Annotated in this window: 54 protein-coding genes and 3 tRNA genes (1 of these 57 running past the window's edge); 26 read left to right on the top strand and 31 right to left on the bottom strand. The window is 68.0% G+C overall.

Annotation, left to right across the window (positions count from 1 at the left end):
- Positions 1-47: 47 nt before the first annotated feature.
- Positions 48-344 carry a DUF6432 family protein gene (locus tag NOV86_RS13235; protein WP_267641959.1) on the bottom strand — a complete coding sequence of 99 codons (297 nt, stop codon included), beginning with the start codon at positions 342-344 and terminating at the stop codon, positions 48-50.
- Between the two features lie 401 nt (positions 345-745).
- On the opposite strand from NOV86_RS13235, the gene NOV86_RS13230 reads away from it, so the two are divergent.
- From NOV86_RS13230 to NOV86_RS13210, 5 genes are all read left to right on the top strand, one after another.
- Positions 746-1,882 carry a DUF7093 family protein gene (locus NOV86_RS13230; protein ID WP_267641958.1) on the top strand — a complete coding sequence of 379 codons (1,137 nt, stop codon included), beginning with the start codon at positions 746-748 and terminating at the stop codon, positions 1,880-1,882.
- A 37-nt stretch (positions 1,883-1,919) separates the two neighbouring features.
- Positions 1,920-2,309, top strand: a complete 390-nt coding sequence (locus NOV86_RS13225) for a DUF5611 family protein (RefSeq protein WP_267641956.1) — start codon at positions 1,920-1,922, stop codon at positions 2,307-2,309.
- A 101-nt stretch (positions 2,310-2,410) separates the two neighbouring features.
- A complete protein-coding gene (gene ygfZ / locus NOV86_RS13220; protein ID WP_267641955.1) occupies positions 2,411-3,499 on the top strand; it encodes a CAF17-like 4Fe-4S cluster assembly/insertion protein YgfZ in 1,089 nt (362 codons plus the stop codon).
- 81 nt (positions 3,500-3,580) lie between these two features.
- Complete coding sequence (locus NOV86_RS13215) at positions 3,581-5,026, top strand: ATPase domain-containing protein (RefSeq protein ID WP_267641954.1); 1,446 nt, start codon at positions 3,581-3,583, stop codon at positions 5,024-5,026.
- Entirely contained in the window at positions 5,019-5,750 is a 732-nt protein-coding gene (locus NOV86_RS13210; RefSeq protein WP_267641952.1) for a PAS domain-containing protein, read from the top strand. The genes NOV86_RS13215 and NOV86_RS13210 overlap by 8 nt, the downstream gene beginning before the upstream one ends.
- Before the next feature lie 3 nt (positions 5,751-5,753).
- Here the strand turns inward: NOV86_RS13210 and NOV86_RS13205 are convergent, their stop codons facing one another.
- From NOV86_RS13205 to uvrA, 5 genes are all read right to left on the bottom strand, one after another.
- Positions 5,754-6,833 (bottom strand): geranylgeranyl reductase family protein, encoded by a 1,080-nt coding sequence (locus NOV86_RS13205; RefSeq protein WP_267641951.1) that lies wholly within the window; start codon positions 6,831-6,833, stop codon positions 5,754-5,756.
- A 100-nt stretch (positions 6,834-6,933) separates the two neighbouring features.
- Positions 6,934-7,887 (bottom strand): WD40/YVTN/BNR-like repeat-containing protein, encoded by a 954-nt coding sequence (locus NOV86_RS13200; protein ID WP_267641950.1) that lies wholly within the window; start codon positions 7,885-7,887, stop codon positions 6,934-6,936.
- Positions 7,888-7,945: 58 nt separating this feature from the next.
- Positions 7,946-9,388 (bottom strand): sulfatase, encoded by a 1,443-nt coding sequence (locus NOV86_RS13195; protein WP_267641949.1) that lies wholly within the window; start codon positions 9,386-9,388, stop codon positions 7,946-7,948.
- Between the two features lie 224 nt (positions 9,389-9,612).
- Positions 9,613-10,305: an HNH endonuclease gene (locus NOV86_RS13190; protein WP_267641948.1), complete on the bottom strand. Its 693-nt coding sequence runs from the start codon at positions 10,303-10,305 to the stop codon at positions 9,613-9,615.
- Positions 10,306-10,356: 51 nt separating this feature from the next.
- Positions 10,357-13,323 (bottom strand): excinuclease ABC subunit UvrA, encoded by a 2,967-nt coding sequence (gene uvrA / locus NOV86_RS13185; RefSeq protein WP_267641946.1) that lies wholly within the window; start codon positions 13,321-13,323, stop codon positions 10,357-10,359.
- 208 nt (positions 13,324-13,531) lie between these two features.
- Here uvrA and NOV86_RS13180 point away from each other — a divergent pair, with 208 nt between their 5' ends.
- Positions 13,532-14,095 carry an LURP-one-related/scramblase family protein gene (locus tag NOV86_RS13180; RefSeq protein ID WP_267641945.1) on the top strand — a complete coding sequence of 188 codons (564 nt, stop codon included), beginning with the start codon at positions 13,532-13,534 and terminating at the stop codon, positions 14,093-14,095.
- Positions 14,096-14,108: 13 nt separating this feature from the next.
- Here the strand turns inward: NOV86_RS13180 and NOV86_RS13175 are convergent, their stop codons facing one another.
- Together NOV86_RS13175 and NOV86_RS13170 are read right to left on the bottom strand one after the other, a co-directional pair.
- A complete protein-coding gene (locus tag NOV86_RS13175; RefSeq protein ID WP_267641944.1) occupies positions 14,109-16,304 on the bottom strand; it encodes a PAS domain S-box protein in 2,196 nt (731 codons plus the stop codon).
- Positions 16,305-16,401: 97 nt separating this feature from the next.
- Positions 16,402-17,142 (bottom strand): SDR family NAD(P)-dependent oxidoreductase, encoded by a 741-nt coding sequence (locus tag NOV86_RS13170; protein WP_267641943.1) that lies wholly within the window; start codon positions 17,140-17,142, stop codon positions 16,402-16,404.
- A 107-nt stretch (positions 17,143-17,249) separates the two neighbouring features.
- Here NOV86_RS13170 and NOV86_RS13165 point away from each other — a divergent pair, with 107 nt between their 5' ends.
- Positions 17,250-17,696 carry a universal stress protein gene (locus NOV86_RS13165; RefSeq protein ID WP_267641942.1) on the top strand — a complete coding sequence of 149 codons (447 nt, stop codon included), beginning with the start codon at positions 17,250-17,252 and terminating at the stop codon, positions 17,694-17,696.
- Here the strand turns inward: NOV86_RS13165 and NOV86_RS13160 are convergent.
- Positions 17,677-18,090 carry a hypothetical protein gene (locus tag NOV86_RS13160; protein WP_267641941.1) on the bottom strand — a complete coding sequence of 138 codons (414 nt, stop codon included), beginning with the start codon at positions 18,088-18,090 and terminating at the stop codon, positions 17,677-17,679. The two genes, NOV86_RS13165 and NOV86_RS13160, sit on opposite strands and share 20 nt — an antisense overlap.
- Before the next feature lie 191 nt (positions 18,091-18,281).
- Between NOV86_RS13160 and NOV86_RS13155 the strand changes: the two genes are divergently transcribed.
- The 5 genes from NOV86_RS13155 to NOV86_RS13135 all read left to right on the top strand — a co-directional run bounded on the left by NOV86_RS13155 (position 18,282) and on the right by NOV86_RS13135 (position 24,552).
- A complete protein-coding gene (locus NOV86_RS13155; protein WP_267641940.1) occupies positions 18,282-19,259 on the top strand; it encodes an ROK family protein in 978 nt (325 codons plus the stop codon).
- Between the two features lie 138 nt (positions 19,260-19,397).
- Positions 19,398-20,954 (top strand): LVIVD repeat-containing protein, encoded by a 1,557-nt coding sequence (locus tag NOV86_RS13150; RefSeq protein WP_267641939.1) that lies wholly within the window; start codon positions 19,398-19,400, stop codon positions 20,952-20,954.
- 41 nt (positions 20,955-20,995) lie between these two features.
- Positions 20,996-22,555, top strand: coding sequence for an LVIVD repeat-containing protein (locus NOV86_RS13145; protein ID WP_267641938.1), 1,560 nt, complete (start codon positions 20,996-20,998; stop codon positions 22,553-22,555).
- A gap of 67 nt (positions 22,556-22,622) precedes the next feature.
- Positions 22,623-24,098 (top strand): LVIVD repeat-containing protein, encoded by a 1,476-nt coding sequence (locus NOV86_RS13140; protein WP_267641937.1) that lies wholly within the window; start codon positions 22,623-22,625, stop codon positions 24,096-24,098.
- A gap of 82 nt (positions 24,099-24,180) precedes the next feature.
- Positions 24,181-24,552, top strand: a complete 372-nt coding sequence (locus NOV86_RS13135; RefSeq protein ID WP_267641936.1) for a NifU family protein — start codon at positions 24,181-24,183, stop codon at positions 24,550-24,552.
- Positions 24,553-24,761: 209 nt separating this feature from the next.
- On the opposite strand, the gene NOV86_RS13130 is transcribed toward NOV86_RS13135, so the two are convergent.
- Positions 24,762-25,121, bottom strand: a complete 360-nt coding sequence (locus tag NOV86_RS13130) for a cell division protein SepF (RefSeq protein WP_267641935.1) — start codon at positions 25,119-25,121, stop codon at positions 24,762-24,764.
- A gap of 195 nt (positions 25,122-25,316) precedes the next feature.
- On the opposite strand from NOV86_RS13130, the gene NOV86_RS13125 reads away from it, so the two are divergent.
- Both NOV86_RS13125 and NOV86_RS13120 read left to right on the top strand, forming a co-directional pair.
- Positions 25,317-25,739 carry a hypothetical protein gene (locus tag NOV86_RS13125; protein WP_267641934.1) on the top strand — a complete coding sequence of 141 codons (423 nt, stop codon included), beginning with the start codon at positions 25,317-25,319 and terminating at the stop codon, positions 25,737-25,739.
- A 45-nt stretch (positions 25,740-25,784) separates the two neighbouring features.
- Complete coding sequence (locus NOV86_RS13120; protein ID WP_267641933.1) at positions 25,785-26,498, top strand: DUF1028 domain-containing protein; 714 nt, start codon at positions 25,785-25,787, stop codon at positions 26,496-26,498.
- Between the two features lie 206 nt (positions 26,499-26,704).
- Here NOV86_RS13120 and NOV86_RS13115 read toward each other — a convergent pair whose 3' ends face one another.
- Positions 26,705-27,184 (bottom strand): RNA-binding protein, encoded by a 480-nt coding sequence (locus NOV86_RS13115; protein ID WP_267641931.1) that lies wholly within the window; start codon positions 27,182-27,184, stop codon positions 26,705-26,707.
- Between the two features lie 132 nt (positions 27,185-27,316).
- Here NOV86_RS13115 and NOV86_RS13110 point away from each other — a divergent pair, with 132 nt between their 5' ends.
- The 4 genes from NOV86_RS13110 (at position 27,317) to NOV86_RS13095 (ending at position 30,154) form a co-directional block, all read left to right on the top strand.
- Positions 27,317-27,613, top strand: coding sequence for a DUF7562 family protein (locus NOV86_RS13110; protein WP_267641929.1), 297 nt, complete (start codon positions 27,317-27,319; stop codon positions 27,611-27,613).
- A gap of 66 nt (positions 27,614-27,679) precedes the next feature.
- Positions 27,680-28,990 carry an RNB domain-containing ribonuclease gene (locus NOV86_RS13105; protein WP_267641928.1) on the top strand — a complete coding sequence of 437 codons (1,311 nt, stop codon included), beginning with the start codon at positions 27,680-27,682 and terminating at the stop codon, positions 28,988-28,990.
- Between the two features lie 94 nt (positions 28,991-29,084).
- Positions 29,085-29,909 (top strand): hypothetical protein, encoded by an 825-nt coding sequence (locus NOV86_RS13100; protein WP_267641927.1) that lies wholly within the window; start codon positions 29,085-29,087, stop codon positions 29,907-29,909.
- Positions 29,910-29,980: 71 nt separating this feature from the next.
- Positions 29,981-30,154, top strand: coding sequence for a hypothetical protein (locus NOV86_RS13095; RefSeq protein WP_267641925.1), 174 nt, complete (start codon positions 29,981-29,983; stop codon positions 30,152-30,154).
- A gap of 311 nt (positions 30,155-30,465) precedes the next feature.
- On the opposite strand, the gene NOV86_RS13090 is transcribed toward NOV86_RS13095, so the two are convergent.
- The 6 genes from NOV86_RS13090 to NOV86_RS13065 form a co-directional block, all read right to left on the bottom strand.
- A tRNA-Ala gene (locus tag NOV86_RS13090) sits at positions 30,466-30,537 on the bottom strand.
- A gap of 34 nt (positions 30,538-30,571) precedes the next feature.
- Entirely contained in the window at positions 30,572-31,219 is a 648-nt protein-coding gene (locus NOV86_RS13085; protein WP_267641924.1) for a rhomboid family intramembrane serine protease, read from the bottom strand.
- A 127-nt stretch (positions 31,220-31,346) separates the two neighbouring features.
- Positions 31,347-31,655 (bottom strand): 30S ribosomal protein S10, encoded by a 309-nt coding sequence (rpsJ, locus tag NOV86_RS13080; protein WP_261649817.1) that lies wholly within the window; start codon positions 31,653-31,655, stop codon positions 31,347-31,349.
- A gap of 3 nt (positions 31,656-31,658) precedes the next feature.
- Positions 31,659-32,924, bottom strand: a complete 1,266-nt coding sequence (gene tuf / locus NOV86_RS13075) for a translation elongation factor EF-1 subunit alpha (protein ID WP_267641923.1) — start codon at positions 32,922-32,924, stop codon at positions 31,659-31,661.
- Positions 32,925-33,055: 131 nt separating this feature from the next.
- On the bottom strand, positions 33,056-34,003 hold the full coding sequence (locus NOV86_RS13070) for a homoserine dehydrogenase (RefSeq protein ID WP_267641922.1): 948 nt from the start codon (positions 34,001-34,003) through the stop codon (positions 33,056-33,058).
- Positions 34,000-34,533 (bottom strand): amino acid-binding protein, encoded by a 534-nt coding sequence (locus NOV86_RS13065; protein ID WP_267641920.1) that lies wholly within the window; start codon positions 34,531-34,533, stop codon positions 34,000-34,002. Before NOV86_RS13065 ends, NOV86_RS13070 begins: the two co-directional genes overlap by 4 nt.
- 139 nt (positions 34,534-34,672) lie before the next feature.
- On the opposite strand from NOV86_RS13065, the gene NOV86_RS13060 reads away from it, so the two are divergent.
- Entirely contained in the window at positions 34,673-34,891 is a 219-nt protein-coding gene (locus tag NOV86_RS13060; protein ID WP_267641919.1) for a hypothetical protein, read from the top strand.
- A 22-nt stretch (positions 34,892-34,913) separates the two neighbouring features.
- Here NOV86_RS13060 and NOV86_RS13055 read toward each other — a convergent pair whose 3' ends face one another.
- Positions 34,914-35,243, bottom strand: a complete 330-nt coding sequence (locus NOV86_RS13055) for a hypothetical protein (RefSeq protein WP_267641918.1) — start codon at positions 35,241-35,243, stop codon at positions 34,914-34,916.
- Between the two features lie 121 nt (positions 35,244-35,364).
- On the bottom strand, positions 35,365-37,551 hold the full coding sequence (locus tag NOV86_RS13050; protein WP_267641917.1) for an elongation factor EF-2: 2,187 nt from the start codon (positions 37,549-37,551) through the stop codon (positions 35,365-35,367).
- Between the two features lie 219 nt (positions 37,552-37,770).
- Here NOV86_RS13050 and NOV86_RS13045 point away from each other — a divergent pair, with 219 nt between their 5' ends.
- Positions 37,771-38,523, top strand: coding sequence for a DUF5781 family protein (locus tag NOV86_RS13045; RefSeq protein WP_267641915.1), 753 nt, complete (start codon positions 37,771-37,773; stop codon positions 38,521-38,523).
- 78 nt (positions 38,524-38,601) lie between these two features.
- A complete protein-coding gene (locus NOV86_RS13040; RefSeq protein ID WP_267641914.1) occupies positions 38,602-39,924 on the top strand; it encodes a serpin family protein in 1,323 nt (440 codons plus the stop codon).
- 1 nt (position 39,925) lies between these two features.
- Here the strand turns inward: NOV86_RS13040 and NOV86_RS13035 are convergent, their stop codons facing one another.
- From NOV86_RS13035 to NOV86_RS12980, 12 genes are all read right to left on the bottom strand, one after another.
- Positions 39,926-40,687, bottom strand: a complete 762-nt coding sequence (locus tag NOV86_RS13035) for an energy-coupling factor transporter transmembrane component T family protein (RefSeq protein ID WP_267641912.1) — start codon at positions 40,685-40,687, stop codon at positions 39,926-39,928.
- The gene (locus tag NOV86_RS13030; RefSeq protein WP_267641910.1) at positions 40,681-41,382 is read right to left on the bottom strand and encodes an energy-coupling factor ABC transporter ATP-binding protein; all 702 of its coding nucleotides are present in this window, start codon (positions 41,380-41,382) and stop codon (positions 40,681-40,683) included. Before NOV86_RS13030 ends, NOV86_RS13035 begins: the two co-directional genes overlap by 7 nt.
- A complete protein-coding gene (locus NOV86_RS13025; protein WP_267641908.1) occupies positions 41,379-41,981 on the bottom strand; it encodes a biotin transporter BioY in 603 nt (200 codons plus the stop codon). The genes NOV86_RS13030 and NOV86_RS13025 overlap by 4 nt, the downstream gene beginning before the upstream one ends.
- Before the next feature lie 440 nt (positions 41,982-42,421).
- Positions 42,422-43,036 carry a 30S ribosomal protein S7 gene (locus tag NOV86_RS13020; protein ID WP_267641906.1) on the bottom strand — a complete coding sequence of 205 codons (615 nt, stop codon included), beginning with the start codon at positions 43,034-43,036 and terminating at the stop codon, positions 42,422-42,424.
- A gap of 3 nt (positions 43,037-43,039) precedes the next feature.
- Complete coding sequence (locus NOV86_RS13015; protein WP_267641904.1) at positions 43,040-43,468, bottom strand: 30S ribosomal protein S12; 429 nt, start codon at positions 43,466-43,468, stop codon at positions 43,040-43,042.
- Between the two features lie 310 nt (positions 43,469-43,778).
- A complete protein-coding gene (locus NOV86_RS13010; RefSeq protein WP_303647785.1) occupies positions 43,779-44,936 on the bottom strand; it encodes a tubulin/FtsZ family protein in 1,158 nt (385 codons plus the stop codon).
- Positions 44,937-45,051: 115 nt separating this feature from the next.
- The gene (locus tag NOV86_RS13005; RefSeq protein ID WP_267641901.1) at positions 45,052-45,471 is read right to left on the bottom strand and encodes a NusA-like transcription termination signal-binding factor; all 420 of its coding nucleotides are present in this window, start codon (positions 45,469-45,471) and stop codon (positions 45,052-45,054) included.
- Complete coding sequence (rpoA2, locus tag NOV86_RS13000; RefSeq protein WP_267641899.1) at positions 45,471-46,676, bottom strand: DNA-directed RNA polymerase subunit A''; 1,206 nt, start codon at positions 46,674-46,676, stop codon at positions 45,471-45,473. The genes NOV86_RS13005 and rpoA2 overlap by 1 nt, the downstream gene beginning before the upstream one ends.
- Before the next feature lie 48 nt (positions 46,677-46,724).
- Positions 46,725-49,664, bottom strand: coding sequence for a DNA-directed RNA polymerase subunit A' (locus NOV86_RS12995; protein WP_267641898.1), 2,940 nt, complete (start codon positions 49,662-49,664; stop codon positions 46,725-46,727).
- A 1-nt stretch (position 49,665) separates the two neighbouring features.
- Positions 49,666-51,495, bottom strand: a complete 1,830-nt coding sequence (gene rpoB, locus NOV86_RS12990; protein ID WP_267641897.1) for a DNA-directed RNA polymerase subunit B — start codon at positions 51,493-51,495, stop codon at positions 49,666-49,668.
- A gap of 3 nt (positions 51,496-51,498) precedes the next feature.
- Complete coding sequence (locus NOV86_RS12985; protein WP_267641894.1) at positions 51,499-53,064, bottom strand: DNA-directed RNA polymerase subunit B''; 1,566 nt, start codon at positions 53,062-53,064, stop codon at positions 51,499-51,501.
- A gap of 3 nt (positions 53,065-53,067) precedes the next feature.
- The gene (locus NOV86_RS12980; protein ID WP_267641892.1) at positions 53,068-53,295 is read right to left on the bottom strand and encodes a DNA-directed RNA polymerase subunit H; all 228 of its coding nucleotides are present in this window, start codon (positions 53,293-53,295) and stop codon (positions 53,068-53,070) included.
- A gap of 281 nt (positions 53,296-53,576) precedes the next feature.
- Between NOV86_RS12980 and NOV86_RS12975 the strand changes: the two genes are divergently transcribed.
- The 5 genes from NOV86_RS12975 to NOV86_RS12955 all read left to right on the top strand — a co-directional run.
- Positions 53,577-53,649, top strand: a tRNA-Asp gene (locus NOV86_RS12975).
- 241 nt (positions 53,650-53,890) lie between these two features.
- Positions 53,891-54,331, top strand: a complete 441-nt coding sequence (locus NOV86_RS12970) for a group I intron-associated PD-(D/E)XK endonuclease (protein WP_267641890.1) — start codon at positions 53,891-53,893, stop codon at positions 54,329-54,331.
- A gap of 58 nt (positions 54,332-54,389) precedes the next feature.
- Positions 54,390-54,584 carry a cold-shock protein gene (locus NOV86_RS12965; RefSeq protein WP_267641889.1) on the top strand — a complete coding sequence of 65 codons (195 nt, stop codon included), beginning with the start codon at positions 54,390-54,392 and terminating at the stop codon, positions 54,582-54,584.
- Between the two features lie 147 nt (positions 54,585-54,731).
- Positions 54,732-54,804, top strand: a tRNA-Asp gene (locus NOV86_RS12960).
- 355 nt (positions 54,805-55,159) lie between these two features.
- On the top strand, positions 55,160-55,923 hold the 5' portion of the coding sequence (locus NOV86_RS12955) for a bacterio-opsin activator domain-containing protein (protein WP_267641887.1). Its footprint extends 2,245 nt past the window's final position; the window shows 764 of its 3,009 coding nt (coding positions 1-764); it begins with the start codon at positions 55,160-55,162; its stop codon lies beyond the right edge, outside the window.

The following is a 55,923-nucleotide window of genomic DNA, read 5'->3' as shown; positions in this document are numbered from 1 at the left end:
TGGCAGTCGGGACGGAGGGTTGCGGCCGGGCCGGACGACCCGGTCGGTCAGAAGGGTAGTTTCTTCCGCAGTTCGTCGATGAGCGACGGGTCCTCGGCGAGGTCCTCGGGGTCGGGGATGACCCGGTCCGCGGGCTTGATGACCGTCCGGGACGCCGACTGCTCGACGACGATGAGGCCGTCCTCCTTCAGCCCTGCGAGCGCGGTCTCGAGGTCGTCGATGTCCGCCTCGACGTGCGAGCGGAGTTCGAAGACTGTCATGCCGTCTTCGGCGCGGTCAACGAGGGCATCGAGCACCGACACGTCGATGTCGGCCCGATTCCGGAACTCCCGCTTTGCCTTCATCAGTTCACACTTCGGGCGGATACGATTTCACCCTTGCCCCTGTCTCGATGGGGAGGCAGGGTCGCAGCCGGGGCTGGTGGGGTGACTGGCTGGGCCGTCGAGTCCGCGGTCGAAGCTCGGGGGCTGTCCAGATGTCCGTCGCGGTGGGTCACGACGACGAGCAGCTGGGTCGCGCTGGCGTCGGTGGCCGCCACCACCAACGCCCTGCCACCGCACCCCTACCGCACCCCTGCCGCGACCACACCACGCTTTCCCCAGCACGCGCCCACGTCCGTGTCAGTATTATATAATGACGCGGCGCGATTCGCGCCGCACAGCCGCCAGCGGGACTGGCCAGCGCGGCCCCCCGCGAGTGGCAGGTCGGCAAACTCTTTTACGGCCGGACGGGGTAGGCCGTCACAATGGGTCTGAGGTGTTCGCTCCTCGGTCACGACTGGAGCGAGACAGAGATTGAGGACGAGCGCGACGAGCAAGGCAACGAGGTCGTGATGACCGTCCGCGAGTACGAGGTGTGCGCGCGCTGTGGCGAGAAGTCGCTCATCAGCGAGAACACCGAGGTGACGAGCGTCTCGAACGGCCAGAGCGCGGCGGCCGGTGACGAGGCGGTCGGCGAGGACGCTGCCGCCACGGGCGACGTCGAGGCGCCCGAGGACGCGGCCGACGACGACGATGCCGACGCGGTCGCGGCGGAGGTCGTCGCGGAGGCGACCGCCGACGACGAGGACGAGGTGGCGGACGAGCCCACCGAGCCGGCCGTCGACGCGGAGGACGACGACGCCGAGTTCATCGGGGGCGACGACGAGGACGAGGTGGCGGACGACATCACCGAGCCGGCCGTCGACGCCGAGACACCCGCCGAGGACGCGGCGACCGTCGACAGCGACGACGACGCGATGATCCTCGGCGGGGACGACGACGACGGCGAGGCCGCGGAGCCGGCCGACGCCCCCGACGCCGAGCCCGACGACGCAGTCGCCGACGCGGACGTCGTGACCGAGGCCGAGGCGTCGGACCCCCACGCGGACCCCGAGACCGACGACGGGGTCATCCTGCCGGGCGACGAACCCGAAGAACCCGAGGAGAGCGAGCGCGAACACGGCGAGTGGCCGGAACACGAGACCCGCCACGGCGAGCAGGCGACCGAGGAACGCGAGTGGCCCGACCACGGCGGCGAGGACGACGGCTACGACGCGACCGCGCCCGACGGCGAGGCCGCCGACGTGGAGTTCGAGGGCGGCCACCCCGAGGCCGACGCACAGGAACCCGAGAAGGGCCACGACGCGGAGTTCATCGACAACGCGAGCGCGCGGTCGGCCGAGCAGGAGAGCGACCAGCGCGCCCGGAACGCCGCCAGCGGCTCCCCGACCGGCATCGCCTCGGCCAGCGAGGCCCAGGCGCCCGGCACCGGCTCGCCCTCCCGGGGCGGCGGCGACCTCGTCTGTCCCGCCTGCGGGAACACCGAACTCGCCTCGCGGACCTCGCTGCGTGCCGGCGACATCTGCCCGGAGTGCAAGCGCGGGTATCTCGCCGAGGAGTGACGAAACAGGTAAACACCCACCTGCCCATGTGCCATCCATGAAGGAGTACAAGATGCGACGCGGCGAGTACCTCGAAGAGCGAATCCCGGACCTCAAGGGGACCATCGAGGAGTACTTCGGGCCGGTGACAGGCACCGAGGAGTTCAAGGGCAGCGACCTCTACGTCATCGGCGAACCCTCGAACCCCGTCTTCGAGCGCATCGTCGTCGGCGCGGTCAAGTACTCGGGCAAGAAGGACAAACTCGCCGTCGAGTTCCACGAGCGCAACCCGGCCGAACTCGGCCCGGACGAGCTCGAGGCCGCCGGCGACGCCGTCTCCAAGAAGAACGATTTCCTGCTCGAGGCGACCGGCCGCGACGCCAAGTCGCGCCGTGACTCCATGAAGCGCGCCGTCGAGGACGACCCGGACCACGACGTCGACGCGTAACCGCGGTTCTGTGCGGTCCTTCTGCGTCTTCCACCCCGCCAGTGACGTCGCCGGCGAAACGGGAGGCTTTACCCGCCGACCCGCCCAAGGCTCACGAGAGAATGACGGTCATCGAGTCGGTCCACGCGGACCACGGGGCGACGTTCGGCGAGCGCGGCGGGCGGACCGTCGTCGAACACTACGGACGACCCGAGCGGGTCCACAAGGCGGTCCGGAACCTCGCCGGCGTCTGCGAGATGGTGTACGGCGTCGTCACGGTCACGGGCGACGACCGGGTCGAGTTCGTCGACAACGCCGTCTCGAACCGCGTCCCCGCCGAGGACGGCGAGGGCGTGTACGCGCTGTTGCTCGACCCGCAGGGGAAGGTCCGGCTGGACATGTACGTCTACAACGCCGGCGAGCGCCTGCTCCTGTTCGTCCCGCCCGGGACGGCGAGCGAACTGGTCGAGGACTGGTCGGAGAAGGTGTTCATCCAGGACGTCGAGCTGACGGTCGCGACGGACGACTTCGCCACCTTCGGCGTCCACGGCCCGAAGGCGACCGAGAAGGTCGCGAGCGTCCTCAACAAGTCCGCGACGCCGGACGGCCACCTCACCTTCGTCCGCGGGACGATGGGCGACGAGGGCGTGACGGTCATCCGCGGGGACGGGCTCATCGGCGACGAGGGCTACGAGGTGGTCTGTGCCGCGGACGACGCCGAGGCGGTGTTCAGCACGCTGGTCAACCACGGCCTGAACGCGGCGCCCTTTGGCTACCGGACGTGGGACGCCCTGACCCTCGAGGGCGGCACGCCCCTGTTCGACACCGAACTCGAGGGGCGCCTGCCGAACGTCCTCGGCCTGCGTAACGCGCTGGACTTCGAGAAGGGCTGTTACGTCGGCCAGGAGGTCGTCTCCCGCGTCGAGAACCGCGGCCAGCCCTCCCGCCGGCTGGTCGGACTCGAACCCGAGGCCGTCCCCGAGCCGGGCGCCGCGGTCTTCGACGGCGACGAGGCCGTCGGCGAGGTGACCCGCGCCGGCGAGAGCCCGTCGCTGGACCGCCCGCTCGCGTTCGCACTGCTCCCGTTCGACTCCGAGGCGACCGACCTGGCGGTCCGCGTCGACGGCGACGAGGTGGCCGCGACGCGAACCGAGCTCCCCTTCCTCGCCGAGAGCGACCGCTCCGCCCGGGTGCCCGAATACCCGTCGTAGAACGGTTTCGTCGGTACAAACAGGCAGATTTCCCCCGTATCTGCCAATGAACTTTAATCTGTAGGCCGTGTCTCTCTACGTATGGACGAGACGGGGGAGCGATGCTCGACCGGCGTTCCCGGGCTGGACCAGGTACTGCACGGGGGGTTCGTCCCCGGGCGGTCGTACATGGTCAGTGGCCGCCCCGGCACGGGAAAGACCATCCTCGGCATGCACTTCCTGCTCGAGGACCCCGAGAACGCGCTCTACGTCGCCTTCGAGGAGCGCGAGAAGGACATCCGGGCCAACGCCGCCGCCCTCGGCTTCGACCTCGGCGACGTCACGATCCTCGACCTCAGCCCCGACGCGGAGTCCTTCCAGTCGCGGATGCACTACGACGTGTTCGAGCCGCCGGACGTCGAGGAGGACATCACCCAGCACGTCGTCGAGGCCGTCGACGACCTCCGGCCGACCCGGGTGTTCGTCGACCCACTGACCCAGTTACGCTACTTCGCCCCCGACGACTACCAGTTCCGGACCGAGGTCGCGGGCTTCATGAGCTACCTGAAGGACTCCGACGCGACGGTCGTGTTCACCACCCAGCCGATGCCCAACATGCCCGACGCCGACCTCGAGTTCATCTGCGACGGCAGCATGGATCTCGGGTACGCCGCGAAGGGGCGCACCCTCACGGTGACGAAGTTCCGCGGCTCGGGCTTCCAGGGCGGCATCCACACCATGCGAATCACGTCGTCGGGTATCGCGGTCTACCCCGAGCTGGTGCCGACGGTCCGGTCGCGCGAGTTCGACGCGGACACCATGTCGACGGGTATCTCCGAGATGGACAGCCTGCTGAACGGCGGCATCGAGCGCGGGACCGTGACGGTCATCAGCGGCCCGAGCGGCGTCGGCAAGACGACGACCGGCTCGCAGCTCATGAGCGCGGCCGCAGAGCACGGTGGGCGCTCGGTCATCTACATGTTCGAGGAGTCGACCGACACGTTCACCCACCGGTCCGAGTCCATCGGCATCCCGGTCAGGGAGATGATGGACGCGGGGACACTCGACGTCGTCGAGGTCGAGCCCCTGGCGGTCTCCTCCGACGAGTTCGCGTACATGGTCCGCGAGGAGGTCGAGGAGAAAGGGACGAAGGTCGTCATGATCGACGGTATCAGCGGCTACCGGCTCTCCATCCGCGGCGACGACGACGAACTCGTCCGCGAACTCCACGCGCTCTGTCGGTACCTCCGGGGGATGGGCGTGACGACCCTGCTCGTCGACGACGTCGCCCCCATCACGGGTGACTTCCAGCCGACGAGCGAGCGCATCAGCTACCTCGGCGACAACATCCTCTTCCTGCGGTACCTGGAACTGCACGGCGAGATCAACCGGGCGATGGGGGTACTGAAGATGCGGACGAGCGACTTCGAGCGGACGCTTCGGGAGTTCGAGATTCGCTCCGACGGTCTCCACCTCGGCGACCCGCTGACGGGTCTCCAGGGCGTACTCACCGGGACCCCGGAGTACGTCGAGGACCGTGGTGAGTGAGCGCGTCCTCAACAGTCCCGGCCTCGTCGCACTCGTACTGGCCGACAGCGGCAACGAGACGGTGCTCGCGAAGTGGCTCGACGAGCAGGGCATCGCGACCACGGCCGTCGACCCCGGCGAGTCGCTCCCCGCGGACACGAGCATCTGCCTGGTCGACATCGCCGGACTGGCCGACGCGGCAACCGAGATACGGCGACTGAAGGAGACGAGACGGGCGTTCGTCCCCTGTCTGCTGGTGCTGCCGAAGCGCCTCGGCCCGCAGGTCGCCGCCAGCCGCGACGCGCGGTTCGACTTCGTCGACGAACTCGTCACGGTCCCCATCGACCCGACCACCTTCGGCCACCGCATCGCCCGGCTGCTCGACCAGCGAGAGCAGGCCGGACAGGAACCCGACCCCGTGTCGCTGGCAGCCGTCGTCGAGTCACTCCCCTTCGGCGCGTTCCTCGTCCGCGGCGGCGTCGTCGTCGAGTCGAACCGTCCGCTCCAGGACGAACTCGGTGTGACAGCGTCGGCCCTGCAGGACCGCAACCTGCTGGACCTCGTCGCCGAGGCGGACAGGGAGACGGTCGAAGCCGGCTCAGGAGTCGAGCAGGTCACGCTCGTCGCGGACGACACCGAACTCCCGGTCGAGTTGCGCCCTGTCGTCGGGGAGGACGGGACGCGACAGGGGTACCTCGGCATCAGGTGTGAACCAGAGACAGCGACGACCGAGGGGACCGCCTGAGGGCTACCGCAGGAACGCCTTCAGCTGGTCGGTCGAGAACAGCGACGTGGGGCGGTCCATGTGGACGCCGATCTCGCCCGAGAGCGTCGACAGTCCGAGCGTCTGCACCGGCTCGGGGAGCGAGTACGCCTTGCGGATCCAGTGCCCGAGGCGGATCTCGTCGGCGAGGTCGTCGCGCCACGCGCTCTCGTAGTCAGCCAGCGTCGCGGGGTCGTCGGGGTCGACGGTCCGGACCGCGTGGTCCGCACAGGTCATCCCGTAGAGGATGCCGCCGCCGGTGAAGGGCTTGGTCTGGGCGGCCGCATCGCCCACGAGCAGCCCGCGGCGGGTCGTGACGACGCCGGGCGGGCCGATGGGGATGAGGCCCGAGCACCGGCGCACGATGTCCACGTCGTACCCCGAAACGAGGTCGTCGAACAGCTCGTTGACCTGCTCGCCCGGCGGACAGGCGAGCCCGTACTCGACGCCCGCGTCGTCCCGGGGGATACGCCACGCGAAGAAGCGCGGGGCGGTGAGGTGGACGTCCACGAAGTCCTGGCCGTCGGGTTCGTCGGAGAAGCCGAGGACGCCGTGGAGCAGCTCGCCCGGCTCCGGGAGCCCGAGCGCCTGTCGGACCCGCGAGCGCGGGCCATCGGCGCCGACGACCATCTTGCCCTCGTGGGTCTCGACGCCGTCGGGGCCACGGGCCGTGATATCGACCCTGTCACGGTGTTCCTCGACGCCGGTCACGGTGTGCTGTTCGCGGAGGTCCGCCCCGGCCTCGCGTGCGAGGTCGGCCAGGTGGCGGTCGAGGCCGACCCGGTCGATGACGTTCGAGACGACCTCGCGCTTGTAGAACTCGTGGGCGTCGCTGTGGGGGCCGCCGACGTGGAACCGCGCGCCGAACACCTCGTTCTGGAGCAGTTCCTCGCGGGCACCCTCGCCGGTGAACGCCCAGATGTCGGTGCTCACGTGGCCCGAACAGGCCAGCGGCTCGCCGACGCGGCCCTGTTCGAGCGCGAGGACGTCGTACCCCGCCTCGCTGGCCCGGCGGGCGAAGCGTGCGCCGGCGGGACCAGCGCCGACCACGACGAAGTCGTACATGTCCGACTCGTAGCGAGTCGCGGCTAAATACCTTCCCGGTTCGGGCTGGCTGGCACGCCCGGACCCTGCGTTTCGACCCCGAACCCCGGCCCGGCTGGCGCTACCGGACCGCCAGTCCACGGACCGGGCCGGCCGCGTCCCACCGCTCGATGCGGTTCCAGCCGCCGGCGCGGTCGTCGCTCCGGTAGAGGCCGCCGTCGGTGGCCGCGAAGAAGGTGCCCGGGTCAGTCCCGGGTGCCAGCACGGGCCGGCGGAAGCCCTCCGGCTCCGGGAGCCCCTGCATCGCGACGGTCCACGGTCTGTCGCCGACCTTCCGGTAGACGTAGGACTCGGCGGTCCCCTCCCGGTGGGCCGCGTAGGCGCCGTCGGCAGCCGATACCACCCGCACGTCCGGGTTCCCCGGGTCGACCGCGATGCTCCAGCAGTACCGGTGGTCCAGCCCCTCCTGTGGCTGGTCCCACGTCTCACCGCCGTCGTGGCTCTCGGCGTAGCCGTCACCGGCGGCGCTGTACACCCGCCCCGGCGCGTCGGGGTGGGTCGCCAGCTGGTGGTTGTCCCGGCGGCTGCCTGCGGGGCGCTCGGTCCAGGTCTCGCCCCGGTCCTCGGTGACCACGAGCGCCCCGGCCTCGATGCCGACGAAGAGCCGGTCCGCCCGGTGCGGGTCGGGTTCGAGCCACCGGACGTGATGCGTGTCAGGCCGGGGCGGGAAGTACCACGAGTCGGCCGAGGGCAGGTCGGTCAGGCCCGGGCGCTCGGTCCATGTCTCGCCGTAGTCCGGCGAGTAGAAGACGCGACTCGGCTCCGTCCCCGCCCAGACGCCGCCCTCTCGGTGCGGGTCGAACGCGACAGACATCACGGTTTCGGGGAGGTCCCGGCCCACCCGGTTCCACGAGGACCCGGCGTCGGTGCTGTGCCAGAGCCCGTCCTCGAAGGTCCCGGCGAAGACGTGCTCGTCGTCGGTCGCGACGCACTCGAAGTCGTGGCCGTCGAACCGGGCGACGACCTCGCCGTCTCGGACCGTCAGCAGGGTATCGGAGAGCGCGACGAACTGCATGGCTCTGCGTACGTCGCCCCGGCACAAAATTCCCGTTCCCCGTCTCGACCCGTGGCGGCTACTTGTAGCCCAGCGCGCTCAGGCGGTCCTCGATCTCCTCGGGGACCTCCTCGTCGCCGGCGTCGTCGCCGACCGCCGAGTCCGCCGCGTCCGCGACCGACTCCAGCGCCTCGTACCGGCGTTCGGCCGCCGCCTGCAGTCGCGCGACGGCCGCCGTCGGCGGCTCGCCCGTCCACAGGTTCTCCTGTTCGTCGGGGTCGGCCTGCCGGTCGTAGAGCTCGTGCTCGCCCGCAGCCGTGTGCTGGATGTAGGTCCACTCCTCGCTCCGGGCGCTGACGAGCACGTCCCCGTCGCCGAGTCGCCGCGGAATCGGCTGCTGGGTCACCGAGTCGCCCCGGACCGTCACCGTGACGACCGGCTCCTGGTCGGGGGCGTTGCCCTCGCGGACGGTCGGCATGACGCTCTGGCCGGTGTAGTGGTCGGGTGCGCGGACGCCCATCGCGTCGCACACCGTCGGCGGAATCGCGTCGAGCGCGACCGGCTCGGACACCCGGCGGCCGTCCGTCCCGGGCGCATCGACGATGAAGGGAACCTCGACGAGTTCCCGGTAGAGCTTCGGATAGTGCGCGAGGTGACCGTGTTCGAGGAACTCCTCGCCGTGGTCGCCCGCGACGACGACGCACGTCTCGTCGCGGATGCCGGCGTCCTCGAGCGCGCCGAGGACGCGGGCGATGCTCTGGTCGACCTGCCGGGCGGTCGCCCGGTACAGCGTCCGCAGGTCCGCGAGCGTCGGCGAGCCCTCCTCGATGCCGCGCCCCAGCCCGGTCCGGACGTGCGGACTGAGCATCCGGAGCGTCCCGAAGGGCTCGTCCGCGACCTCGCGGACGTGGACCGGCGCCGGGACGTAGGGCGTGTGCGTGTCCATGTAGTGGATCCAGCAGAAGAAGTCGCCGTCGGCGTCCTCGATGAACGAGATGGCCGCGTTCTCCACGTCGCGCATCCGCGAGGTGTTCTCGGCGGGGTAGCTCTCCTGCCCCCTGAGCCGGCGGACCGCCGCCCGCATCGGCTGGGTGGCGAACTGCGCCCAGGCCTGCCACGTCGGGTGCGCGGAGAAGAACTTGCTCACCGGGTTCGTCGGCTCGGCGTGGAAGGCGTCGAACGCCTCGAACCCGCGGTCGTAGCCCCAGTACGCCGTCAGGAAGCCGTTCGAGGCGTTGAAGCCGCCGGTCGTGACGCCGGCACGCTGGAGCGTCTCGGCGAGGGTCGCACCGGGGCCGACGCCGATACGCGGGCCGTCCGCGAAGACGGGCGTCCCCCCGAGGATACTCGGGAAGGAGAACGGCGTCCAGTTGCCCTGTGCGAAGGCGTTCTCGAAGACGGTCGCGTCGTCGGCCAGAGACCGGAGGGTAGGGGTGTGCGTGTCCTCCGAGTCGAGGTCGAGCGCATCCGCCCGCAGCGAGTCGACGGTGATCAAGACGGTTGCTCGTGCGTCGTCGGTCATGCGTGTGTGACCAGCATCCAGTCGGTCGTGCGGGAGTAGCGAGTAGGTCGCTAAATAGCTACCGGCGGACGAATATATAGGGGACAGTATCTCTGGTGGGCGATACCGTGGGGTGCGAACAGACGACACTGGGGGTTCGCGCGACGACGTGTCGTACAACCGCTGCCCGTCGCGCGGCGGGAGTCAGAGTACGACGGGAGTGGCGGCGGCTTCGTATTTGAACGTCAGGCCGGCACGTCCCAGTCCAACTGGGCGTTGTGTTCGGCGAGGCGCGCGGACACGTCGGGTGCCGTCTCCGGCCACGGGATGCGCGTGCCCTCGCGGTCGAGCAGGGTCCGCCTGAGCAGGTCGCTCTCCGTGTCGAAGTCGGGGGCGGTCCAGAGGCGGCGGTCCCGGTCGAGCGTGAACAGGCCCGCGTCGAAGGCCGCGTGGTGGGTCTTCGAGAGCGGGAGGACGTTCGTCGGGTCGGACCGGTGTGCCTCGTGCTCGCTCCACGGGAGGATGTGCGCCACGTCGAGGAGGCGGGCGTGGTCGACCCCGGAGACCGGGCAGGCCCGCCCGTATCTGGCGAGTACGTCGGTCCGGAACGCTGTCGAGATCGAGCGTGCTCCCACGGTCGTCTCGTACGTGGTGGCGGTGTACTCGACCTGCGTCTTCGGCGGTTCTCCCGCCACCGCGCCGGCGTCGACGCCGGTCAGTCGGTAGACCCCGTCCTCCAGGAACGTCACCTCGTCACGGTCGCGCAACTGCTGGAGTACCTGCCTGAGCTTCGCTTTCGGGTGGTCGTTGTCGGGGAACTCCGCGGTGACGACCGGGAGCAACTGGTCGTACACGTCGCCGAGTGTGATACTCTCGACACCGGTCTGGTTCCGGTACGCCAGCAGTTCCCGCCTGACCACCGCTCGCCAGCGAGACATGGCCGAGGCGACGGATCCGGGGATCGAAAAGCTTCGGGCTGTCCGGAACAGTCAGTCGTCGTCCGTCGGGACCGCCATCTCCCGCGTCTCGGGTTCGACGCGCTGGCCGCGCGGGCCCTCGCGGTCCACGCTGGGGAGCAGGTCGCGCAGGTAGCGCCCGGTGTGGGAGGCGTCGGTCTCGGCCAGTTCCTCGGGCGTGCCCGTGGCGACGAGTTCGCCGCCGTTCTCGCCGCCCTCGGGGCCGAGGTCGATGACGTGGTCGGCGTTCTTCACGAGGTCGAGCTCGTGCTCGATGACGACGACCGTGTTGTCGTTGTCGACCAGCCGGTGGAGCACGTCGATGAGCTTCTTCTCGTCGGCCGAGTGCAGGCCGGTCGTCGGCTCGTCGAGCAGGTAGAGCGTGTTGCCGGTGTCGCGCTTGCCGAGTTCCTCGGCGAGCTTGACGCGCTGGGCCTCGCCGCCGGAGAGGGTGGTCGAGGGCTGGCCGAGCTTCATGTAGTCCAGGCCAACGTCCTTCAGGAGCTTGAGCTTCCGGCGGATACGCGAGGAGGACTCGAAGAAGTCGTAGGCCTCCTCGACGCTCATGTCGAGGACGTCCGCGATGGTCGCGTCCTTATAGGTCACGTCGAGCGTGGCGTCGTTGTAGCGCGCGCCGTCACACTCCTCGCAGGGGACGTACACGTCCGAGAGGAAGTTCATCTCTATCTTGACGGTACCCTGGCCGCCACACTCCTCGCAGCGGCCGCCCTTGACGTTGAACGAGAAGCGGCCCTTCTCGTAGCCGCGCTGCTTCGAGAGCTTCGTCTCGGCGAACAGCTCGCGGATGTAGTCGAAGACGCCGGTGTAGGTCGCCGGGTTCGACCGCGGGGTGCGGCCGATGGGCGACTGGTCGATGAGTCGGACCGTCTCGATCTCGTCGATGCCGTCGATGTCGTCGTGCTCGCCGGGGTTGACGGACTTGTTGTCGTTCATCCGCCGGACCAGCCCCTTGTAGAGCACGTCGTGCATCAGGGTGGACTTCCCGGAGCCGGAGACGCCCGTGATGGCGGTGAAACAGCCCATCGGGATGGCCACGTCGAGGTCCTTGAGGTTGTGCTGGCGGGCTCCCTCGACGGTCAGATGGCTGTCGGTGTCGCGCCGGGTCGCCGGGACGGGAATCTGCTTGCGGCCGGCGAGGAAGTCGCCGGTGATGGAGTCCTCGCACTCGACGATGTCGTCGGTCGTGCCCTGAGCGACGACCTCGCCGCCGCGCTTGCCGGGGCCGGGGCCCATGTCGATGACGTTGTCGGCGCGACGCATCGTCTCCTCGTCGTGTTCGACGACGATGAGGGTGTTCCCGAGGTCGCGCAGCTCTTCGAGGGTGTTCAGGAGGCGGTCGTTGTCGCGCTGGTGCAGGCCGATACTGGGCTCGTCGAGGACGTAGAGGACGCCGACGAGGCCGGAGCCGATCTGGGTCGCGAGGCGGATGCGCTGGCTCTCGCCGCCCGAGAGCGTGGCGGCCTCGCGGTCGAGCGTGAGGTACTCCAGGCCGACCTCGGTCATGAAACCGAGGCGGGCGCGGATCTCCTTGAGGATCTCCTCGGCGATGTGGGTCTGGCGCTCGTCGAGGTGGTCCTCCAGGCCCTCGAAGTGCGCGAGCGCGTCGCCGATGCTCATGCCGTTGATCTCCGTGATGGCGGTGTCCGCGACGAGTACGGACCGCGAGGCGGGCTTGAGGCGGGTGCCGTCACACGCCGGGCACTCGGTGACGCTCATGTAGTCCTCGATGTGCTCGCGGGTGCCCTGCGAGTCGGTCTCGACGTAGCGGCGTTCGAGGTTCGGGATGATGCCCTCGAAGCGCTTCTCCTTGCGCCGGACGCCGTTCTTGGTCTGGCGCTTGAACACGACCTCCTCGTCGGTCCCGTAGAGGAACTGCCGTTTCACGTCCTCGTCGAGGTCCTCGAGGGGCGTGTCGACGGAGACGCCGAAGTGCGCCGCCACGTTGTCGAGCCGGGTCCGGTAGTACGACCGGTTGTAGCTCCACGGCTCGAAGGCGTGCTTGATGGGCTTGGACTCGTCGAGGACGACGAGGTCCTCCGAGACCTCCTTCGTCTCGCCGATACCCTCACACTCCGGGCAGGCGCCGTGGGGAGAGTTGAACGAGAAACTGCGCGTCTCTATCTCGGCGAAGTCGATGCCGCAGTGGGTGCAGGCGAGGTCCTCGGAGAACTCGAGGACGAGGCGGTCGTCGCCCTCCCCTGCCAGGTCGCCTGTCGACCGGGACTCCGAGCCGCCGATGTCCACGTCCGCGGGCGGGTCGGGGAGGATGACCTTCAGCAGGCCGTCGGCCTCCTCCAGCGCCGTCTCGACGGAGTCGCCGATGCGCGCCCGGGATTCGCTCTCGAGCTTCACGCGGTCGACGATGACGTCGATGGTGTGGTCGTAGTTCTCGTCGAGGTCGGGCTTGTCCATCGTGAGGTCGTACTGCTCGCCGTCGACCTCGACGCGGGCGTACCCCTCCGAGACGAGTTCGTCGAACAGGTCCTCGAAGGCACCCTTCTGGTCGCGGACGACCGGGGCGGCGATCATCGCCTTCGTGCCCTCGGGGAGGTCGAGCAGCCGCGACACCATCGTCTGGGCGGACTGCTCGCCGACCTCGCGGCCACACTCCGGGCAGTGCGGCGTGCCGACGCGGGCGTACAGCAGGCGGAGGTAGTCGTGGAGCTCCGTGACCGTCCCGACCGTCGACCGCGGGTTGTTCGCGGCGTTCTTCTGGTCGATGGAGATGGCCGGCGAGAGGCCCTCGACCGTCTCGACCTGCGGCTTGTCCATCTGCCCGAGGAAGTTCCTCGCGTAGGCAGAGAGCGACTCGATGTATCGACGCTGGCCCTCGGCGTACACCGTCTCGAACGCGAGCGAGGACTTCCCAGACCCCGAGAGGCCTGTGACGACGTTGAACTGCTCGCGGGGGATACGCACGTCGAGGTCCTTGAGGTTGTGTTCCTCGGCACCCCTGACCTCGATGTACTCCTTGGTCATTCGGTCGTAGGCAAGTGTGGAAGCATCCTTAGGGTGTCGGTTCCGGACGATGGCTGGTGGGACCTGCCGGGGAGCCACCGCCAGCCGACCGACCGCCCTGACCGGTGAGGAACGACGAGCAGGCGGCTGAAGCCGCCCCGCGAACAGCCGGAACGGTGCGGTCCCCCACAGGTAAGGTTTTAAATAAGATAGTGGGGAACGAAAGGCCATGAGCGTCATCTCGGGAATCGACCTCACCGACGACCACTACGACGTCGAACAGAGCCTCATCCGGAGCAAGTACACGGTCTACGACACGGCCGGGAACGCGGTGTTGAAGGCCAAGAAGAAACGCTTCAAGCTCAAGGAGGAGTTCCCGTTCAAGTCACCGGAGGGCGACACGGTGTTCACCATCAAGGCCGGCGGCATCATGGACCACGCCGGCGACTACACCATCACCGACGAGCGAACCGGCGAGGAGGTCGCCATCCTCGACAAGAACTTCACCTTCTTCCAGCACAAGTGGAAGGTCCGGGCCCCCGACGGGCGCGTCCTCGCCAAGATCGAGGGCCAGGGCGCACTGCTCGAGTTCCTCCGCCACCAGATCCCGCTGATGGGCTTCCTCCCGCACAAGTACACCATCGAGTCGCCCGACGGCAAGTCTCTGGGCACCATCGAGGGCAAGCTCTCGTTCGCGGACAAGTACGAGGTCAACATCACGGATAGCGGCGACGCGCCGAAGGAGGCACTGGTCGCCGCGGCCATCGCCATCGACGCGCTCGAAGGGAACTGAGTCGGAGAACAGGTCAGTCCTCCTCGGGACGCAACCGCAACACGACCTCGCTCCCGACCTCGGGGTCGCCGAACGTCACGTCGCCGCCGAGCGACCGCGCCACCCAGTTGACCACCCACAGGCCGAGGCCGTCGCCGTGTTCGACCCGCGTCACGTCGCGGTCGCCGGTGAGGAGCGCCCGCTCGTGTTCGGGGATGCCCGGGCCGTCGTCGGCGACGCCGATCTCGACGTACTCGTCGGTCCGCTCGACGGTCACCGCGACCGTCGGTGCCTCGCCTGGCGTGTGCTCGATGCTGTTCTCGACGAGGTTCTCGACCGCGAGGTCGAGGCGCTCGTCGGCGTAGGCGATGCATCGCTCCGGGCTCGAGAAGCGGATGGTGGCGTCGGACTCGACCTCGCGGAACCGGGTGACCAGCGACTCGATGCGCCCGGTCACGTCGATGGGTTCCGGCGTCAACTCGGAGTCGCGCCGGACCACCTGCTCCAGCTGGTGGACCTTGTCGGCGAGCCGGGCGGCGTCCTCGGCCCGGCCGGTGACGCGCTCGATGAGCGCGAGGTGGGCCTCGTCGGTCAGGTCGTCCGCGAGTTCGCCGAGGTAGCCGATGACGACGGCCATGTCCGTCCGGAGGTTGTGCCGGAGCACGCGGTGGAGCACCTGCAGATGGCGTTCGCGGTCGCGCTGGTCGGAGATGTCGGTGTAGATGCCGAAGGCGTGTGTCGCCCCGTCGCCCGCCCGGTAGGGGATGCCCCGGAAGAGGAAGAAGCGCTCGCCGTCGGCGGTCTCGCGGCGGACCTCCGCCGAGGTCGGCGCGTCCTCGAGGGTCTGGCGGTCGAGTTCCCTGCCGGTCTCCTCGTCGCCGGCCGGGACGAGCACGTCGTTGACGGAGCGACCGACGACCGCCGTCGCCTCGTGACCGAAGACGCGCTCGAACGCCGGGTTGACGCCCTCGATGACGGGCTCGCCGTCCTCGAAGCGCGTGTCGACGACGGGGTCGGGGATGTGCCGGAACAGCGACCGGAACCGGTCGCGCTCGTGTTCGAGGCGCTCCTCCGTCTCGACGAGGTCCGAGATGTCCCGGATGGCACCGATGGTCCCCCGGAACTCGCCGTCCCCGGTCGGGAGCAGCGAGAGCTCTATCTCGACCGGAATCCGGGTGCCGTCGGCCCGGATGCCCTCCGTCCGGTAGGTCCGGTTGCCGGGGTCGTCCTCGGCGAGCATCTCGGTGATGACGCCCGTGCCCTTCTGGAGGCCCTCGGGGGTGAAGAACTTCGAGACGTGCTCGCCGATGATCTCGTCGCGGTCGTAGCCCGCCGCGTCGAGTATCTGCTGGCTGGCGAGGACGACCCGGCCGTCCTCGTCGAGGACGTACACCATCTCGCGGACGTTGTCGACGACCGTCTGGTAGAGTTCGAGCGCCTGTTCGCGGGAGGCGCGCCCGAACGCCGCCGAGGCGTTCGCCGCGAGTATCTCCGCGAGCTGGACGTCGGCGTCCTCCATCGCCCGGACGCTGTCGGCGGTGACCGCCAGCACGCCGTGGTCGCCCAGCGGGAAGTACATCGTCGCGTCGGACTCGGTCTCGCGGACCGAGGGTTCGCCGGTCTCGTACGCCGTGCCGACGGGACCCTCGCCGACGCCGTAGTTCGCCACGGCCGAGCCGGCGGCGAGGCGCAGTACCTCCTCGTGGTCGTCGACGAGCCAGACCGCGGCGCTGTCGTACTCGAGGATGTCGCTGGCGGCGTCGGCGACGACCGTCGCGATGTCGTCGGGGGCCCGGGTCGTCATCAGTTCGCGGGCGGTCGCGAGCAGCCCGGAGAGCGTCCGCTCGTCCGGATGGGTCGGGTCGTGTGCGGCGGCGAGGGCGTGGACCCGGTCGGCGAGTCGCGCGCCGGGGTCGTCCCAGATGGCGAGCGGGAGGTACTCCGTGATGGACCCGTTCGCGGCCGTACTCGCCAGGTCGTCGTCGGGTCGCTCGGAGACGAGGACGCTCGGGACGTGCGGGTGGGTGGTGCCGAGTCGTTCGAGCAGGACGGCGCCGGCGTTGCCCTCGCGCTCGTGCGGGCAGACGATGCAGTCGACCCGGACGGACGCGAGCACGTCGGCGGCCTCGGCGCGGTCGGCCGCCCGGTGGATGCGGACGTCGGGCCGGTCGACCAGTGGCGACTCGTCGGTCTCCCCAGTTATCCACAGTACCCCGGTTCTCGCACTCATTACGTCGTGTCACCAGAACGATTGCGGTGGGTACACATGAAACTGACCCCGCTGCCGGTGGCGACTCCCGCCGGCGTGTCGGGTCGCGTGCCGGCGGTCACACCTTCTCCGGGAGCCACCCGCCGTCGACCTCGACGTTCTCCCCGCTGATGTAGTCGGAGTCCTCGTCGAGGAAGAACAGCATGGCCTGCTCCATGTCGGCGTAGCTGGCGGCGCGGCCGCGGGGGAGTTCGTCGGGGAACTCGGCGGAGTTCTCGACGACGTACGGCGAGATGGCGTTGACCGTGATGCCGTCGTCCTGCGTGTCGGCGGCGAGCATCCGGGTGAACATCAGGACGCCCGCCTTCGCCATGAAGTACGGCGCGTTCTTCGGGCTGACGAGGCCCTTCTCGCTGGAGGCGTAGCCGACGTTGACGATGCGGCCGTACCCCTGCTCGCGCATGGCGGGGAGGGCGCGCCGGCAGGTCAGGAACGTGGCGTCGACGTTGGTCTGGAAGACGGTCTGCCAGGTGTCGTGGTCGATGTCGGTCCAGTGGCGGGGGGCGAACGCGCCGACGTTGTTGACCAGCACGTCGACCGTGCCGAGGTCGGCCTCGACAGCCTCGAACGTGGCGGCCACGTCGTCGGGGTCGGTCACGTCGGCCTGGACGGTCGTGACCGCGGGGGCGCCACGGTCGCGGGCCTGCTCGGCGACCTCGGCAGCCTCGTCGCCACTGGTCCGGTAGTGGACGGCGACGCTGGCCCCGCAGTCGGCGATGGCGAGGAGGAGTTCGCGGCCGAGGCCCTTCGCGCTCCCGGTGACGAGTGCGACCTGGTCGGAGAGGTCGGGTCGGATCATGCCCGGGGGTTGGGCCCCCGCCACCATAACCGGTCGTTCCGAGAAGTTCATTCAGAGTCGAGTAAATTTCCAGAAGGCTTTACTGGCTCGCCACAGCATACGGTCCTATGACGATACAGACCATCGTGCTCGCCGTCGGCCCGAGCGACGGCGACCGCGCGGACCGACTCGCAGAGGCCGTCCTCGAACTCGCCGTCCCGACCGACGCCGAGGTCGTGCTGACCCACGCCTTCACCGAGGACGAGTACGACAGCGCCCGCACCCGCCTCGACTTCTCGAACCCGAACGACGCGACACCGGGCGAGGTGGCGGGCCGCCAGGCGACCATCCGCGCCCTGCGAAAACGGTTCGACGACGCCGGCGTGGACTACCAGGTCCGCGGCACCGTGGGCGACCACGGCCCCGCCATCGTGGACGTCGCCAAGGGCGTCGACGCCGACCGCGTCTACGTCGCGGGTCGCAAGCGCTCGCCGACCGGCAAGGCCGTCTTCGGCAGCACCGCCCAGGAAGTGATGCTCTCTGCGCCCTGCCCGGTCACCTTCGTTCGGGATTAGCCCGCTCGCGCCACTCTCGTTCCTGCCGTCGCTCGGAGACGTGTCGCGCCCCGTCCGCGACTGCCGACCGGGTCTGTGCCTCGAACTCGATGACGTCGCCGAGGAACCCGTCCTCGAACGTCTCGACCACGTCGTACGACCAGCGGTCGCCCTCTGCGCCCGGGCCGCGGTCGATGACACCCCGTGGGAGGTGCTTGTCGCGGATCTGGTCCGCGAGGTCGGTGTGTCCGCTCTCGCGGAGCAGTTCCTCCGCACCGTCGAGGTGGTCCATGGCGTGGCCGATGCCGTGGTGGAACTCGAGGAGATGGCCGTGTGCCCGGCGCAACCACTCGAGGGCGAGTTCGGTCCGGTGGAGCGCTTCGATCTCGGTCTCTGTCAGTTCAGTCGAGTCCATATCCCCCTCTAGGACCGCCATGTGCGTGAGAGTGTCGCACACACCCGGTGCCTGAGACGTGAACCACGGTTCGCAGGTGGCGGACCCGACGGCCACGACCGCCCGACGGCCCGGGGGATGACACTGCCACCCTCACTCATTCGCGAGTAAATCTAACGAATTAAGTGTCCGCCCCTCCGTTTCCCATCTACATGGCCACGTACGCGGGCGTCGACCTCGGCGCGACCAACGTCCGAGCCGTCGTCGGCGACGACGACGCACGCATCATCGGCTCGTATCGCACGAAGACGCCGCAGGGACCGACCGGCATCGACGTGACCGAGGCGGTCCTCGACACGCTCCGTCGCGCCTGCGCGGACGCCGGCGTCGACCCGACGGAGATCTACGCCACGGGTATCGGCGCCGCCGGCCCCCTCGACCTCGCCCAGGGGACCCTCGAGACCCCACCGAACCTCCCCGACACCGTCGAGCGCGTGCCCCTGACCGGGCCCATCGAGCAGCTCGTCGACTCCGAGCGCGTCTACCTCCACAACGACACCAACGCCGGCTGCATCGGCCAGCGCTTCTTCGCCGACCGCAACCCCGACGACATGGTGTACATCACCATCTCCTCCGGTATCGGCGCCGGCGTCTGCATCGACGGGAAGGTCGCCAGCGGCTGGGACGGCAACGCCGGCGAGGTCGGCCACTACGTCGTCGATCCGCAGGGACGGCTCACCTGCGGCTGTGGCAAGGAGGGACACTGGGAGGCGTACTGTTCCGGGAACAACATCCCACGCTACGCCCGCCTCCTCGCCGACGACGACCCCGAGTTCGACACCGCACTGCCCCTGGACGACCCCGACTTCTCCGCGAAGGACGTCTTCGACCACGCCCGCGACGACGAGTTCGCCAGCCACGTCGTCGACCAGCTCGCTCACTGGAACGCCATCGGCGTCACCAACGTCGTCCACTCCTTCGCCCCCATCGTCGTCTACATCGGCGGCGCGGTCGCGCTCAACAACACCGAACTCGTCATGGACCCCATCCGCGAGCGCGTCGACGACATGGTGATGACGAACGTCCCCGACATCCAGCTGACCACACTCGGCGACGACGTTGTCGTCAAGGGCGCGCTGGCGAGCGCGCTGACCGCCGGCACCGGCGACCGGTCGAAGCTCCGTCGGTAGGGCGCCTCCGCGACTGCCCGCCTCCCTGCCCGCTGTACGCCCCACCCTGTTCTCGTTGTCGATACCGTGACAGTCCATAACACAAATAGATGCTTACATTCCCACAGTTTTTCAACCGTACAAATCGTCCGTCGCGGTATGCGACGCAGAGACGTCCTGCGAACCGGTGCTGGCGTGCTCGCTGCGAGCGCGGTCGGCTCGGTCGCAACCGCCCTCCCTACCGAATCGTACGCTCCCCTCGGCAGTGCGGCCGTCGAAGGGACACAGGAAGTGACCGTCGGCGACGACGGGCAGACCGCCTACGTCGCCAACGGGACCGGCTTCACCGCCGTCGACGTGAGCGACCCCGCGACGCCGACCGTCGTCGCCGACCAGCGCGACCTGCTCGCCGACGCCGAGAACGGCCCCATGAAGATGGTCGCCGACGTGAAGGTCGACGGTGACCGCCTCCTCGTGGTCGGCCCGAACAGCCCCAGCCGGGACAAGCTCGTCAAGGCCGCCCTGCTGTACGACGTGTCCGACCCCGCCAACCCCGAACAGCTGGCGGTCAAGAAGGTCGACCACCCCATCCACAACTCCTTCTTCGTCGACGGGTACGCCTACCTCACGCGCAGTGACTTCGACAGGGAGTCGATGCGCATCTTCGACGTCTCCGACGACAGTTTCACCGAGGTCAGCGATTTCGGTATCGTCGACCACGACGAGAGGTGGCAGGACGTCCACGGCTGGCTCCGCAGCCTCCACGACCTCTGGGTGCAGGGCGACTACGCCTACTTCGCCAACTGGGAGGCCGGGACGTTCATCGTCGACATCTCGGACAAGGCGAACCCCGAGGTCGTCTCCCGGCTGGGCGGCCTCGACGCCGCGAAGCTCTCCCAGCTCAAGCAGGAGGACTTCAGCCGCATCGGCATCCAGCCCCCGGGCAACAACCACTACGTCACGGTCGACGAGTCCGCGGAGACCCTGTACGTCGGCGCCGAGTCCTGGGACCTGAAGCCCGACGACGACACCCGCGGTGCCTCCGGCATCGACGTCTGGGACATCAGCGACAAGGCCAACCCCGAGGAGCTCACGACCATCCGCGCGCCCGGCTCGCCCGACGAGAGCTTCCAGGGCAAGTTCACCACCTCGCACAACTTCGACGTGCACGACGGCCGGCTCTACACCAGCTGGTACTACGGCGGCGTGATGATCCACGACGTCTCCGACCCGGCGAGCCCCGAGCGCCTCGCCTGGTGGCGCGACCCCGAGTCCCAGCAGTTCTGGGGCGCTAAGTTCACGGGCGACCGCGACTTCTTCGTCGCCGGCAACATGGGCCCCGGCAAGGACAACACCGGCGGCCTCGTGACGTTCCCCGACACGGCGGCCGAGATGGCCGACCCGCCGGGCGTGTTCACCGCCCCGTCGAACAGCAGCCGCGTCACCGAGAGCGACTGGCCGGAGTACGTCGCCAAGCAGAACCAGACGACCACGACCAGCCAGTCGACGACGGCACAGCCGACCACCAGCGACCCGCCGGAGACGACCACGACCGCCGAACCGACCACCACGACGAGCGGCGGCACCACCGCCACGTCCGGTGGCGACGGTGGCGACGACGGCGGCAGCGAGGGCAGCACGCCCGGCTTCGGCGTCCTCGCGACCGTGGCCGGCCTCGGGCTGGGTGCCGCCCGGTTCCTCGGCAAGCGCGACTGAACAGGCAGCCGATTTAACTCGTCTCGGCCGAAGCCTCGCATATGCGACGCCGAGACGTCCTGCGCGCCGGGGTGGGCGCGCTCTCCCTTCCCCTGGTCGGCGGTGCGGCGACCGCCCGCCGAGACGACACCACCCACACGACCACCCCGTACGAACCACTCGGCAGTGTCACCATCGACGGCGCGGCCGAAGCCGTCGTGAACGAGGACGGCACCGTGGCCTTCCTCGCCGTCGGCGACGGGTTCGCGACCGTGGATATCGCCGACCCCACCTCCCCTAGCGTCCTCGCCGAGCGTCGCGGGCTCTCCCCCGAGGGCAGCGACCAGACCCTCCAGACGATCCTCGACGTGAAGTACGCCGACGACCTGCTGGTCGTGCCCGGGCCGGCCCAGTCCGGCCCCATCGCGGGCTTCTTCCTGTACGACGTGACGGACCCCGCGAGCCCCGAGCGACTCTCGTGGTACTCGATGCCCTTCGTGCTCCACAACGTCGACTTCGACGGCTCGTACGTCTACGCGACCGGGCTGAACGGGGCGCGGAACCCGCTGTCCATCGTGGACGTGACCGACCCGACCGACCCCCAGCCGGGGAGTCGCTGGTCGCCCATCGACTACGGCCACGGCTGGGAGGACTTCGAGTCGTTCCAGACGCTCCACGACGTGACCGTCCAGGGCGACTACGCCTACTGCGCCTACTGGGACGCCGGCGTCTTCGTCCTCGACGTCAGCGACCGGACCGACCCCAGGTTCGTCGGCCACGTCGGCGACTACACGCCAGAGGAACTGCAGGACCTGCCACAGAGCGCGGGGCTCGAACCACCGGGGAACGCCCACTACGTCGCGGTGAACGACGACGCCAGCATCATGGCCGAAGGTGGCGAGTCCTGGGACCTCCAGTCCGACGACGGCGAGGGCGGCCCCTCCGGTATCGAGCTGTTCGACCTCTCGGACCCCGCGAGCCCCGAGAAGCTCGCGACCATCGAGCCACCGAAGACGGCGGACGCCAGCTACAGCGCCGGGACCTGGACCACCTCGCACAACTTCGAGCTCACGGGCGACCGCCTCTACTCCTCGTGGTACCAGGGCGGCGTGATGATCCACGACATCTCGGACCCGGCGAACCCCGACCGCCTCGTCTGGTGGCGCGACCCCGACGAGCTGGCGTTCTGGACGGCTCGCCTGGCCGTGGACGACGAGTTCTTCGTCGCCTCCGCGTACGCGGTCCCGGGGACGAACACGAGCGGACTGTACACGTTCCCGGACCGCGCCGGCGAGCAAGTCGACCCCTCGTCGCTGGTCGTCGCGCCCGAGGACGACCTGCCGACACGGACGACGACGCGGACCACCACCACGTCGGCGACGACGCGGACCACCACCACGTCGGCGACGACGCGGACCACCACCACGTCGGCGACGACGCGGACCACCACGACAGCCGGCGACGAGCAGACTCCAGCGACCACGACGACCACCGCGGGCGACACGGGAGGCTCGCCCGACGAGGCCATCCCCGGCTTCGGCCCGGTCGCGACGCTGGTCGGGATGGGCGTCGGCGCGGCCGGCTATCTCCGGCGCCGCCGACGCCGGCGGGAACAGGACTGACAGCCAGAAACATCATGCTTCCCGGTCGTTCGGACAGACTTATCTCCGCACAGTCGTCACCCGGACCATGGACGAGTCCCCCTCCCGAATCGACAGACGAACCGTGCTGCGCGCCGGGGCCGGTGCGCTCACCCTCCCGACGCTCGGCGGTGTCGCCGCCGGGACGACCGGGACACGGGCCGGGTACGAACCCCTCGGCAGCATCGAACTCCAGGGCGCGGCCGAAGCCGTCGTGAACGAGGACGGCACCGTGGCCTACGTGGCAGTCGGTTCCGGCTTCGTCTCGGTCGACATCTCGGACCCGACCGACCCGACCCTGCTCGGCGACGCCGCGAACCTCACCGACCCCGAGGGGACCAGCGTCCGTGAGGTCCTCGACGTGAAGTACGAGGACGACCGCGTGCTGGTCCCGACGGCCGCCCAGAACGGCGGCCCCCGCGGCATCTTCGTCTTCGACGTCTCCGACCCCGCCAGCCCCGAACAGGTCGGCGAGTGGTTCGAGACGCCCTCCCACGGGAACCACAACGCCCACCTGCTCGACGGCGTGGCCTACCTCACCGGCGGCTACGCGGTCGACATCGTCGACGTCTCGGAACCGCCCTTCGAGCGCCTCGCGACGTGGACGCCCGGCGACTGGAGCGCCGACTGGGAGGAGGTCCCGCCGAACACCGTGTTGCACGACCTCTACGTCCAGGGCGACCACGCCTACTGCGCCTACTGGGACGCCGGCGTCTTCATCCTCGACGTCAGCGACCCGGCGAACCCCACCTTCGTCGGGCGCAAGGGTGACTACACCCGCGACGAACTCGACGACCTGAGCCGGGCGAAGTACTTCGAACCGGCCGGGAACGACCACTACGTCACGGTGAACGACGACGCCACCGTCATGGTCGAGGGTGGCGAGTCGTGGGACGCGAACACCGAGGACGACGAGGGCGGACCCTCGGGGCTCGAACTGTTCGACATCAGCGACAGGGCCGACCCCCGGAAGCTATCGACCATCGAACCACCGAACTCGCCGAACAACACCTACGGGAACGGCACCTGGACGACTGCGCACAACTTCGAGCTGCGCGGCGACCGGCTCTACACCAGCTGGTACCAGGGCGGTGTGACGATCCACGACGTCTCGGACCCGGCGAACCCCGAACGTCTCACGTGGTGGGCCGAGCCGGAGACGTACGCGTTCTGGACCGCCCGGACCGCGGTCGCGGGCGACTTCTTCGTCGCCTCGGCGCACCAGGTCGCCGGGGTCTCGTCCGAGGGCCTGCTGACGTTCCCCGATGCCGCGGGCGAGATGACCGAGCTCCCGACCGACGTGTGGTGGGGCGAGGACCGGCCGGCAACAGGGACGACGACGACGGCGACCCGGACGCCGACGGCCACGCCCACCGCGACACCGACCGCGACACCGACACGGACGCCCACAGCGACCGAGGACGACGCCGCGGCCGGCTCGACCCCCGGTTTCGGCGTGGTCGCGACGCTCGTCGGTGCCGGGCTGGCCGGCGCCAGACTGCTCGGTCGCCGGAAGCCGGAATAGCCGGTCCCTCACGGTCGTTCCTGTGGAATCGTGCGAACGATACCCAAAGCTTTCTCACGTCCGGACGACCTACACACGAGTAATGAGTACCGACTCCTCTGACGCCGAGGGGGACACGCTGAAGGAGCGCCTCGAACGGTGGCTCGAACGCGAGATGCCCATCATCCAGATGCACGGCGGGACGAGCGCCGTCCGCGAGGCCGACCCCGAGACCGGCGAGGTCGTCATCGAACTCGGCGGCGGCTGTAGCGGCTGCTCCGTGGCCGACATCACGACCGGCAACATCGAGGCGGAACTGTACAAGTGGCCGGAGATCGAGGACGTGACCGTCCGGGTGCCCGAGACGGGCGAATCACTCGGCGTCGAGCAGGCCGAGTCCATCATGGGCGTCGACCGGACCGAGGGTGGACGCGGCGACTGGGGCTCTTCGAACCCCGGCAAGGACCACTTCTAGCGCGGGCGTTCTCGCCCGGCATCCGCGGCATCGCCACTGGCTGCGGTCTGTTGCGAACAGGCAGTCACGGCTCTCGGTGGCGTCCGTCCGGGGAGACTGCACACCCGCCCAGCCCCGGGACGGTCGCTGTCGTCAGGACACGCTGGGACTGGTCGCGGAATCGGATATAAAAGGTGGCTCGCCGGCGCGGCACCACTGACGAGAGAGGGTCAGTCGCGCCCGAGCTTCTCGCGGCTGATCTGGACGCCGGTCGGCGTGACGATGAGCTGGTCGTCGCCCTTCTGGACGATGTCGCCGCCGACCTCCTGTGCGACCTGGCGGAGCTCGTCGATGATGTGGTCGACGGTCCGGTCCTCGGTTCGCAGGCGCGTGATGTCGGCGATGACGAGGTCGCCGTCGTAGACGGCGTCCTTGATGTCGATGGCGTCTGCCTGCCCGGCGACCTCGGCGATGTGAACCTCCATCGCTGCCTCGCCGGAGACGGTGTCGAAGTCGTCGAGATCGAGTTCCAGATAGTCCTCGGTGCTACGCGAGCCGTTCGTGCCGAGGATCTTGGACATGAATCCCATACGGGAGAACGTCCGTCGGGACGAGTATAGTTCTTGCGTCGGACACCTGTCCGCGCGCCGAACCGTCTGGGCTGTCGTGGCAGTTCGACGCGGTTCCGGCGGCGCTTCGGCGGGCCCTGCCTCACGTCCCGGTACTCACGGGGCGGTCCGTGGGGGCCTCATGACCCATGCGACCCTCTGTCTAGGTGAACACGAATGACAGGGGACAGAACGAGGCGCCTGTCGACGGACGACGCCGACGCGACCCGGACAGCTGGCGAACACTCGGCACGCGCCACACAGCCGTGCCCGCCCCGCGTGGACGGCGTCACACTCGACGCCGTCCTGACCGACACAGACACCGACGGACAGGCGGTCGTCGTCTCGTGGGCGGCGTCCGATTCGGACGGCGACCTCGCGGACGTCACCGTCTGCGTCATCGGCCAGAACAGCGAACGGAACGCCGTGACCGTGGGCGTCGAGGGCGAGGAGGCAGCCGGGACCACCGCGGTCGGCGTCAACGACGACGCGCGGACCACCCGGTCCGGGCGGGTGCTCGTGCGCGTGACGGCGCGCGACGAGACGGGCGCGACCGCGACCGCCATCCGGCCCGTACAGCTCGACGACCCGCGGGTCTGACCCGCGACACGGACCTTTTTCGCCTCTCGCGCGACAGACCCAGGTATGACCTTCAGCATCTGCGTGCGCGAGACGTACGAGGACGACGAGGGCGAGGAGCAGACCCGCTTCGGCGTGGCCGTTACGACCCGGCTCCCGGGCGTCGGGACGCTGTGTCCCTGGGCCAGCGAGAACGGGGCGGTCGCCACCCAGAGCCTGACGAACGTCCGCCTCGGCGAGAAGGGCGTCGAGTACCTCGACGACGGGCTCGCGGTCGAGGACGCCCTGCAGGGCCTGCTCAACGCGGACGACAACGCGCCGGCCCGGCAGCTCCACGGCGTCGGCACCGAGGGGAGCTTCGCGTTCACCGGCGAGGAGTGCATGGACTGGGCCGGCGACCGCGTCGGCGAGAACTACACCGTCGCCGGGAACCTGCTCACTGGCGAGGCCGTCGTCGACGCCGTCGCCGAAGCCTACGAGGCGGGCGACCGCGACGAGCCGCTGGCGAAGCGACTGGTCGACGCGCTCGAGGCCGGCCACGCGGAGGGCGGCGACAAACGCGAGGACCTCCCCATCCAGAGCGCGGCGCTGGTGGTCGAGACGACCGAGGAGCGGGACCCCGAACCGTACTACGACGACCTGCGGGTCGACGCGACCGAGACGCCAATCGTCGACCTGCGCGAGACGTACGAACTGGCGCGCGAGGGGTTCGAGGCGGCACTGGAGAAGTACGGCGACGCCTACGAGGACGACGACATGGACGCGGTCTCGGACGCCTGAGCGGGCCGGGACCGCGTCGTCACTCGCCGTCTGGTACGTGAAGATGGCGCCGCGGGCGCGGCGCCGCAGAGGCACTGTGAGACGAGGGGGATGCCCTGTCTCGTGTGGACCGACGGTCGCAGGACGGTTGAGTGGCGTGCCTGATTCCTCATGGACGCGGAACGTCCCGGCGCCACCGACCCAGAGATCGAGAGACTGCGGCGGGTTCAGACCTTGAACTCGTAGAGGTCGTCGCCGACGTGGTGGAGCGACTCGACGACCTTGCCGGAGTCGCCGACCATGTCGTCACCGCCGGTGAGTGCGCGCCCGATGGCGAGCACCTTCCCGTGGGTCTCCTCGGCGATGACGACCAGATCGCCCGCGGCGATGGCCGAATCCGCCTCGACGATGCCCGGCCGCATCACGTCCGCGCCGCCGGAGACGAACGAGATGGCGCCGGCGTCGACAGTCACGACGCGGCGGGTCACCTCGTGGGCGTTCGCGCCCGCGACGGTGAGGAACGGTTCGTCCTCGACGTAGCAGACCTGCGGGTCGCCGTCGACGAGCACGAGGTCGAACTCGCTCCCGTCGAGTTCGACGAGTTCGTAGGCGTCTCCGTCGAGGTCGACGCCGAGCTGGTCCGCGATGGCCGACTCGACCTCGCTCACGTCGTCGCTGCGAAGGTGGTGGCGTGACTTGACCTGCATACTCGGGCGGTCGGCGGGGAGGCGCATAAACGACGCGCTCTCGCCGGGACGACGGCGGTCCGGGGGCACGGTGGCCGGGTGTCACGCCACACCGCGACAAGGGCTTTAACCCTCCCCTGCATCTGTCGATGTATGTGGGGTTCCCGGACAGACCGGGGAGACGATACCGTCACGTGCATCTCCTGTGGCGAGGACGTTCCACGTCGAAACGCACGGGAGTACGACAAGTACGGCAACCGCTGGGAGCGCACCGGCAAGGAGTTCGAGTTCCTCTGCAAACCGTGCTACCGCGCCGAGTGCCACCAGCCGCGAGACGAACTGGAGTCACTGCTCTGTGAGATCGACGGCGCCGAGATGACACAGGAGGAGTTCCTCGAGACGTACGACCGACTCGTCGAGGAGCGCTACGGGACCTCGGAGCAGTCCTGAGGGGACCGCCGCCACGGCGCGGTCACCCCGACACGTTTTCGTGCCGGCCGGGCGTAGGCCAGTGATATGAACGACAAACAGAGCGCGCAGGCCGCGGCCGGGACTGCGGAAGGCCAGGGCCCCGTCGAGATCGACGAGGAGCTCGCGCGCCACCTCGAGAACAAGCGAGAGCAACTCTTCGAGAAGTTCGAGATCCGTGACGAGTTCCCCCAGAAGGTCCTCGACGAGGCCGAGGAACGCACCACCGACGTCCAGCAGGAGATACAGGACGAACTCGACGAGCGCGAGGACCTGCGCGACCTGACGACGTGGACGACCGACCCGGTCGACGCCCAGGACTTCGACGACGCCATCTCCATCCGCGAGAACGAGGAGACGTACACGCTGTGGGTCCACATCGCCGACGTGACCCACTACGTCCATCCCGAGAGCGCGATGTGGGAGGAGGCCGTCGAGCGCGGGAACACCGTCTACCTCCCCGCCTACACCATCCACATGCTGCCGCCGATGCTCGCCGAGACGGTCTGCTCGCTGGTCCCCAACGAGGACCGCCTCGCCCACACCGTCGAGATGGAACTCGACAAGGAGACCCTCTCCTACGACGAGATAGACATCTACAAATCGGTCATCCACTCCGACGAGCGCCTGACCTACACCCAGACCGAGAAGCGCCTCGACGAGGAGGACGCCGCCCTCCACGACGAGATCTCGCTCGTCTTCGACGTGGCCGACCGCCTCCACGAGCAGCGCAAGGAGGACGGCTCGCTCGTCCTGAACCCCCGCCGCGACCGCGCCCACACCATCATCGAGGAGTGCATGCTGAAGGCGAACAAGGCCGTCACGCACGTCCTCATGTGGAACCGCGGCGTCGAGGCGATGTACCGCGTCCACCCCCAGCCCACCCCCGACGAGTGGGACAAGGCGCTGGTCGAGATACAGGACCTCGATGGCGTGAGCATCCCCGGTGACTCCTGGGACGACCCCCGGAGGGCCGTCAACGCGACGCTGGAGACCGCCCCCGAGCGCCAGCTCGGCAAGATCCAGTGGGCCGTGATGAAGGTCATGCCGCGCGCGAAGTACATGTCCGACCCCTTCGGCGGCCACCACGCGCTGAACTTCGACATCTACGGGCACTTCACCTCGCCCATCCGCCGGCTCTCGGACCTCATCAACCACTACATCGTCTACACCAACGACGTGCCGGAGGACCTCGCCGCGCTCTGTTCGGCCGCCTCGGACAAGCAGAAGGCCGCAGAGACCTGCGAGCGCGAGTACAAGCAGTTCCTCCAGGAGGTCGGCCTCGACCCCAACGCCGTCAACAACCGCGGCATCCGGGTCGTCGAGGACGACGAGGAGGAAGAGCACACCGCCGAGTAGGACGCCGGTACCGTTTTCGGCCTGTCTGTCGAAGAACAGGTAGATTCATGCGACGCCCGCCAGCGACCCGCCCGCCCCGACAGGTGGTCCCACCGTGAACTACGTCGTCTTCGTCGCGCTCGTGCTGGCCCTGTTCGCGGGCACGTTCTGGGTCCTCACCCGCGCGTTCGAGCGACGAAGGCCCGACCAGCCGGGAGAATCATCGACCGCGACGGTGACCGGCGACACCGGTGCCGACCGGTCGAGTGCCCCGACCGACAGCCGTCGGTCCGACGACCACAGCCTGACGCAGCCGCTCGGCGACGACTTCGTCTGCCGACTGCTGGACGTGACCGACGCGGGCCTCCGCGTCGCGGTCACCGACGGCGACGACACGGCCGTGTTCCTCGTCACCGGCTACGACGACCACGCCGGGACCGCCACCGTCGAACCCGACCCCGCGGCAGCCGCGCCACGGGACGGCGGCCAACCGGTCTACGGCGCGTTCCCCGGGCCGGTGGGGTACACGGCTGCTGGCGGCACTGCAGGGCCTGCTGACGCAGACGAACAGGCTGCTGGCGACGAAGACGGAGGGGAAGACGACTGGACACCGGCCGCCCGGGAGGCACTCGAAACCGGCTTCGACCCCGTCTTCGACGTCCGGGACTTCCTCCCGGCGAGCGACCCACCGCGCGTGCAGGCACTCCGCGACCGCTTCGACCACGCCCACGTCGACACCTACCCCGAGGGCGACCTCCTCGAAGTGACGGACCGCGACCGGCTGGTTCGCGTCCTCGTCCCCGACGAGGGCCCACCACGGCTCACCGAGGCCGGCAGCACGAGCGACGACACGACCGACCCCTGGCTCGCCGACGCCCTCGAGTACGCCGACGCCGTCGACCTCTCGCCCACCGACGAGCCCGAACCCATCACCGAGTAGGAGCGCCTCCGAATGACAGCTGGCTGAGACGCCGCGTCACGGATTTCCCGTCCCACACCGTATCCACGCACATGTACCGCGTCATCCTCCCCGAGGGCCAGATCGAGTGCGACAGCTACGAGAAGGTCGAGAAAGGCATCGAGTGCTACATCGACGGCCAGTTCGCCGCGTTCGTCCCGTACGAGAACTGCCGTGCTCTCGTCGACGAGGAGGTCGTGGTGACCGACGAACGGTCGGTGTGGTAGTCCCGAGTCGGGCCGGCGATCGGGGACGTGAGTGTTGGTCGCGTGGAGTACCCGTGTTTTCCTTCGACGAGTTCGCGTGACGGCGGCGACCCGGATTCGGGTTGTCGATTCCTTCGATTTCGAGGGGTCTATTTCCGACCCGGGTTGGGGTGCAGAATCAGGCGTGGCCCGTGCTAGACGGGTGGTTATATGCTGATTCGACGCTGTAAGGAACCGACGTGACTCGCTGGGAGTCTCGTGAGCGAGCGTAGCGAGCGAACGGGACTACAGCGAGGCCACTGGACGAGTCGGGCGAAGCGAGACGAGAGAAGTGGACTCGCTGGGATTTGAACCCAGGGCCTCTTCCTTGCGAAGGAAGCGATCTACCCCTGATCTACGAGCCCGCGGAACGCAACCAAACCTTGCCCCCGCGGCGTATTAGTAACTTTCCTTTCGGTGCCCGTGCGTGGAACGTTGTGACGTCGCGAGCAGCCGGGTACGGCCGGCTGCCACGCCGATGAGGAAACCCGCGAAGTGGGCGACGAGGGCGACGCCGGGGGCCCCGGTCGCCCAGGTGACGGCGGCGGCGACGACGACGAACACGAGGAGTTCGGCCCACTCGGGGACGTCGAAGCGCGACAGCACGCCGTCGGTAACGCGGTTGCCGCCGAGGACGTAGCCGTAGAGAGCGAAGACGGCGCCGCTGGCGCCGAGGACCGCCGTGGGGCGCCCGAGGCCGATGGCGGCGACGAACCCGCTCGTGAGGACCTGTGCGAGCCCGGCGAGGGCACCGCTCACCACGAAGAAGGCGTGGTACCGGAACCGGGAGGTCTTCCGTTCCAGGACGAAGCCGACGAGCGCGAGCGCGATGGCGTTCGAGAGGAGGTGCATCGGGCCGGCGTGTGCGTAGACGCTCGTGACGAGCGTCCACGGCCGGTCGAACGGGGCGTAGAGGGTGAACAGGAAGTCGTGGAACCCCGCGAGGCCCAGAAGGCCCTGGAAGACGCTGACGACGAGCTGGAGGGCGAAGACGAGTGCGAAGACGACGAACGTCTCGAGGGTGGGGCTCCCGGCGCGACGGGACATAGTTACACTCGGGCGGCGTCGCTACTAAAGATTCGGGTGGTGCGAAAGAGAGTAAGATTCGCGACCGAGGTGCGGACGACGGAACTGCGCGAGAGAGCGACGGCGAAGCCGTCGTTCGGCCCTCGGGTCAGTCCTCGAGGACGATCTCGATGCTGACGTCGTTCGGGACCTGGATCCGCATGAGCTGGCGAAGTGCGCGCTCGTCGGCGTCGAGGTCGATCAGACGCTTGTGGACGCGCATCTCCCAGTGTTCCCACGTCGCAGTCCCCTCACCGTCGGGGGACTTGCGGGTCGGGATCTCGAGCGTCTTGGTCGGCAGCGGGATGGGACCCGACAGGTTGACACCTGTCTTGTTCGCGATCTCGCGAACGTCGTCACAGATGTTGTCGAGGTCGTCGGGGCTCGTTCCCGCGAGCCGGACGCGTGCCTGCTGCATTGTTTACTTCTCGTTGACGGACATGACCTTGCCAGCCGCGATGGTCTGGCCCATGTCACGAACTGCGAAGGAGCCGAGTTCCGGAATCTCGCCGGACGGCTCGATGCTGAGGGGCTTCTGCGGACGGACGGTGACGACCGCGGAGTCGCCGGACTGGATGAAGTCCGGGTTCTCCTCGGCGACCTCGCCCGAGGACGGGTCCATCTTCTTGTCGATGGACTCGATGGTACAGGCGACCTGTGCCGTGTGGGCGTGGAAGACCGGCGTGTAGCCGGCCGTGATCACGGACGGGTGCTGCATGACGACGATCTGGGCCTGGAACGTCTCGGCGACCGACGGCGGGTCGTCGGCGGGGCCACAGACGTCACCGCGGCGGATGTCGTCCTTGCCGATGCCACGGACGTTGAACCCGACGTTGTCACCGGGGCCGGCCTGGGGCACCTCTTCGTGGTGCATCTCGATGGTCTTGACCTCGCCACCGACGTCGGACGGCTGGAACGAGACGTTGTCGCCCGTGTTGAGCATCCCCGTCTCGACGCGGCCGACCGGGACCGTACCGATGCCGGAGATGGTGTAGACGTCCTGGATCGGGAGGCGCAGCGGCGCGTCCGTCGGCGGCTGCGGCTCCGGCAGGTTGTTGAGGGCCTCGAGGAGGATGTCCCCGTCGTACCAGGAGGTGTTGTCGGAGCGCTCGGCGATGTTGTCACCCTCGAACGCGGAGATCGGGATGAACGTCGCGTCCTCGGAGCGGAACTGGACCTGCTTCAGCAGGTTCTGGACCTCCGCCTTGACCTCCTTGTACTTCTCCTCGCCGTAGTCGACGACGTCCATCTTGTTGACGCCGATGATGAGCTCGCCGATACCCAGCGTGCGGGCCAGGAAGACGTGCTCGCGGGTCTGGGGCGCGACACCGTCGTCGGCGGCGACGACGAGAACGGCGTTGTCGGCCTGGGACGCGCCGGTGATCATGTTCTTGACGAAGTCGCGGTGGCCCGGACAGTCGACGATGGTGAAGTAGTACTCGTCGGTGTCGAACTCCTGGTGGGCGATGTCGATGGTTACACCGCGCTCGCGCTCCTCGGCGAGGTTGTCCATGACGTAGGCGAACTCGAAGCCGCCCTTGCCCTTCTCTTCGGCTTCCTCGCGGTACTGCTCGATGACGTGCTCGGGCACGCTCCCCGTCTCGAAGAGGAGTCGCCCGACCAGTGTGCTCTTACCGTGGTCGACGTGGCCGATGATGGCCAGGTTCTGGTGCGGTTTGTCGCTCATTGTTGTATCTCACGCGCAGAGGCGCTGTGTGGGAATCTTTCGGCAGAAACAGTTAAAACCATTTCGATACGGGCCTCACGACACCCCGTCGCCGTCTTGCGGTTTGGCGTGCGAAGACACACCAAAGGGCGTCACTCGAGGCGCGCGACGTCCGCCAGCACCGCACTCGCGGTGGGGTCGCCACCGGCCCCGCGACCGCGCAGCGCGAGCGTGCCCGCGTGGTCGGTCTCCAGCTGGACGATGTTCTCCGTCCCGGTCACCGCGAGCGGACTGTCGGTCGGGACGAGTCGCGGGCCGACCCGGATGCCCGTCGGGGTCGCCTCGCCGACGAGACGGACGGTGCGCCCGTCGGACTGCGCGAGCTGGAGTGCACTCGGCGGGATGTCGACGATGCCGTCGACGTCCGCGTCCTCGAGGGTGTACTCCGTCTCGCCGCCGGCGAGCACGTTCGAGAGGATGACGCACTTGAGGGCGGCGTCGGTCCCCTCGACGTCGAAGGCGGGGTCGGCCTCGGCGACGCCGAGGTCCTGTGCCTCCGCGAGGACGTGCTCGTAGTCGAGCCCCTCGGCGGCCATCCGCGAGAGGATGAAGTTCGCCGTCCCGTTCAGGACGCCGCGGACCGCGGTCACCTGTGAAGGGCCGTAGTCCGCGATGGTGCCGAGCACCGGGATGGCGCCGGCGACGGTCGCCTCGAACAGCACCTCGCCCTCGCTCGCGGCCGCGAGGTCCATCACGTCGCCGTAGCGCTCGGCCACCGGGCCCTTGTTCGCCAGCACGACGTGCCGGTCGCGCTCCAGCGCGGTCCGGACGTGCGAGAAGCCGGGCTCGGCGTCGCCGAGTGTGGTCGGCGTCGCCTCGACGAGGACGTCGTACTCGCCGTCGAGCACCACCTCGGGGTCGGCCCCGCCGACGTAGCCACGCGCCGACTTCCGCGAGAGCACCGCGTCCACGTCGATGCCGTCGGGGTTCGTCACGCCGGAACTCGAGTCCGCCAGACCGGTCACGGTGTGGCCGTGCTCGCCCGCGAGGCGCGCGACCGAGCGTCCGACCGCGCCCGCACCGAGGACGGCGACCTTCATGCGTCTCCCTCCACGAGCGGTTCGACGACACGCAGCTCCTTCTTCTCGGCGACCTCGCGGACCACCGCGAGCGCCTCCTCGGTCTGGCCCGGCTCGACCGCGAGCTGTGCCCGCGCGCTCGAGACGTCGTCCGTCCCGGCCGGCGCGTCCAGCGCGAAGTCGATGACCGAGGCCCCACTGCACTCCTCGATGGTCTCCAGCGTGTCCGAGAGGTCCGTCTCGACGAGATGCCCGACGAGCAGCACGCTCACCTGCTCGGTGTACTGGTCGGCCCCGGCCTGCGTCACCGTGACGCCGGCGTCGCGCAGGCCCTGGACCACGTCCTCGAAGCGGCTCGGCGAGCACTCCAGGTCGACCTCGACCGGGATGTTCCCCCGCGGTGTCAGGTTCCCGCGCTCGTGGAATATCGAGAGCAGGTTCCCTCCGTTGTCCGCGATGGGACGGAGCGCGCGCAACAGCTCGCCCGGCTCGTCGACGAGTTCCAGCCGGACTGTGTACGCTCGCCGCGTCTCGGAGACGTCAGTCGCCATCGAAATCACCCGCGAAGAACACGGCGCGTCGTCGGTCCATACGTAGGTCTGACCTTCCTGAGCGATATAAGCCTTCAGCCACTCGCAAAACTCTCCTCACCTTCGGTGACTTCTTGTCTCGTCGGCCGAAGCCTCCCGTATGTCCATCGCACGACAGCTGTTCGACGTCGTGGTCGCCGGCGTCCTCGCGTTCGTCATCCTGCTCGTCGGGAGCGTCCTCGCCCCGGAACTCGCCCAGACCCTCGCCATCATCGTCGCCTGTGGCTTCTACTTCTCGCGCTACCCGTGGGGGTCACAGGACGGCTCCGCGATAAACGACCGCATCGACGACCTGTACGACAGCTACCTGCCGTTCTGATCCTCGGAGAATCGAAGACTGCTCACTCCCGGTACGTCTCGGCCAGCTGTGCGAGGTGCGCCGTGACGGCCTCCCGTGCCTCTCTCTGGCCGGGACAGGACGCGTCGGGACACCACTCCGCGACGACCGGCTCGGGGTCGTCCGGCCGCAGCGCGACCGCGCGCACGACCACGGTGCGCTCTGCGAGGTCGACCACCTCCCGGCGCAACTCCTCGCGCTCGCCCGCCGGTATCGACTCGTCCGGGTGCTCCTCTTCTGACCCGCCACCGGCGGTGATGGGCGGCGAGACGACCGTGGTGTGGACACCGACCGGGACGAGCCGACGACCACAGTGTTGGCAACCTGCGGGCACGTTACGTTCCGTATGTATCGCGGTATAGAATAAACGTTCCTGATAGCGTATCTTACAGTCACCTTCGCCGACAGACCCGCGGCTGGGCGGTCGCGAGAACGGGAGAGAAAGGAGAACCGGGTTACAGGTAGTCGGCGCCCTCGGGCAGCTCGAGCTTCATGCCCTTGCGCTCGCGGATCTCCATGATCTTCTCCTCCTGGAGACTGTCGGACATGAACTCGAAGCCGGCGTTCTCCGTGTTCCACGACGCACGACCCTCGGTCGCGCTGCGGATGTCGGAGGAGAAGCCGATCATCTCGTCGACGGGCGCGATGCCCTCGACGACCATGAGGTCACCCTCCTGGTACATGTCGTCGACGCGGCCACGGCGACCCTGGATCTCGCCGGAGGCGGCGCCCATGTGCTCGTTCGGCACGTCGATGCGGACGTCCTGCATCGGCTCCATCAGCGCGACACCCGAGTGGATGAGCGCGCGGTGGACGGCCTCCCGGACTGCCGGGATGACCTGGGCCGGGCCACGGTGGATGGTGTCCTCGTGGAGGCGGGCGTCCTTCAGGCGCAGCATCGCGCCCTGGACGGGCTCGGCGGCCAGCGGGCCGTCCTCGAGGGCCTCCTCGAGCCCCTCGATGACGAGTTCCATCGTCTCGTTGAGGTGCTGGATACCCTTCGTGTCGTCGATGAGGAGGTTCGTCCCGAAGATGTGCTCGACGTTCTGGGACGTGTCCTTGTCCATGCCGGCCTCCTGGAAGGCCTCACGGCGCTCCAGTTCGGGCATGTCCATCGAGACCTCACCCATGCGGATGGTCTCGACGATGTCCTCGCTGAGCGGTTCGAGGGTCATGTAGAACCGGTTGTGGCGGTTCGGGGAGATGCCCTCGACCTCGCCGGTCTCCGCGCGCGGCGCCTCGCGGTAGACGACGATGGGCTCACCGGTGATGACCGGGATGCCCTGGTTGCGCTCGATGCGCTGGGTGATGACCTCGAGGTGGAGCTCGCCCTGCCCGGAGATGAGGTGCTCGCCCGTGTCCTCGTTGATGGTGATCTGGATCGTCGGGTCCTCCTTGGACACCTGACGGAGCGTCTCGATGAGCTTCGGCAGGTCGTCCATGTTCTTCGCCTCGACGGACTTCGTGATGACCGGCTCGGAGATGTGTTCGATGGACTCGAACGGGGTCATCTCCAGCGAGGAGACGGTGGAGCCGGCGATGGCGTCCTTCAGACCCGTGACCGCGGCGATGTTCCCCGCGGGGACGTGGTCCACTTCCTCGCGCTCGCCACCCATGAACAGTCCGACGGACTGCAGGCGGTTCGTGCCGGCGGTGCCGGACACGTGGAGGTCCTGACCCTTCTCCATGGTGCCGGAGAAGACGCGACCGGTCGCGACCTCGCCAGCGTGGGGGTCCATGTGGATGTCGGTACACATGAAGACGACCTCGCCGTCGTCGTCGACGAGACGCATCTGCTCTGCGATCTCGGACTCGTCGTCACCGCGCCAGATGCGCGGGATACGGCGGGGCTGGGCCTCGATGGGGTCCGGGAAGTGCTCGACGACCATGTCGAGCACGACGTTCGAGAGCGGCGTCTTCTCGTGGAGCTCCTTGCGCTTGTCCGCGCGCTCGAGCTCGATGATGTCGCCGAAGTCCATGCCGGTGCGCTGCATGGAGTTCACCGAGACACCCCACATGTACAGGGCGGACCCGAACGCGACGGTGCCGTCCTGGACGGAGACCGTCCAGTCGTCGACGTCGTCCATGTCCTCGGTCATGCCGGCGATGAGTTCGTTGACGTCGCCGATGACCTTCTGGAGACGCTTTTGCATCTCCTCGGGACCCTCCTGCAGCTCGGAGATGAGGCGGTCGACCTTGTTGATGAACAGGGCCGGCTTCACACCCTCGCGGAGTGCCTGACGGACGACAGTCTCGGTCTGGGGCATGGCGCCCTCGACCGCGTCCACGACGACGAGCGCGCCGTCGACGGCACGCATCGCACGGGTCACGTCGCCACCGAAGTCGACGTGGCCCGGCGTGTCGATGAGGTTGATGAGGTGGTTGTCGCCGTCTACCTCGTGGGTCATCGACACGTTCGCCGCGTCGATGGTGATCCCACGTTCCTGCTCGTCCTCCTCCGTGTCCATCATGAGCTTGGTCGCCTCACCTTCGTCGGCGATCATGCCCGTCCCGGCGAGCAGGTTGTCTGTCAGTGTCGTCTTACCGTGGTCGACGTGCGCGGCGATGGCGATGTTCCGGATCTGCTCCGGCTTGTCCATCAGCCGTTCGCACTGTTCGACGATCTTCTTTCGTCTACCCATTGGTGTTGCGTACCGACGAAGGCGGTAAAAGTATGCTGTTTTCGATTCGCCGTGACACCGTGAGACGCCCGTTTTCGGGGCCCTCAGAACGACTTGGTGAGTCAATGGTACGCACAGTACTCCCCGGTTGACCGCCGAATCTCGACCCGGTACCCACTATCGGCAACGGTTCACGTAGCCGGAACCCTCATGACGCCCGAACGCTTGAGAGAGTATAGCATGGAGGTTCGCGTACAGGGTTCCGGGCCCACGGCTCCCTTCTTGAGCGCCCGGGACCTCTTCGAGACCGAGGCCGACGTCGAGTTGCCGATCCGCGTCCACGTCAGGGAGGACCCCGACGAGCGGACCTGGACAGGCCACTACGACGACCACCACGTCCTCAACATCTCGCGACGGGCCGCGACGAGCGTGATGGCCCGCGAACTCACCATCCACGAGTTCGCGCACATGGTGCGCTACGAGGAGGAACACCCCTCGCACGTCCAGTCGACCGACGAGGCCCTCTTCCTGGGCCTCGCGGGCAACAGCGTCGAGCGCCGCAAGGTCGCACACTGCTACCAGATCGCCAACCACATGAAGGACATCTACGCCGACGACATCACGATGCGGGTGTCCCCGCCGGAGAAGCTCGTCTCCTTCCTCGAATCGAGCCTCGCCGCGGCGGTCGCCGACCAGCCGAGCCCGCCACGGGCCGGGCTCATGCCCATCCAGCCGGGTGCCGACCCGGACATCACGGCGGTCAACGCGGCCTTCGCGCTCGCGCTGGTGGAACGCCACGACCTCGTCGACGACGACCACCCGATGTACGAACTCGCACGCGTGGCCGCGAGCGACGCGCCGGACGTGAGCGTCGAGCGATTCAAGCGCCACTTCGCAACGCTGGCCGACGACCCGAGCGAGAGCGGGTACCGGAAGGCCCTGGTCGACGTGACCCGGGAGTATGCGCTCGGCCGACAGCAGGCCGCAGACTGAGCGCCGTGCTCTCGCCAGGTTCAAATCGCTCTTTTACGTAAGCGCGCCGAGATAAGCTCGGAGCACCTCTGTACCGGCATGAACACCTGGAACCGCAGAGAGGTGCTCGCCCTGGCGGGCGCGCTCTCCATCCCGGCCCTGGCCGGCTGTCTCGGGAGCCTCGGCAACGGTGGCTCGACCGTGACGCCCGGCCTGCTCGCCTCCGACCTCGCCCGCGACACCGACCCGGCCGTCGACACGGACACGCTCCGCGAGCAGGTCCGTGCCAACACCGCGTTCGCCCTGGACCTGCACCACAACCGCGTGGCCGCGAAGCCGGGCGAGAACCTGTTCGTCTCGCCGCTCTCCATCTCGCTCGCGATGGCGATGGTGTGGGCGGGTGCCCGCGGCGACACCGAGGCCCAGATCGCCGAGACGCTGCACTACGTCGAGGACCAGGCAGACCTCCACCCGACGTTCAACCGGCTCGACCTCGCCATCGACACCCCCGCCGACGCCGAGGACGAGAGCTTCCGCCTCGACCTCGTGAACGCCCTCTGGGGGCAGTCGGACTACCCCTTCAGCGAGGAGTACCTCGACGTCATCGCCCGGAACTATGGCGCCGGCCTCCGCACCCTCGACTTCGTCGCCGAGCCCGAACCGGCCCGCGTGACCATCAACGACTGGGTCGCCGACCAGACCGAGGACCGCATCCAGGACCTGCTCTCGCCGGGCACCATCACGGACGACACCCGGCTCGTCGGGACCAACGCGGTCTACTTCAAGGCCCAGTGGGTCAACACCTTCCCGGAGGACGCGACCAGCCAGGGTACCTTCACCGCCCTCGACGACGCCGAGACGCAGGTCCCCCTCATGCGCCAGTCCGAGCTGTCGGTCCCCTACGCCGAGGTCGACGGCGCGCAGGCAGTCGAGCTGCCCTACGAGGGCGACGCGGCCAGCATGGTCGTCATCCTGCCGCCCGAAGGCGAGTTCGAATCCTACGAGCAGAACCTGGACGCAGACGCCCTCCACGGCCTGTTCGACGCGCTCGAACCCAACGAGGGTCGGGTCGTCCTCCCGAAGTTCACCTTCGGCTCCGCGGTCGGCCTGAACCAGGCCCTGAAGGACCTCGGGATGGCGGACGCCTTCGACCACGACCTCGCGGACTTCTCCGGGATGGTCGAGCCCGGCACCCCGGAACGGCTCGCCATCGACGACGTGGTCCACCAGACCTTCGTCGCGGTCGACGAGAACGGGACCGAGGCCGCGGCGGCGACGGCGGTCGTCGTCGGCACCGACTCCGCCCCGATGGACCCCTTCGAGTTCGTCGCGGACCGGCCGTTCCTGTTCGCCATCCGGCACCGCGAGACCGACTCCGTGCTGTTCCTCGGGCGGGTCGTCGACGCCGCGGCGGCGCAGTGAGTCAGCCGACGAGGCCGACAACCACCGGTACCAGGCCACCGGCCACCCCGGCTACCACCGGCACCAGCCCCGCGATACCGAGCCCGACGCCCACCGCCAGCACGGCGTAATCGACCCGCGAGAACGTCATCTCGGGCGGTGTCGGGTTCCACGAGAAACACCGCGCCCGGAGCGCCACCGACAGCCGGTCTGCCCGCTCCAGCGCCCGCGACAATCCGACCGTCCCGAGCCGCCGGCCGCGGTCGACCACCGACCTGTTCTCCCCACCCCGCGCCCGGATCGCATCTCTGACCGACCGGAGGTCCCGCGTCAGCACCGGCACGAACCGGAGCGTCAGTGCCACACCGACACCGAGCAGCCGTCCCGTCTTCCCGGGGACGTGGCGCTGGATGGCCGCCCGCGTCTCCCGGACCGGCGTCGTCCTAACGTATACCGCGCTCACGAACAGGATGAGCCCGACGCGCGAGACCGCCAGCAGCGGGTCGACCGCCCGCGCTGGCACGACCCACGGCGCGGAGAGCGACACCGCCGCGACCAGCGGGCTGCTCAGGAGCAGGAGGAAGACGAACCAGTACTCCCGGAACACCCGCACCGGCGAGAGCCGCGCCAGCGCGAGTCCCAGCGCCGCCACGACCGCCAGCCCGGCCAGCCAGTCCGGCTCGGGGTGCGCGAACGCGGCCGCCGCGAAGCCCAGCTGGAACGCCAGTTTCGAGCGCGCGTCGAGCCGGTGGACGACCGACTCGCCCGGCGCGTAGGTCAGCATGGCACGTCCACACCCAGCCCGGCGAGGTCGTCCGCGACGTCGTCGGGGGTGCCGTCTCCGACCACCCGCCCGTCGGCCATCGCGACCACGCGCTCGGCGCGCTCGAACAGGTCCCGCAGGTCGTGCGTGACGACGACGACGCTGGTCCCCTCGGCGTGGAGCGCGTCGAGCCTGTCGAGCACCGACCGGCGGGCACGCTGGTCCAGCCCGGCGAAGGGCTCGTCCAGCACGAGGTGATTCGGCTCCATCGCGAGCGCGCCCGCGATTGCCACCCGGGACTGCTCGCCACCGGAGAGTTCGTCCACGCGCTCGTCCTCGCGGCCGGTCATGCCGACCGCGTCGAGCGATTCTGCCACGCGCCGGTCTATCTCCTCGCGGGCAAGCCCGAGGTTCTCGGGGCCGAAGGCCACGTCCCCGCCGACGGTCGACGCGACCAGCTGGTCGCGGGCGTGCTGGAACACCATCCCGACGCTCGTGCGGGCGGCGACCGGGTCCTCGGCGACCGGCGTGTCGTCGACCACGACCGCGCCCTCGTCGGGCGCCAGCAGCCCGTTGAAGTGGCGCACCAGCGTCGTCTTCCCGCTCCCGTTCGGCCCCACGACGAGCACGAACTCGCCGTCGGGAATCGAGAGCGAGACACCGTCGAGCGCCCGGTGGTCGCCGAAGCGATGCACCAGGTCGCGCGTCTGTATCATGCCGCGACGGCGTCGAACAGCCCCGCCCGGACGACCCCGATGGTCGCCGCGATCTTCAGCAGGTCACCCGGCACGAAGATGACCATCCCGATCTGGATGGACTTCTCCAGCGAGTACGACGTGGTCTCCGCCAGCCACGGCACGCCCAGCGCGTAGATGATGGCCAGCCCGAGCAACAGCGCGCCCGCCTGCAGCCACACCGGCACCTGCGTCAGCGAGCGCGTCTCCAGCCCCCGGTGCACCACGAGGCCGATGACCACCGCCGCGAGCAGGTACCCGAACAGGTAGCCGCCGGTCGGCCCGAGCAACACCCCGAGGCCACCGCTCCCGTTCGAGAACACCGGCGCGCCCGCGGCCCCCACGAGCAGGTACAGCGCCACCGAGAAGCCACCCCAGCGCGCACCCAGTAACAGCCCGGCGAAGTAGACGCCGAACAGCTGGAAGGAGATGGGCGCCGGCAGCCCCGGCAGCGGAATCGATACCTGTGCCAGTGCCGCGGTCAGCGCCGCCAGCACCGCCGCGACCGCCACCTGCTTGACCGTCTCGTCGCCGACGAGGTCGACGTTCCCGTACTCCGATCGTCCCTCTCGTTCTGCCATACGGGATACAGAGGCTCGTCAACCGGGAAAATCGTGTCGGTTGACGATTCCGGGTGCCGGGTGCTCCGGGAGCGCACACGTGGCGCGCGCTGGCGAGTGTGCCGAGTAGCGCGGCACGGAGTGCCGCAGAGCGAACGGGGAGGAACGACCCGTGAGCCAACGAGGCCGCGAGGCCGAGCCGTGCGAGGGATGAGTACCGCAGCGGAGTGGAGCGCAGCGAAACGGAGCGAGGAACGGAATCGGCTGGGGAGGGTGTGGTGCGGGGCGGCTGCGGGGCGGTCATGGACGCCAGCGCGAGCCCGCTGGCCGCTTTCAGCAATCGACACACGCCATCCTCACCAGCCGACACACGTCAGGCAGACCGCGAACCCGGGACCCGAAATCGAACCACGGCGTCGCCACTCACGAAGCGCGAAAGACGAGAGAAGAAATCGCAGACGTTAGCGAGCCGCGGCCGCGACGCGCTCTTTCTCTTCCTTCTGGCTGATCGGGTAGGCCTGGACGTCGTAGTTGGACGCGCCGATGAGCTGCTGGGCGAGGCCCTCGGCAGCCGGCTTGCCGGTCTTGTAGGATGCCTTCTGGGCGCCGTCGGCGATGAACTTCAGGGCCTGGTCGACGCGACGCTGGGGCGCGACGTCGACGGCCTTCGGGACGGAGATGCCACCGTACTTGAGACGGACGGTCTCCTCGCGGGGTGCCGCGTTCTCGACGGCACGGACGAGCACCTGCACCGGGTTCTCCTCGGTGCGCTCGTGGATGATGTCGAACGCATCGCGGACGATCTGCAGGGCCTTCTGCTTCTTGCCCGTGTTCTCCTCGGTCTGCATCAGGCGGTTCGTGAGCCGCTCGACGATGGAGATCTCGGACTTCTTGAACTGCTTGGAGGCGTGACGGCCCATCGTGTGCGCGATGGGGGTGACCGTGATGTAGCGCTCCGTCGAGGGGTCACGGTACTCGATCTCCGTGATGTCCCACTTCGTGAAGAGCTTCGCGCGTGCGCCCTCCTCGTCGGTGCCGGCGGGCTTGTCCGGCTCGGGTGTATCTTCTGCTGCCATGGTTTAGCGCACCGGTTTCTCTGCGTTCCCGCGGACCAGTTCGAGGAGCGAGACGCCGTTGACCTTCTCGACCTTGTAGTTCACGCCGGAGAGGTCACCCATCGCGCGACCCTTCGCACCACCGATACCGGCGATGGTGACCTCGTCGTGCTCGTCGATGAACGAGATGGCGCCGTCACCGGGGCAGAACGCGGTGACCTGCTTCCCGTTCTTGATGAGCTGGACGCGGACACACTTCCGGATCGCGGAGTTCGGCTGCTTCGCCTCGATGCCGACCTTCTCCAGGACGATACCTCGACCCTGCGGCGCCCCCTCGAGGGGGTCGGACTTCTTGCGAAGCCCGCGCTCGCGTCGGGCGTACTTCGAGTCGGACCACCGCTGTTCCTGGCGGTCCTTCTTCAGTTTGCGTGCGGCGTATTTGCCGTTTGCCATAGTATCAGTCGCTACCTGACGGAGGCACTTAAGCCTCCCTCTTTGGCCCGGGAGTTACGCCTCCAGCGGGCGCGAGAGGGGGTAAAGAAGGAATCTGAGGCCGTCTCAGCGAATCGAATTACGGGTTCTGCGAGCGTTTTATCGAGTAAGGTCGGCGCAACGCCGTTCGTTCGGGTCGTGCCTGGCGCCGCCTCGACACCGAGAGCGCGGCCGCTGCCGGGGCGAGACCCTGCGAAATCAGGGGGACGAACGTGCTAGTCCGTCACGCGGTCGTGGTCTCGAAGCCACCAGGGACAGACGACGGGCTACCTCAGAACAGCGGGGAGAGTTCCTCGTCGCCGTCCGCGAGCAACTCCGCGAGGTTCCGGTCGGACTGCTCGCGGATGTCCTCGATGTTCTCCAGTGCCTCGATGGCGACCTGCTGTAGTTCCTTGACCCGCGGCACGTTGTTCACGCCCGAGAGCAGGACGGCACACGCCACCGCGTTCTCCTTCGGGAGCGGGTAGTCGCCGCCGCGGATCTCCATCGAACCGGTCTGCTCCTCGAGCCACTTCCGCCCGCGCTCGATACCCTTGCGGTTGAGCCGGTTCGGCGGGCCCGCGACCACCAGCAGCGCGCGCTCGGTGCCCTGGACCTCGCAGGGCAGCGTGAGCCGCCCCAGCGTCGCCTTGCGCACCAGCGACGTGATGCGGTTCGTCTCGTCGACCTCGTCGAGGTCCGCCTCCTTCGAGAAGCGCGAGAGCAGCCCACCCTTCTTCTGGTCGCCGAGCTGGTCGACCGCGTACCCGATGGTCGAGATGCCACCGCCCGCCAGCGTGTTGATGATCTCCGAGGAGTCCACGACGCTCTCTGCGACCACGTCGCCCTCGTCGACCTCGCCCGCCCCGAACAGCAGTCCGAGCCGGCGGACGATCTCGTCGTTGATCTTCGCGTACCCACCCTCGACCGACTCGCCGGTCGCCCGCCAGGCGTCGTTGTCGAACACGATGAGGTTGTCCACCTCGCGGACGAACGTCTGGAACGACCGCGCCGCGTTCAGCGTGTAGATGCCGCCCTCCTCCGAACTCGGGAGGATGCCGAGTCCGTAGACCGGTTCGCTGTAGATGCGCTTGAGGTGCTTCGCGAGCACGGGCGCGCCACCGCTCCCGCTCCCGCCGCCGAGACCGGCGACGATGAGGAACGCGTCGACCTCGTGGACCGGGACGCCGTCGAGCGCCGCCTGGACCTCCTCGATGTCCTCCTGGGCCACCTCGGCCCCGAGCTCGTTGTCGGCACCGACGCCGTGGCCTTTCACCCGGGTCTGTCCGATGAGGACCCGGTTCTCCTGCGGGATGTGCTCCAGCCCGTGGAGGTCGGATTTGGCCGTGTTGACCGCGATAGCCGCACGGACCGTCTTGCCCCGCGTCTGTCGGTCGAACTCGATGAACCGGTCGACGACCTTCCCCCCCGCCTGCCCGAAGCCGATCATCGCGAGTTTCACTTCGGGACACCTCCACTGGAACGAGTGCGGACCATAGTAACGACTACTGATAGGACGCCAGGGTAGATAAATTTCTGCTGGGAATTGAGGTGTCGACCCGAGTTCAGGTCAACTGGATGTCGTCCACGCCGAAGTGCCGGGACGCGAGCCGCCGCGCCGCGTCGATGTTCCGGCCGTCGACGCCGATGGCGACACCCGTGTCCTCCTCGGCGACCTCCGCATAGGCGACCGTGTCGCCGTTCTCGCTCATCGTGACGTGGTACACCGCCGCGGGCGCCAGCGCGTTCGCGACGAAGTCCTCGACGAGGTCCGCGTCCTCGACGAGCTTGACGTCGCGATTGAGCCGCTCCTCGAAGTCGCGGACGTGCTGGCCGCCCGGACCGATGGCCTCGCCCATCTCGCCAGCCGCGACGAGGACGACGACCCGGTCGTCGTCGACCAGACAGTCACGTCCGGTCGCACCCGTCACCTCCTCGAACAGCGCCAGGATGCGCCGTGCCTCGTCGGACAGCGTGATCGCCATCAGTCTGCCTGCTCGGGCTGGCGACTGACCGAACCCATCTTCAGGTTCACGTCACCCGTGCCCAGTTTGATGGGCTTGCCGACGATGACGTTCTCGGTGACGCCGTTGAGGTCGTCGACCTCGCCGTGGATGGCCGCGTCGAGCAGGTGGTTGACCGTGACCTCGAACGCCGCGCGGGCGAGCACCGACTCCTTCGAGCCGGAGATGCCGTGGCGGCCGATGGACTCGATCTCGCCGCGGTTCGTCATGATGTCGGCGACCAGCATCAGGTGCCGGATGTTCACGTCGTCGAGACCCTGCTCTTCGAGCGTGTTCTTCGTCTCCTCGATGATGGCCTCGCGAGCCGCCTCGATGCCGAGCTCGCGGTGGATCTCGTGGATGTTGTTACACGTCGAACGCGAGGCGTCGACGCCCTCGATGGTGAGCACGTCGCCGAAGGCCGACCCCTCGGTGTAGAGGACGAACTCCTCGCCCTCGTCGGTCTCCTCCTTGCGGATGACGACGCGGGTGACCTCCTCGATGCCCTTGAACGTGATGTCGCGCAGCTCCTCGACCAGCTGGAGCAGGTCGCGGTAGCTGGGCTCCTCGGGGCCGAACTCGATGTCCGTCCCCTGCTGGATGGTCGTCACGCCGAGGCTGTCCTCGATGATGTCGGCGACCTCGCCGGCGATCTCGTCCGTGCTCTCCATGGTCGGCCAGCGCTCCTGGAGCGTGTCCGGGTTCAGGCTGACCTGCACGCGCATGTCGGCGACGTTCGTCGAGATGTCACCCAGCGCGAGGATCTTCGTCGCCTCGATCTGCCAGACGACCTCGTGGGCGCGCTCGCGTTCGGTCGCGTACTCGTCCTCGAGGTACACCGTCATCATCGGCGTGTCCGGCGTCTTCCGGGCGTCCACCAGCTCGATGAGCCGCGGCAGGCCCTGGGTGACGTCGATCTCTGCGACACCCGCGTAGTGGAACGTGTTCATCGTGAGCTGGGTCCCCGGTTCCCCGATGGACTGCGCGCTCACCGTCCCGACGGGGTCGAGCGGGTCGACCCGGGTGTCGAGGTAGCGGTGCTCGACCGCGCGGGCGATCTCGTCGGCCTGCTCGAGTGTCGCGCCGCGCTCTTCGACCGTGCGGTACACCTCGTTCTTGAGTCGTCGCGGGAGGTCCGTGTCCTCCACGACGGCCTCGATGTCGTCGGATACGTCGAATTCAGTCATCGTTCACCTCCGAGCGAAGCTCGGCTGTGAGCCTGATTGGACTCCTGTTCAATCATCGGATTCCACCCCCTGCAGGAGGTCGGGGTTGCGACGTGCGTCGGCGTGCTCGGAGAGGTTCGTCGGGCGCGCCTTGTCGCCGAGGAACTCCAGTTTGGAGTCCTCGCTGTCGAACTCCGCCTCGATGATGCGGTCTGCGATCTGGTCGACGTCGATGCCGTGCTCGTCGTCGTAGGCGACCTTCGTCGGCGAGGTGCCGTCCTCGCCGAACTCGAACTGGACGATGGTGTCCGAGGTGTCCCGGACGGTCCCGTCGTACTGCGTCTCCAGCTCGGAGAGCGCGTTGATGAGGCGACGCTGCAGGTACCCGGACTTCGAGGTACGGACTGCCGTGTCGACCAGGCCCTCGCGGCCACCCATCGCGTGGAAGAAGAACTCGCGGGGGGTCAGGCCGCCGGTGTAGGAGTGCTCGACGAAGCCGTGTGCCTCCGCGCTCAGGTCGTTCTTCTTGTAGTGGCTCAGGGTGCGGTCCTCGTAGCCACGGTTGATGCGCTCGCCTCGAACTGCCTGCTGGCCGACACAGCCGGCCATCTGGGTCAGGTTGAGCATCGACCCACGGGCACCGGAGTTGGCCATGACGACCGCCGGGTTGTCGTCCTGGAAGTGCTCTTCCGCGATGTCACCGGCGTTGTCACGGGCCTTCCCGAGCGTCTGCATGATCTTCATCTCGAGCGTCTCGTCGACGGTCCGACCGGGCAGGGACTCGAGTTCGCCCGCCTCGTACGTCGAGATGAGTTCCTCGACGCGGTCGTAGGCGTCGCCGATGGTCTCGTCGATGCGCTCCTGGGCCTCCTCCGGGATGGTCTCGTTGTCGATCCCGATGGAGAACCCGAAGTGCATGATCGAGCGCATCGCGAGCGCGCCGACCTCGTTGATGAAGATGCGGGCACGCGTCATGCCGTACACCTTCGCGATGGTGTCGACGACCTCGCCACCGAACGCGCCGACGCCGTCCTCGTCGATGGTGCCCTCGATCATCTGACCGTCCTCGATGACGACCGTGTCGCCCGTGTTCGACTGGAACTCCATGTTCAGGTCGTCCGGGAGCAGCTCGGAGAAGAGCTGCCGGCCGGTCCAGTACGGGCGGTCCGCGTCGTCGTGGCCCATCGGCTCGGGCAGTTCGTCGATGCGGGTCGCACGGAGCAGGTCGAGTGCCTGCGTCTCGTTGAACTGCGGGTTGTCGTGGGTGAGCAGGTACGTGCCACTGATGTGGTCCTGGATGGCACCGATGATGTTCTGCCCGAAGCGCGGGCTGAGAATCTGCTCCTGCACGCGCATGAGGACGCGCGCCTCGGCACGGGCCTCCTCGTTCTGGAGCGCGTGCATGTTCATCTCGTCACCGTCGAAGTCCGCGTTGTACGGCGGGCAGACGACAGTGTTCAGGCGGAACGTCTTGTAGGGCATCACCACGACCTCGTGGGCCATGATGGACATCCGGTGCAGCGACGGCTGCCGGTTGAAGATGACGATGTCGCCGTCGATGAGGTGCCGGTTGACCTCCCAGCCGGGGAGAATCTTCTCGGCGAGCTCCTCGCAGTTCTTCTCGGTCACCTTCAGGCGACGCCCGTCGTCACGCCGGACGTAGTTCGCGCCCGGGTGGCCCTCGGGGCCGTTGCGGACGTAGCGCTTGGCGTCCTCGATGTTACGCTCGGTGACGTTCATCGTCTGTGTCATCTCCTTGGCGACGCGGTCCGGGACGCCGACCTCGTTCAGCGAGAGCGTCGGGTCCGGCGAGATGACGGTACGCGCGGAGAAGTTCACGCGCTTCCCGGACAGCGAGCCGCGGAAGCGACCCTCCTTGCCCTTCAGGCGCTGGGAGAGCGTCTTCAGCGGGCGGCCGGAGCGGTGTCGCGCCGGCGGTGTGCCCGAGATCTCGTTGTCCATGAACGTCGTGACGTGGTACTGGAGCAGCTCCCACAGGTCCTCGATGATGAGCTGGGGTGCACCCGCCTCGCGGTTCTCCATGAACCGCTGGTTGATGCGGATGATGTCGACGAGCTTGTGGGTCAGGTCGTCCTCGGAGCGCTGGCCGTTGTCCAGCGTGATGGAGGGACGGGCGGTGACCGGCGGGACCGGCAGCACCGTCAGGATCATCCACTCCGGCCGGGACTTCTCGGCGGAGATGCCGAGCACCTCGATGTCCTCGTCCGGGATGTCCTCGAACCAGTCGCGGATGTCCGAGGGCATCAGTTTGTTCATGTCCTCCTCGGTCAGGTCGATGTCGAGTGCCTTCTCGAGCTTCTTGCGGTCGGACTCGCGCGGGCGGAACTCACCGGAGAGGATCTGGTTGACCCGCGAGAGGTCGATGCCCGTCTCGTTGGCGAGCTCCTCGCGGCCCATCCCCTCGTCGGCCTCGTCGTCGGGGTCGGGCTGCATCGCGGCGGCGATGCGCTGGGAGTACTCGCCGGTCAGCACCTGCTGGACCTCGTAGTACGTGGTCGGCTTCTCGTGCTGGATGTCGAACTGGATCTCGCCACAGTGCGGGCAGCGGTCCTTCTTGCGGGCCTGGCGGATGGCGGCCTTCGTCACGTCGTTGAGGTCGCCACCGAGGCGTCGCGTCTGGGTGAGCTGCTCGCGGAACTCCTCTTTCTCGTCCTCGGTCAGACAGAGGCGGGCACACTCGCGGCAGGTGCCACGCAGCAGGCGGCGGATGAGCTTCGTGAACCCGACGTGGATGACGGGTGCGGCCAGCTCGATGTGGCCGAAGTGTCCGTTACACGAACCGGAGTGCTTCCCGCACGTCTTGCACTCCAGGCCGGGGTCGATGACGCCCAGGCGCGGGTCCATCAGCCCCATGTCGATGGGGAAGCCGTCGTCGTCGTAGGTGTCCGCCGTGATGATCTTCGTGGCGGACATCTCTCGGTACTCCTCCGGGTCCATCAGTCCGAAGTTGATCTCGCCGATCTCCTTCGGTGTCTGTGAGCTTGCCATGTTAGACTGCGTCCTCCAGTTCCAGTCGCGGGGCGATACCGAGCGCCTTCATCTCGTCGAGGAGCAGTTTGAACGCGTAGGACATCTCGATCTCGTGGATGTCCGTCTCCTCGCCACAGTTCGGGCAGTAGACACGGCGCTGGTCGACGTTCTCGACCGCGCTCATGCCACACTGGCCACACACGTTGATGAACTCGCGGTCGGACTCGTCGAGGAGCCGTTCCTTGAGCGCCATCGCGGCACCGTGCCCGATGAGCACGTCACGCTCCATCTCACCGACGCGCAGGCCACCCTCGCGGGCACGACCCTCGGTCGGCTGGCGCGTGAGCACCTGCACCGGCCCGCGCGAGCGGGCGTGCAGTTTGTTCGAGACCATGTGGTAGAGCTTCTGGTAGAAGATGACCCCGACGAAGATCTCGGCCTCGATCTTCTCGCCGGTGACGCCGGAGTACATGATCTCCTTGCCCGAGGACTTGAAGCCGGCCTCCTCGAGCCCGCCGCGGATCTCCCACTCGTCCTCGCCGGTGAACGGCGTCCCGTCGACACGTCGGCCTTCGAGTGCGCCGACCTTGCCGCCGAGCATCTCCAGCACGTGGCCGACCGTCATGCGCGACGGCAGCGCGTGCGGGTTGACGATGAGGTCCGGGACGACACCCTCCTGCGTGAAGGGCATGTCCTCCTGGGGCGCGATGTGGCCGACGACACCCTTCTGGCCGTGTCGCGACGCGAACTTGTCCCCGAGTTCGGGGATACGCTGGTCGCGCACGGACACCTTCGAGAGCTTCGAGCCGTCCTCGCCCTCCATCAGGGTGACGGTGTCGACGACACCGGACTCGCCCGAGCGCATCGTGACGGAGGTCTCCCGGCGCTTCTGCGGCGAGAGGCCACCCATGTCGTCCGGCTCCTCGAGGAAGCGCGGCGGCGACGTCTTCCCGAGCAGCACGTCGTTCTCGCCGACGCGCGTCTCGGGGTTGACGAGGCCATCCTCGTCCAGGTGCGTGTACGCGTCCTCACCACGCGCACCGCGGACGTCCTGGCTCGGAATCTCGAAGCGGTCCTCCTGGCCACCCGGGTACCGGCGCTCCTCGCCCTCGTAGGTACGGAAGAAGTGCGAGCGAGCGAGCGCGCGGTCGACCGAGCCGCCGTTCAGGACCAGTGCGTCCTCGATGTTGAAGCCCTCGTAGGACATGACCGCGACGGTGAAGTTCTGGGCCGCCGGGCGGTCGTCGTAGCCGATCTGCTCGGTGGTCTGGGTCTTCACCATCGAGAGCTGCGGGTAGTGCAGCAGGTGCTGGCGCGTGTCCGGGCGGATACGGTAGTTCGCCGCGGGCAGCCCCAGCGACTGCTTGATCATCCCTGCACCCATGGTGATGCGGGGCGACGCGTTGTGTTCCGGGTACGGGATCATCCCCGCACCGATACCGAAGATGAGCTGCGGGTCGACCTCGAGGTGCGTGTGGTCCTCGTTGAGGTCCTCCTCGTCGACGGCGACGTAGATGTCCTCCTCCTCCTCGGCGTCGATGAACTCGACGTAGCCGTGCTCGACGAGGTCGTCGAACTCCAGTTCGCCGTTCTGGACCGCCTGGAACTCCTCTTCGGAGATGAGCGGCTCGCCGTCCTCGACGACGAGCAGCGGGCGGCGGGCACGCCCCGCGTCGGCGTTGATGATGACCTCGCGGGTACGGTCCTTGACCGAGACGTTGACCATCTCGGAGACGTCCCCCAGTCGTCGTGCCTCTCGGATCTGTTCTGCTAGCTCGTGTGGTTCGGGGTGTGTCCCGACCAGACTACCGTTGACGTAGACTTTCGCTTCTCGCTGTTGGCTTGCCATTGTTTAGTCGTCCGCGGGTTGCTCCTGACCCTGTCCCTCGAGTCCGGGGATACCCTGTACCCCCATCGACGCGAGCTCGCGCTTGAGCGCCTGTTCGTCCTCGATGTTCTGCGACAGCTCCATGGCCTGGGCGAAGTTCTTCACCAGCCCACAGTTCGGTCCCTCCGGGGTCTCGGAGGGGCAGATGCGACCCCACTGGGTCGCGTGCAGGTCGCGTGCCTCGAAGTGCGGCTGCGACCGCGAGAGCGGCGAGCGCAGCCGGCGCAGGTGCGACAGCACACCCATGAAGTCCGTCCGGTCGACCAGCTGGGAGACGCCGGAGCGGCCACCCACCCAGTTCCCCGTCGCGATGGGGTGCTCCAGGCGCTCGGTCAGCACGTCCGAACGAACGACCGTGTTCACGGAGAGCTGCCGGTTGCGCATGTTGGCGCGCTCGAGCTGGTACTTCACGTCACGCGCCAGTTTGTTCAGCGCGGTCCGGAACAGGTCCTTCATCAGGTCGCCGGAGACCTTCAGCCGCTTGTTGGCGTAGTGGTCCTTGTCGTCCGAGTCGCGGCGCTGGAGTGCGAGCTCGAAACACGCCTCGGCCATCCGGCAGAGGTAGAACGCCTTGTTGATGCGCACGTCCTCCTCCTCGACGCCGTCCTCGTGGAGGTGCGGGAGGAGGTAGCGGTCGATGACGTAGTTCGCGCGCTTGAGCTGGTAGTTCTTGCCCTGCCCGGAGGCGACGCGCTTGCCCAGTTTCTCGATGGCCTCCTCCTGGGACTGGACCTCCGCGGCTTCCAGGTTCTCCAGCATGTACTTGACGACCTCGGGGTCGTCGCTGACGCGGTGGACGATCTCCTCGTCGGATTCGAGGCCGAGTGCGCGCACGAGCGTCACGAAGTTGATGCTGCCAGAGACCGACGGGAACGAGACCTCGAGCAGGCCCTCGCGGTTCCGCTCGGTCAGCACCAGCGCGCGGTACCCCCGGCGCTGACTGAACGTCTTCGCGACCTGGATCTCGTCGCCGTACTTGGTGTCGTACTCCGCGAGGATCTTGTTCGGGGCGAGGTCCTCGCTCGTCATCAGGACGCGCTCGGAGCCGTTGACGATGAAGTAGCCACCGGGGTCGGCGGGGTCCTCGCCGATCTCGATGAGCTCCTCGTCGGAGAAGCCCGCGATGTTACACTTCTCGGAGCCGACCATGATGGGCATCCGGCCCACCTTCGTCTCCGTGGAGTCGACCACGCGCTCCTCGCCCTCCTCGCCCTTCACGATGGACATCTCCATGAACACGGGCGCGGAGTAGGTGATGTTGCGCAGGCGAGCCTCCTGCGGGTAGAGCAGTTCTTCGGACCCGTCGGCCTCGCGCACACGCGGGGTCACGACGCGAACGTCGCCCAGCTCGACGTGCACCGGTTCCTCGCCTTCCTTGTCGCCGATGTCCGTCTCGATGGTCGCCTTCTCGTCGACGACCTCCTGCATCCCCCGCATGAGGAACGCGTTGAACGAACGGAAGTGGTGTTCTGCGAGTCTGTCCTTCGAGAAGTACTCCTTCGAAATCGCGCGTCGTTTTGATCGGTCCATTGTTCACTCCACCACGAGTCGGTATACGACCGCCTCGTCTGTTGTTCGCGAGTCCCGGACGACCTTGATGACGTCGCCGACCTCGGCGTCGTCGGGGAGCGCGGGATCCGTGCGCTTGATCTTCGGCAGGTCTGTGCTATCGATGTCGTACTCCGTGAGCACATCCTCGAGTTCGTCCTCGTCGAGGACGGTGTGCTCCGGAACCATTTCATGTTGGCTTACGTCTACCATGGGTGTGTCTGGCCAGAGGGAGAAGCTGCTGTCACGAGATACTACAGGTCACTATTAGTGGGACCCATTTAACGCTTGCCAAGTCGTCCGAGACTTAGCACTATCGGTTCCCGTCAGCCCGACGGGGGTTCGCAGGACCGAGGTGTCCCAGTTGCGAATAGATGTTACAGTCTCACGATTGCACTACTGTACTAAATGGTTTGCCCCACGCCCTCCCCTACCACACGCCCATCGATTGGAAAGCCTTAATACTGCGACTGCGAAACGAGTGGTTGCAGGAAGCCCGGGTGGTGTAGTGGCCCATCATACGACCCTGTCACGGTCGTGACGCGGGTTCAAATCCCGCCTCGGGCGCTTTCTCAAGCGAACTATTCGACGAGTACCGCGTAGCGTGTGCTCGTCTCCGTGAGCGAGAAGACCCCCACAGAGGGATTCGAACACCAGCAGTCGCAGCCGGCGAGCGAAGCGAGCCAGATCGTCTGCACAGGGTTCAAATCCCGCCTCGGACACTCCTCCCATTTCACGACCACGAGCAGCAATCGAGTCGGAGACGTCTCGCCCCCGAGTTCTTCCCCGATAACGCGCAAGCCTCGACGTGAACACCTCACGGAAGGGCGACGAGACCGAAGCGCTCGTCCTCGCCGAGTTGATGCGGCTCGGGCTGTCGGTATCGGTCCCGTTCGGGGACAGCGACCGCTACGACCTGATCGTCGACGATGGCGACCGGCTCCACCGGGTCCAGTGCAAGACGGGGAGCTGGGTGAACGGTACGGTCCGGTTCAACCTGTACAGTTCGACCGTCGGGTCGGATGGACGGGTCGACGTGCCGTACTCGGCCGACCAGATCGACGCCTACGCCGTCCACTCACGCGAGACCGGGGACGCGTACTGGGTTCCGGTCACGGAGACCGGAGATGGCGAGATGCGGCTCCGGGTCGACGACCCACAGCCGAAGGCTCCCCTGTCGCGGGTCAACTGGGCGTCAGAGTTCCTCGTGGAGCGGTACTTCGGGGGACGACCCTCCCGGGACCGATAGTCGTGGTACCAGTCCTCTAGGAACGCTTATCCGTCCGGGGCCTCTCGTCTCAGAAGCAATGGCGACAGGCAAGGTTGATTTCTTCAACGACACTGGCGGTTACGGCTTCATCGACACCGAGGACGCGGACGAGGACGTTTTCTTCCACATGGAGGACGTTGGCGGTCCGGATCTCGAGGAAGGGCAGGAAGTAGAGTTCGAAATCGAGGACTCCCCGAAGGGTCCGCGCGCTGCGAACGTCGTCCGCCTCTAAGGCTCGACGACCGACGTAGTTTCATTCTTCGACGACCGACCCGCGTAGCCTCGCGGCTCGCGGTTCTGGACCCGTGAGAACGCGGGACACAGGACCGACGATTGAAAAGGCATAAAAGTACCCGGCAGTTAGCAATGAGTGCAGGGAGCCCGGGTGGTGTAGTGGCCCATCATACGACCCTGTCACGGTCGTGACGCGGGTTCAAATCCCGCCTCGGGCGCTTTCTCAAGCGAACTACTCGACGAGCACCGCGTAGCGTCTGCTCGTCTCCGTGAGCGAGAACGCCCTCACAGAGGGATCTGAACACCAGCAGTCGCAGCCCGGAACGGTCGAACGAAGGTGAGACCGCACGCCCGGACCGTCTGCACAGGGTTCAAATCCCGCCTCGCTCCTGTTCGAGCGAATCACCCATCCGAGCACAGCCCGTGCCAGGTCTGGCTCTCCCGACAGTATCCAGAACAGCCGATTCGCGGTATTTTCCAGCCATCTCGATCAATACCCGCCCCTCGGCAGGGGAGGGAAACGACACTCCAGCGACTCTAATCGTTTAGTACCTTGCGCCCGTATCCGGTAGCATGTCGCAGGACGGGATCGGGCAGTTCGAACCACGGGGCGCGACGACCGACGGGGTGACCGTACTGTTCGTCGACAACGACCCGGACTTCGCGGACGTGTCGAAGGCGATGCTCGAACGGGAGAACGCGGCGCTGGATATCGTGCCGGTTCCGGATGGAGAGGCCGCGCTGGCTGCGCTCGACGACGGCCGGCCGGTCGACTGCATCGTGAGTGACTACGATATGCCCGTGATGAACGGGCTGGAGTTGCTGGAGGCGGTCCGGGAGCGCGACGAGCGGTTGCCGTTCATCCTCTTCACGGGGAAGGGGTCCGAGGAGATCGCTAGCGAGGCCATCGCGGCGGGCGTGACGCAGTACCTGCAGAAGAAGCCGGGACGGGACCGGTTCACGCTGCTGGCGAACCAGATCGGGAACGCGGTGTCGCAGTACCGGACCGAGAGCGCCCTCCGGGACCGGGTCAGACAGCAGGAGGCGGTCGCGGCCATCGGCCAGCAGGCGCTGAACGAGCCACAGCTCGACGTGCTGTTCGAGACGACGGTGCGGCGGGTCGCGCGGGCGCTGGACGTGAGTCACGTCCGGGTGTTGCGACGGAGCGGTTCGACGGGCGAGTTGCTACCGGAGGCTGAGGTCGGGTGGGATGCGGAGGCGACCCCGTCGGCGCAGGCCCGGTACGTGGTCGACGCGGACGACACGCCGGTCGTCGTGGTCGACGACATCGCCGAGGAGGAGCGCTTCGAGCCGAACGGAGTGATGCTCGATGCGCC

The sequence above is a fragment of the Haloarchaeobius amylolyticus genome (assembly GCF_026616195.1).
Lineage (GTDB): Archaea > Halobacteriota > Halobacteria > Halobacteriales > Natrialbaceae > Haloarchaeobius > Haloarchaeobius amylolyticus.
Note: the sequence above shows the minus strand (reverse complement) of the source record. Positions and strands in the feature narration are given on the sequence as shown.

Excerpts from the sequence above, each read along its gene's own strand:
- NOV86_RS13115 (WP_267641931.1), bottom strand. The coding sequence starts at position 27,184 with ATGCAGGTCAAGTCACGCCACCACCTTCGCAGCGACGACGTGAGCGAG.
- NOV86_RS12980 (WP_267641892.1), bottom strand. The coding sequence starts at position 53,295 with ATGGTAGACGTAAGCCAACATGAAATGGTTCCGGAGCACACCGTCCTC.
- NOV86_RS13205 (WP_267641951.1), bottom strand. The coding sequence starts at position 6,833 with ATGTACGACTTCGTCGTGGTCGGCGCTGGTCCCGCCGGCGCACGCTTC.
- NOV86_RS13225 (WP_267641956.1), top strand. The coding sequence starts at position 1,920 with ATGAAGGAGTACAAGATGCGACGCGGCGAGTACCTCGAAGAGCGAATC.
- NOV86_RS13035 (WP_267641912.1), bottom strand. The coding sequence starts at position 40,687 with ATGCTGACCTACGCGCCGGGCGAGTCGGTCGTCCACCGGCTCGACGCG.
- NOV86_RS13020 (WP_267641906.1), bottom strand. The coding sequence starts at position 43,036 with ATGGCAGCAGAAGATACACCCGAGCCGGACAAGCCCGCCGGCACCGAC.
- NOV86_RS13110 (WP_267641929.1), top strand. The coding sequence starts at position 27,317 with ATGTGGGGTTCCCGGACAGACCGGGGAGACGATACCGTCACGTGCATC.
- NOV86_RS13125 (WP_267641934.1), top strand. The coding sequence starts at position 25,317 with ATGACAGGGGACAGAACGAGGCGCCTGTCGACGGACGACGCCGACGCG.
- NOV86_RS13010 (WP_303647785.1), bottom strand. The coding sequence starts at position 44,936 with ATGATCGGCTTCGGGCAGGCGGGGGGGAAGGTCGTCGACCGGTTCATC.
- NOV86_RS13120 (WP_267641933.1), top strand. The coding sequence starts at position 25,785 with ATGACCTTCAGCATCTGCGTGCGCGAGACGTACGAGGACGACGAGGGC.
- uvrA (WP_267641946.1), bottom strand. The coding sequence starts at position 13,323 with ATGACCAAGGAGTACATCGAGGTCAGGGGTGCCGAGGAACACAACCTC.
- rpoA2 (WP_267641899.1), bottom strand. The coding sequence starts at position 46,676 with ATGACTGAATTCGACGTATCCGACGACATCGAGGCCGTCGTGGAGGAC.
- NOV86_RS13150 (WP_267641939.1), top strand. The coding sequence starts at position 19,398 with ATGCGACGCAGAGACGTCCTGCGAACCGGTGCTGGCGTGCTCGCTGCG.
- rpoB (WP_267641897.1), bottom strand. The coding sequence starts at position 51,495 with ATGGCAAGCCAACAGCGAGAAGCGAAAGTCTACGTCAACGGTAGTCTG.
- NOV86_RS13135 (WP_267641936.1), top strand. The coding sequence starts at position 24,181 with ATGAGTACCGACTCCTCTGACGCCGAGGGGGACACGCTGAAGGAGCGC.
- NOV86_RS13160 (WP_267641941.1), bottom strand. The coding sequence starts at position 18,090 with ATGGACTCGACTGAACTGACAGAGACCGAGATCGAAGCGCTCCACCGG.
- NOV86_RS13140 (WP_267641937.1), top strand. The coding sequence starts at position 22,623 with ATGGACGAGTCCCCCTCCCGAATCGACAGACGAACCGTGCTGCGCGCC.
- NOV86_RS13095 (WP_267641925.1), top strand. The coding sequence starts at position 29,981 with ATGTACCGCGTCATCCTCCCCGAGGGCCAGATCGAGTGCGACAGCTAC.
- NOV86_RS12965 (WP_267641889.1), top strand. The coding sequence starts at position 54,390 with ATGGCGACAGGCAAGGTTGATTTCTTCAACGACACTGGCGGTTACGGC.
- NOV86_RS13015 (WP_267641904.1), bottom strand. The coding sequence starts at position 43,468 with ATGGCAAACGGCAAATACGCCGCACGCAAACTGAAGAAGGACCGCCAG.
- NOV86_RS13060 (WP_267641919.1), top strand. The coding sequence starts at position 34,673 with ATGTCCATCGCACGACAGCTGTTCGACGTCGTGGTCGCCGGCGTCCTC.
- NOV86_RS12985 (WP_267641894.1), bottom strand. The coding sequence starts at position 53,064 with ATGGACCGATCAAAACGACGCGCGATTTCGAAGGAGTACTTCTCGAAG.
- NOV86_RS13065 (WP_267641920.1), bottom strand. The coding sequence starts at position 34,533 with ATGGCGACTGACGTCTCCGAGACGCGGCGAGCGTACACAGTCCGGCTG.
- NOV86_RS13040 (WP_267641914.1), top strand. The coding sequence starts at position 38,602 with ATGAACACCTGGAACCGCAGAGAGGTGCTCGCCCTGGCGGGCGCGCTC.
- NOV86_RS13235 (WP_267641959.1), bottom strand. The coding sequence starts at position 344 with ATGAAGGCAAAGCGGGAGTTCCGGAATCGGGCCGACATCGACGTGTCG.
- NOV86_RS13130 (WP_267641935.1), bottom strand. The coding sequence starts at position 25,121 with ATGGGATTCATGTCCAAGATCCTCGGCACGAACGGCTCGCGTAGCACC.
- NOV86_RS13165 (WP_267641942.1), top strand. The coding sequence starts at position 17,250 with ATGACGATACAGACCATCGTGCTCGCCGTCGGCCCGAGCGACGGCGAC.
- NOV86_RS13200 (WP_267641950.1), bottom strand. The coding sequence starts at position 7,887 with ATGCAGTTCGTCGCGCTCTCCGATACCCTGCTGACGGTCCGAGACGGC.
- NOV86_RS13215 (WP_267641954.1), top strand. The coding sequence starts at position 3,581 with ATGGACGAGACGGGGGAGCGATGCTCGACCGGCGTTCCCGGGCTGGAC.
- rpsJ (WP_261649817.1), bottom strand. The coding sequence starts at position 31,655 with ATGCAGCAGGCACGCGTCCGGCTCGCGGGAACGAGCCCCGACGACCTC.
- NOV86_RS13050 (WP_267641917.1), bottom strand. The coding sequence starts at position 37,551 with ATGGGTAGACGAAAGAAGATCGTCGAACAGTGCGAACGGCTGATGGAC.
- NOV86_RS13195 (WP_267641949.1), bottom strand. The coding sequence starts at position 9,388 with ATGACCGACGACGCACGAGCAACCGTCTTGATCACCGTCGACTCGCTG.
- NOV86_RS13190 (WP_267641948.1), bottom strand. The coding sequence starts at position 10,305 with ATGTCTCGCTGGCGAGCGGTGGTCAGGCGGGAACTGCTGGCGTACCGG.
- ygfZ (WP_267641955.1), top strand. The coding sequence starts at position 2,411 with ATGACGGTCATCGAGTCGGTCCACGCGGACCACGGGGCGACGTTCGGC.
- NOV86_RS13030 (WP_267641910.1), bottom strand. The coding sequence starts at position 41,382 with ATGATACAGACGCGCGACCTGGTGCATCGCTTCGGCGACCACCGGGCG.
- tuf (WP_267641923.1), bottom strand. The coding sequence starts at position 32,924 with ATGAGCGACAAACCGCACCAGAACCTGGCCATCATCGGCCACGTCGAC.
- NOV86_RS13025 (WP_267641908.1), bottom strand. The coding sequence starts at position 41,981 with ATGGCAGAACGAGAGGGACGATCGGAGTACGGGAACGTCGACCTCGTC.
- NOV86_RS12995 (WP_267641898.1), bottom strand. The coding sequence starts at position 49,664 with ATGGCAAGCTCACAGACACCGAAGGAGATCGGCGAGATCAACTTCGGA.
- NOV86_RS13070 (WP_267641922.1), bottom strand. The coding sequence starts at position 34,003 with ATGAAGGTCGCCGTCCTCGGTGCGGGCGCGGTCGGACGCTCGGTCGCG.
- NOV86_RS13105 (WP_267641928.1), top strand. The coding sequence starts at position 27,680 with ATGAACGACAAACAGAGCGCGCAGGCCGCGGCCGGGACTGCGGAAGGC.
- NOV86_RS13005 (WP_267641901.1), bottom strand. The coding sequence starts at position 45,471 with ATGGCGATCACGCTGTCCGACGAGGCACGGCGCATCCTGGCGCTGTTC.
- NOV86_RS13180 (WP_267641945.1), top strand. The coding sequence starts at position 13,532 with ATGAGCGTCATCTCGGGAATCGACCTCACCGACGACCACTACGACGTC.
- NOV86_RS13170 (WP_267641943.1), bottom strand. The coding sequence starts at position 17,142 with ATGATCCGACCCGACCTCTCCGACCAGGTCGCACTCGTCACCGGGAGC.
- NOV86_RS13155 (WP_267641940.1), top strand. The coding sequence starts at position 18,282 with ATGGCCACGTACGCGGGCGTCGACCTCGGCGCGACCAACGTCCGAGCC.
- NOV86_RS13175 (WP_267641944.1), bottom strand. The coding sequence starts at position 16,304 with ATGAGTGCGAGAACCGGGGTACTGTGGATAACTGGGGAGACCGACGAG.
- NOV86_RS13145 (WP_267641938.1), top strand. The coding sequence starts at position 20,996 with ATGCGACGCCGAGACGTCCTGCGCGCCGGGGTGGGCGCGCTCTCCCTT.
- NOV86_RS13230 (WP_267641958.1), top strand. The coding sequence starts at position 746 with ATGGGTCTGAGGTGTTCGCTCCTCGGTCACGACTGGAGCGAGACAGAG.
- NOV86_RS13085 (WP_267641924.1), bottom strand. The coding sequence starts at position 31,219 with ATGTCCCGTCGCGCCGGGAGCCCCACCCTCGAGACGTTCGTCGTCTTC.
- NOV86_RS13045 (WP_267641915.1), top strand. The coding sequence starts at position 37,771 with ATGGAGGTTCGCGTACAGGGTTCCGGGCCCACGGCTCCCTTCTTGAGC.